The following is a 54,172-nucleotide window of genomic DNA, read 5'->3' as shown; positions in this document are numbered from 1 at the left end:
TGCGAAGTGGCGTTGCGAGAGATGAGCCAGTTCGTGGGCCATGACCGAGGCGTACTCGGCTTCGCTTTGGGCGTGCAGAAACAAACCGCCGTTGACGCCAATGATTCCGCCTGGCGCAGCGAAGGCGTTGAGTTGCGCGCTATCGAGCAGGATGAATTCAAGGCGTCGGTCTTGCAGTTGGCTGGTTTCTGCCAGGCTATACACGCTGCTTTCCACGTACTCCTTGAGTTGCGGATCGGCCAGTTGACGCACCTGGCCACGCAACAGGCTTAGCCAGGCGCGTCCCAGCTGGCTTTCCTGCTGTGGAGAAACGATCGCTGAGCTGGCATCGCCCAGTGCCGGTAAATCGCTGGCCACAAGCCAAGGGCTGGCAAGCAGGCAGGTCAGGCTGAGCAGGGTAGGGCGCAACAGGTTCATGAGCTAACTCGGAGTCTCGATGGCGGGCTCTACTCTAGAGCGGCTGTAGGTTAATTCAATGGGCATTTCGCAGTACCTGGCGACTATGACAGGCTGTCTTTGCTTAGGTTCTTGTTTGGAGTGCTTGCGCTACTCTGCAGTCTGTTGCCTGAGCGCGCCCTTGGGTATGCTGCTCGACTATTTTGCCTGGCGAAACGTTGAAGATACGCCGGGGTGCTGTTGAGGAGTGTCTGCTGATCATGACCGAGCCTGCTTTTGATGTCTTTCTGGATGCACGGGGGTTGAATTGTCCGTTGCCGTTGCTCAAGGCCAAGCTGGAATTGAATCGCTTAGCCAGCGGCGATGTGCTCAAGGTGTTGGCGACCGATGGCGGATCGCAGCGTGACTTTGCCGCGTTTGCGCGCCTGGCTGGACACAGGCTGCTGCATGAGTCGGTCGAAGCTGGTGTTTATGGTTACTGGTTGCAGAAGGCCTGAAATAGGCGCGATTTTTCTAACGATTATGGAAACAGGTAATGCTCAAGGTTTTGCGTAACTGGGTTCACCGTTACTTCTCCGATGAACAGGCGGTGGTGCTGGCGGTAATCCTACTGCTGGGCTTTACCGCCATCCTGACACTGGGTGGCATGCTCGCCCCGGTGCTGGCTGGACTGGTCCTGGCGTTCCTCATGCAGGGGTTGGTCAACCTGGCTGAGCGGCTGCGTCTCTCGCATACCCTGGCGGTATGGCTGGTGTTTACCCTGTTCATCGGCTTACTGGCTGTCTGCCTGCTGGTGCTGCTGCCGTTGATGTGGCGACAGCTGTCCAATCTGGTCAACGAGCTGCCGCGCATGCTGGGCGAGTGGCAGACTTTGTTGCTGGTATTGCCCGAACGTTATCCGCTGCTGCTTGATGAGCAGCAGGTCCTCAATGCCATTGAAGCGGCGCGCGGAGAGCTGGGTAAGCTGGGGCAGTGGGCGCTGACCATTTCCCTGTCCAGCCTGCCCATGCTGATCAATATCATGATCTACCTGGTGCTGGTGCCGATCCTGGTGTTCTTCTTCCTCAAGGATGGCAGCCTGATTGCGCGCTGGATGAGTGGCTATCTGCCACAGGAGCGTGCTCTGATGACTCGGGTATGGCAGGAAATGCATCTGCAGATTGCCAACTATATCCGTGGCAAGGTGATCGAGATCTTCATTTGTGCCGTGGTTACCTATATCGCCTTTGCCTATCTTGGGCTCAATTACGCGGCCTTGCTGGCCTTGCTGGTGGGTTTGTCGGTCGTGGTGCCCTATATCGGCGCTGTGGTGGTGACCGTGCCGGTGGCGCTGATCGGCTTGTTCCAGTGGGGGATGAGCGACCAGTTCATTTACCTGATGGTGATCTACGGGATCATTCAGGCGCTTGATGGCAACGTGCTGGTGCCGCTGCTGTTTTCCGAGGCGGTCAGCCTGCACCCCGTGGCGATCATTTGTGCGGTGCTGCTGTTTGGCGGACTGTGGGGGTTCTGGGGCGTGTTCTTTGCCATTCCGTTGGCCACTCTATGCAAGGCCGTACTGGACGCCTGGCCGCGGCGCGAGCTATTGGGCGGCTAGTCGGGTAGCGGGGGGCGTTTGCCGGACGCCCCCTCTTGGTCATCAGCCTTGCTGTAACAGCTGGGCGGCTTGCAGAACGGCTGCCGCGTGTCCAGGTACCTTGACGCCCCGCCATTCCTGGCGCAATACGCCCTGTTTATCGATCAGGAAGGTACTACGCTCAATGCCAATGTATTCCTTGCCGTAGAGCTTCTTCGGCTTGATTACTTGGAACAGCTGGCACAGCGTTTCGTCACTATCGCTGATCAGTTCGAAGGGAAAGCACTGTTTGCCCTTGAAGTTCTCATGGCTTTTCAGGCTGTCGCGCGATACGCCGAAGACCAGTGTCTCGGCCGCGGCAAACTGTTCGTGCAGGTCACGAAAATCCTGGCCTTCGGTCGTGCAGCCTGGCGTGCTGTCCTTGGGGTAGAAATACAGTACAACCTGCTGGCCACGCAGTTGGCTCAGTTGTACCTGCAGGCCGCTGGTAGCCATGGCGCTGAAATCATCGACGGGGTGTCCAAGGGTAACGCTCATGATGTTCTCCTCAGGGGTTTTGCGGGCGCCAGGGCTCGATCAGTGCATCCAGATTGAGTGCGTCGGCAAAATCCAGGAACTGGTCGCGCAGCCAGCTGATCTGGGTGCCTGCCGGCAGTGTCACGGTGATGGTGGCATTGAGTAGGGTGCCGCCGGTTTGCGGGGCCTGATAGGTGTCGCAGGTCAGGCTTTCCAGCTCGACGCGGTGGTCGCTGAAGAACTGGAACAGTTCGCCGAGAATGTCCGGTCGGTAGGCAGCGCTGACATACGCGACGTAGGGCAGTGAGTCCGGGCGAGGCGGCAGCGCGCTGCTGCGCATTACGTTGTAATGAAAATTGGCGCGCTTGGCCAAACCGGGCAAGCTGGCTTCGAGGCGCGCCAGGGCATCCCAGCTGCCCGTGGCTTGCAGAACCAGAGCGGAAAACTCGCCATGGCGTGTCAGGCGGCTGCTGAGTACGGCGCAACGATTTTCCTGGCAGGCCCGGTACAGGGTGCTGCTGAGCTCCATGGGGTTGGGGCCGAGGGCACTGAGTACGAGAAATTGCTCACGGGGTGGAGTGGTCGACATGCAGTATTCCTGACAGCGGGGGTAAGGCACGCGAAGGTGCCATGCAAAGCGGGAAGGTTAGCGAAAAGCACCGGTCAGGGGAATGCCGGCGCAGCTGGATGACGCGCTGTGCCAGCCGCTGCAGCCCCTCGCAATGCGTTGGCGAGCCTTGTACCATTACGCCTTCATTTATCCGGCAGGAGTGGTTGCATGATTGCGGGCAGTATGGTGGCACTGGTCACGCCCATGGATTCTCAAGGCGCGGTGGACTGGGACAGCCTGGGCAAACTGGTGGACTTCCATCTGCAGCAGGGCACCAATGCCATAGTCGCGGTCGGCACCACCGGTGAGTCACCCACGCTGGACTTCACTTCGGAGCATTTGCAAGTCATCCGTCGCGTAGTTGATCAAGTTCAAGGTCGTATCCCGGTGATTGCGGGTACAGGTGCCAATTGCACTCGTGAGGCAGTTGAGTGGACTCAGGCAGCCAAGGACGTGGGTGCCGATGCCTGCCTGTTGGTGACCCCTTACTACAACAAGCCTACCCAGGAAGGCCTCTATCTGCATTTCCGGCATATTGCCGAAGCGGTGGCCATTCCGCAGATTCTCTACAACGTGCCCGGCCGTACCGTATGTGACATGTTGCCGGAGACCGTCGAGCGCTTGGCGCGAATCGACAATATCATCGGTATCAAGGAAGCCACGGGGGACTTGCAGCGTGCCCGCGAGGTGCTGGATCGCGTTCCGGCTGATTTCCTGGTGTACTCCGGCGATGACGCCACGGCTGTCGAACTGATGCTGATGGGTGGCAAGGGCAACATCTCGGTGACTGCCAACGTGGCGCCGCGTGCCATGGCTGACCTGTGCAGTGCGGCGATGGCCGGCCAGGCGGAAGCGGCGCGTGCCATCAACGACCGTTTGATGCCGTTGCACAAGGCGCTGTTTATCGAGTCCAACCCGATTCCGGTGAAGTGGGCACTGCATGAAATGGGGCTCATTCCGGATGGCATTCGCTTGCCGCTGACCTGGCTCAGCCCGCGCTGTCATGAACCGCTGCGCCAGGCCTTGCGCCAGTGCGGTGTACTGGCTTAATTCGAGGAAATACAACGCATGAAGCGACTGGCTGGTTTGTCTGCCCTTGCCCTGACTGTCTCCACCTTGGGCGGTTGTGGTTGGTTGTGGGGTGAAGAAGGCTATTTCCGTGATCGTGGCAATGATTACCTGGAGGCTCGGCAGAGTGCGCCCATGCAGTTGCCTTCCGGCGTGCAGGCCAAGTCATTGGAGCCTTTGTTGCCGGTGCCGCAACGGGTAGCCAGCCTGTCTGCCGCGCAGGGTGATTATGAAGTACCCCGGCCGTTGCCGCTGGCTACTCAGGTCGAAGTCAGTGAGTTCAGTCTACAGCGCAGCGGTGATGCTCGTTGGCTGGTGGCGCAGCGGATTCCGGCAGAAGTGTGGCCTCTGGCACGTCAGCTGCTTGAGGACAATGGCCTGCGTATCGAACGTGAGCGCCCGCAAACGGGTGAGCTGGTGACCGCCTGGCAGCGCTTTGATGAGCTTTCCAGTGGCCTGGGGCAGCGCCTGGCGGGGGCTGTCGAGCCGGGGCGCGAGGCGCGTGCGCGCGTGCGCATCGAGCCGGGTGTGGTGCGTAATACCAGCGAGATCTTCGTCGTGACGGCTGAGCGCTCGCAGGGCAGCAGTGCCGATGTGGCCTTCCCGGAGCGCGCCCTGAACAGTAGCCTGGATGGCGTCATGCTGGATGAGCTGCTGGGTGGTTTCAATCGTAGTCTGCAACAGGGCAGTTCGGTTTCCCTGCTGGCCAGCAGCCGTTTTGACTCGCCAGGTAAAGCGCGCCTGGGGAGTGATGGCAATGGTAATCCCTTGCTGCACCTGGACACCGATTTCGATCGCGCCTGGTCCAGTGTCAGTCGTGCCCTGGAGTTGTCCGATTTGCGGGTAGAAGACCTTAACCGCAGCCTGGGAGTGTTCTATGTGAACCTCGCCGAGCGTGCGGTGCCGACCGAGGAGCCTGGGCTCTTTGCACGTCTGTTCGGCTCAGCGCCGAGCAAGGAAGAGATCGAGGCTCGTGCCGAGCGATATCAGGTGCGTCTGACACCCAGTGCAGACAGCGTTCAGGTCAGTGTGGAAAAGGACAGCAACACCGTGGCACCCAGCGAGGTGGCTCGACGCCTGCTCAGCCAGATCCAGGAAAACCTCGGCTGATTGCTGGCCAGGGACGTTCTATAGGCGAAATCCGCAAGGGTTTCGCCTGTTTCATTTAACCGCAGCGGTATCCTGTCTATGTCTACTCCCACCACTTTGAGCCTGAAAAAAATCTACTCGGGCAAGGTTCGTGATCTCTACCAGATTGATGAGCAACGCATGTTGATGGTGGCTACTGACCGTCTGTCTGCGTTCGATGTGATTCTCGATCAGCCGATACCGGACAAGGGCAAGATTCTCACGGCCATTTCCAATTTCTGGTTCGACAAGCTCAAGGCGTTGGTGCCCAATCATTTCACCGGGGATCGTGTGGAGGATGTAGTACCGCCTGCCGAGTTGCCTTTGGTCGAGGGGCGTGCGGTGGTCGCCAAGCGGCTCAAGCCTGTGCCGGTCGAAGCCATCGTGCGTGGTTATCTGGTTGGTTCCGGTTGGAAGGAATACCAGAAGAGCGGCACGGTATGCGGTATTGCCTTGCCTGCAGGCCTGCAGGAAGCGGCCAAGTTGCCGCAACCGATCTTTACCCCGTCGACCAAGGCTGCCGTCGGTGATCATGACGAGAACATCAGCTTTGCGCAGTGCGAGGCGTTGGTTGGCGCATCACTCGCTGCCCAGGTGCGGGATACGGCGATTGCCTTGTACAGTGCGGCCGTAGAGTACGCAGCCAGTCGCGGCATCATCATTGCCGATACCAAGTTCGAGTTCGGCCTGGACGAGAACGGCATACTGACCCTGATGGATGAAGTGCTGACTCCGGATTCCAGTCGTTTTTGGCCGGCTGACAGCTATGTGGTAGGCAGCAACCCGCCGAGTTTCGACAAGCAATATGTGCGTGACTGGCTGGAGTCTACGGGCTGGAACAAGCAGCCGCCGGCACCTGCCGTGCCTGCTGAAGTGGCACAGCGTACGGCTGACAAATATCGCGAAGCGCTGCAGCGCCTGACCGAATAAGCGGGCTGCTTTGAAAAAGGGGAGGCTTTGCCTCCCTTTTTTGTATGTGCGTTGTAAGTTATTACTTACATTGCCGTAGGCGATCGGCGATTTTTCTTGCCGGTACATGGCTCGCTTTTATAGAAGCAAATTTTAACTACATGAATTTAAAGAATTTTTATTTTCATGAGGTGGTGCGAAGGCTGTGGGCTGCGCCGAGGGGGTGGTTGTGCAGTGCATAACGGGGGCTATGATAGAGGCGTGCACAGGGAGTGGCACAGGCCGGTAGGGATTGCTGGTCAGGACGGCCGCAGGATGCGGTGCATCAGGACGATGCGAAGGAAACCATGGAGTAGGGACAAAAGAGTGGGCGGGGGTAACCCCGCCCCTTTTTTTTGCGCGTTTTTAGATACCTTGAGGCAGTTCTTCGCCGCCCAGCGCTTCGATCAGTTGCGGAATGAACTCCATGAAGGTGAGCATCATCAGGGTGAAGCTGGCGTCCTGCTGGCCCAGTGCATCATCACCGCCTTCTTCGGCCGCCTGATCCTGCAGCAGGTCTTCAAAGCGCAGACGCTTGAGTGCCAGCTTGTCATCGATCAACAGGGAGAGCTTGTCTTCCCAGGCCAGGCTCAGCTTGGTCACTATCTTGCCGGTTGCCAGGTGTTGCTGAACCTCCTCGCTGGCCAGGTCGTGGCGTTTGATGCGCACGATGCCGCCGTCTTCCTGGGTATCACGTAATTCGCACTCATCCAGTACGTGCAGGCCGTGACTGGCCTGCTGGCTCTGCAACCATTGGGTCAGGGTGGCGCTGGGAGCGATTTTCACGTTTAGCGGGCGTACCGGCAGGCTGCCGAGCACTTCGCGTAGCGTGGAGAGCAGGTCTTCTGCGCGTTTGGGACTGGCGGCATCGACAAGAATCAGGCCTTGCGCAGGAGCAATGGCGGCAAAGGTCGCTGACTTGCGGATAAAGGCGCGTGGCAGGAAGCTCTGGACGATCTCATCCTTGAGCTGCTCGCGTTCCTTTTTATAAACCTTGCGCATCTGCTCGGCTTCGATCTCGTCGACTTTTTCCTTGAGTGCATCGCGTACCACGCTGCCGGGCAGGATGCGCTCTTCCTTGCGTGCGGCGAGTAGTAGAAAACCCTGGCTGGCATGTAGCAGTGGCGCATCGGCACCTTTGCCGAATGGCGCGACAAAGCCGTAGGTGGTCAGCTCCTGGCTGGCGCAGGGGCGGGCAGGCTTGCTGGCCAGGGCCGCTTCAAGACGCTCGGCATCCAGATCGAGATCCTGGGTCAGGCGATAGACAAGCAGGTTGCGAAACCACATGAGAAAACACTCCGTTGAACGAAGCGGGCATTATTCAGTGCCGCGCCGCTCAGGCCAAGTGATCGCTAAGCCTTTGCTGGTTCTAGAAAATTTTTTGAAAAAGAAGCTTGCCAAGTGATTCTGTGCTGTCTAGAATGCGCCCCACTTCGAGAGTGAAGGGTGATTAGCTCAGCTGGGAGAGCATCTGCCTTACAAGCAGAGGGTCGGCGGTTCGATCCCGTCATCACCCACCAATCTCGCTCACGAGGTTACGCGCAGCGGTAGTTCAGTCGGTTAGAATACCGGCCTGTCACGCCGGGGGTCGCGGGTTCGAGTCCCGTCCGCTGCGCCATTTTCCTTCCTGCAACACCTCCGATCATTTCAGATCAATTAAAAAATCCTTCTGTAGCGCGAACTTATAGACTTTTCTGGTTTCCTATCGCGGTAGCCAGCGCTTGCTCGTGCCTGCTAAGCTCGCGGCCTACATGACTTCCGCCGCAAGGCATCCGAACAAGGAATATCCATGAAACAGAATCTATTGGCCGTTGCAGTTGCCTGTGCTGCGTTTGTGCTGGCGGGTTGCGAAGACAAAGCCACTGTCGAGCTGACCACTCCGGCGCAAAAGGCTTCTTACGGCATCGGCCTGAACATGGGGAAAAGCCTGGTTCAGGAAGGCATGGATGATCTCGACTCCAAGGCTGTTGCGCTGGGTATCGAAGACGCCCTGGGCAAGGCGCCGCAACGCATGAGCGATGAAGAGTTGATGGAGGCATTTGCTTTCCTGCAACAACGTGGTGAGCAGCGCATGGCGGAGTTGAATGCCGAGTCCGCCAAGGCTGGCAAAGCGTTCCTGGAAGAAAACGCCAAGCGTGAAGGCGTGATTACCACCGCTTCGGGGCTGCAGTACGAAATCGTCCAGAAGGCCGCGGACGGAGCGCAGCCTAAGGCAGATGACGTGGTGACGGTGCACTACGAGGGGCGCCTGATTGACGGTAGCGTGTTCGATAGCTCGATAGCCCGCAACAGTCCGATTGATTTGCCGGTTGGAGGTGTGATTCCGGGGTGGGTCGAGGCATTGCAGCTGATGCATGTGGGGGAGAAGTACAAGCTGTACATCCCCAGCGAGTTGGCCTACGGCGAAAACAGCCCAACGCCGGCTATCCCGACCAATGCTGTTCTGGTGTTTGATCTTGAACTGCTGGGCATCAAGGATATGAGCGCCGAATAAGACTAGGCGCTTTTGTCACCCTTGCCACTGCGCCCGCCTTGTGCGGGCGCAGTCGTTTTGGCCAGGCAGGCGTCGTGGCAAGCGTGTTACCGAGGGTGTTACGTTACGCTTATGCACACTTCGGTCTATATCGGCAAGCGCTCGACAAGATTCGCTCAGATTTTCTTTTGATTTTCGTAACTTATTGAAAAATAAAGATTTTTTGCCTTGTTCAAAAAATCAACGATCTGTCTGGAAAGCCCGTCTGATGCGGCTTTACGCGTCTCATCCAGATGCTATGCACAGAGTTATCCACAGGTTTTGTGGGTAACGGCTGGCAGCCCAGAGCTGTTCTGGGCTGCAGCGTAGTCAAGAGAAAAAATGCTGAAACTGCGTATTTTTTCATGCAGGCCGTTAGCGCGTTCTGCAAGTGCGGCAAGCGTTCAGCAGCGCTAAGTGCCGCCTGATACTATGCACCTATCCGGCTGCCAGGCAGGCGGTTGGGCTGTAAATAAGGAGCGCTTTATGGATGTACAGGTCATTCTGCGTGAAGGACAGCCGGAGTATGCCGTGCTGCCTTGGGCGCAATATCAGGCTTTGTTGAAAGCGGCTGGGCAGGAGCTTGCTGCACCCGTCAAAGCAGAGACGGCTATTTCGATTAATCCTGGCTTCCAAGCGTTGCGTCAGTTGCGTGAGGCGCAGGGCTTGTCGCTGCAGGACCTTGCTCGCCAGGTAGGCATCAGTCCGCATTACCTGAACATGATCGAAGCCGGCGAGCGTGAAGCGGATTCGGCGATTCGCCGTAGTTTGGCGCGAGCCCTGGGTGTTACGGGGTGGAGCGAGTCATGAGCATGCGCATCAGTCGACAGCATTGGCAGGGCCTGCTCGGTGAGCTGGAAGCGGCACGTCAGCAGCGTCATCTGGTGACTTATCGTGCGCTGATCGAACGCCTGCAGTTGCCGACTCCGGCCATGCAGACCCTGGTGGCAGCCCTGGAGCACCTGGCAGCTCTGGATGCGCGGGCCGAGCAACCATTACGTAGTGCGCTGGTGATCAGCCAGGGGGCGAGTCGCCTGCCTCGCCCGGGTTTTTTCCAATGTGCCGAGCGCCTGGGTTGTTTCTCGGGGGCTCCGGATGGTGTGGCGGCTGCGTCCTGGCATTCTGCTGAAGTGGTGCGCGTTTTCGAGCACAACTACCCGGAGGCCCCATGAACTTCTGGTGGTGGCGCGCTTATGCCGGTTATCGGCTGGCGCGCTGGTTGCTGCGTTTCGCCTGGCTGGTGCGTCAGCCGCGTGCCTGGCAGTGGATGCAGGGACAATATGCGCGTATGGCTGCGCTAGGCTATGTTCCGGCGCAGAGCTTCTATGGACACCTTTTATTGCACCGTGGCCAGGGTTTTGCAGTAGGCGATGAAGCACGTCGTTTGTTGCGCCTGGCTGCCCAGGGGGGCGACGACAAGGCTGCATATCAGCTCGGTGTGTTGGCTCTGCAAGGCTCCGTACAGGAAGCGCCCGATGCCCGGCAGGCTGCCAGTTATTGGCAGATGGCTAGTGATGCGGGGCATCCGTTGGCCACTTACCGCCTGGCTCAGCTGTATCGCCAGGGTGGTCCCGGCTTGGCTTGTGACCTGCAGGCGGCCGAGCGTCTGGAGCAACGCGCGCATGAGCAGGGCTACTAGTGCCAGGTTTCAGCTGGCTTTGACTACTTGCAGGCTGAAACCGGGGATGGCCTTGGCCTGACGCTTTGCATCGGAAGCCAGGGCAGCCAGTTGCTCGGCATCCATATGGCAACCGCTCAGTTCGTCGACCTGTACGACACCCACTGACAGGGACAGCAGTGGGAATACCTCAAGTTGTCCATGTCTATTGCGCGTCGTGAAGCCGCCTGCCAGCAGGTGCTCGCGTTGATAGAAACGCCGGCATTGTTGCTGGAAGTCCTCTAACAGCTCAGCCAGTCGTGCGCGCCAGTCCGTGGAGGCCAGCACCAGCAGGAAATCATCGCCGCCGATATGCCCGACGAAATCATGACTGGGATTGATCCGCTCGTTGAGGCATTGGGCAAGGCTCAGCAGTACCTCATCGCCCTTGGCATAGCCGTATAGATCGTTGAAGGGTTTGAAACTGTCTATATCGACATAGCAAACCACGGCGCTGCGGCGCTGCTGGAGTACACGTTCCAGGCACTGCTGGATGGGTACATTGCCAGGCAGTAGGGTAAGCGGGTTGGCGTGACGAGCTTGTTGCAGGCGCTGCTCGGTGATCAGCTTGAGCAGGTCAATGACTCGTCCCATGCCCAGGTAGTCACCCTCACGAGTAATGATGAAATCTTCTTCAATGCGTTGGCGCGCACGGCTGGTAAGCAAGCGACTGACCTGCTGCAGCGATTGACTGCACTCCACGGCGAGAAAGTCCGGGCTCATCAAGCGGCTGATGGGTTTGCGGGAGAACAGTTCGGTGGCAAAGGGCTTGAGCAGGCTGTCGGCCAGCGCATGACGATGCACGATGCCGACCGGCTTTCCCTGTGAGTCGAGGATGGCCAGCGAATTCAAATTGGCTTGGCCGCGAAAGGCTTCGAGTACTTCTTGAGTGCTGGTATCCACTGGCAAGGCGGGCTGGTCGAGCAGTAAGGCTTGCAGGTTATCGCTCTCTTCCTGAGCCGTGCCGTGGCAGGGGAGTTCGCTCAGTGAGCGGGGTGGTTCGTGACTCGGGGTCTCGCTGGGGCGGGCAAACAGATAGCCTTGCAGCAGGTCGACACCCATTTCGGCGAGAACGGCATGCTCTTCCTGCCGCTCAATGCCTTCGGCAATCACCTGGGCGCGAGAGGCACGGGCCATCTTCAGAATGGAGCCGACGAACTCACGCTTGACCGCATCTTCATGGATGCCATCAATGAAATGCCGGTCGATCTTCACATAGTCGGGACGTAGCTCAGACCAGAGGCGCAGGCTGGAATAGCCTGCGCCCAGATCATCCAGGGCAATCGAAAAACCCATGGTGCGGTAGTGATGCAAGGCACTGTCGAGCAGATTGAAGTCTTCGGTAGGAGTTTGCTCGGTCAGTTCGATGACTACCTGATCCGGGCTGATGGCAAAGCGTTGTAGCAGCTGTAGGGTGCGGCCCGGCTGGTGCGCACTTTCCAGGAGGGACTCCGGCGAGACGTTGAGGAACAACTTGCCTTGCAGCCCTAATTGCTGGAAACGCTGACAGGCATTGCGTCGACACAGCAGCTCCAGTTCGCTGAGTCGCTGTGCATGGCGTGCCACGGCAAACAGGGTCAGAGGTGAGTGCAATGGGCTATTGGAGGGGCCGCGGCTGAGTGCTTCATAGCCGAGGATGCGTTGCTCGCTGCGGCAGACTATCGGCTGGAACAGGGTGCTGATGTCGCCGTGAGCGAGAATCCGGTCCAGTGCGCTCAACTGCTCGGTGACGGTCATGTTAGGGTCTCGGCAAGGCCATGCCAGAGGCTGGCCGGGTGAATCGACAGGGCTCACCCATGGTGAGCCCGATCATTTCACGCCGTGACTATGACGCTTTGATGACGGCAGGCGGGTATTGCCTGCGCATTTCAGTGCTTGGCCAAGCGCGTGCCCAGGCTAAGATAGTCGAGGAGGATGCGTCCGGTTTCCGCGAGGAAAGCGTCATCCTTGCCTGCCGGTTCATGGGCTTCTTCGCTGTCCAGGCCGTCCTCCGGCTCTTCCTGTAGTGCGGTTAGTGGCTGTTCGCCCTTGGCTTGACGGCGGGCGTTCTCCAGAGCGAGTTGGCGTGCCTCGATGCTGGCATGCTCGGCACGGCGGGCCTGTTCATTCAGGCTCACGTGGGTCTGCTGGTTCAGTTCTTCGGCCAGCTGCAGGCGCTGCCGGCTAAACAGGAAGTCCGGGTCTTTGGCGCTGCGTGCTTCATGACGTGCCTTGAGCTCGGCCAGGAAAGGGCCGAAAGGGTCATGGGCCGGGCGTACGGCCGGGCGAATGCTGTCCCAGGGCATCGCTTCCGGCAGGGCGCTTTCACCGATCTCGCTGAGATTCACCAGCGGCGGATAGGCGATATCCGGCAGTACGCCCTGGTGTTGGGTACTCTGTCCGGACACCCGGTAGAACTTGGCCAATGTCAGTTTGAGCTCGCCATGATTGAGCGGTTGCACGGTCTGCACCGTGCCTTTGCCGAAGGTCTGGCCGCCAATGATCAGGGCGCGATGGTAGTCCTGCATGGCGCCAGCAAAGATTTCCGAAGCCGAGGCCGACAAGCGATTGACCAGTACCGCCAGCGGGCCGTCGTAATAGGTACCGTTGCTGTCATCGCTGAGTACGTCGACGCTGCCGTCGCTGTTGCGCACCAGTACCGTAGGACCTTGTTCGATGAACAGGCCGGTCAGCTCATTGGCTTCCTGCAGCGAGCCGCCACCGTTGTTACGCAGGTCGATGATCACGCCGTCGACCTGCTCGGCCTGCAGTTCCTTGAGTAGGCGTTTGACGTCGCGCGTGGTGCTTTTGTACTGCGGGTCGCCAGCGCGATAAGCCTTGAAATCCAGATAAAAGGTGGGAATGTCGATCACCCCCAGCTTGTAGTCGCGCCCCTCGTGTTGCAGTTCCAGGACCGACTTCTTGGCAGCTTGCTCTTCCAGTTTGACTGCTTCGCGGGTGATGCTGACGACCTTGCTGGTCTGGTCGTTGGGGGCATTGCTGGCCGGAATGACTTCAAGGCGGACCTGTGAGCCCTTGGGGCCGCGGATCAGTTTGACCACTTCATCCAGACGCCAGCCGATGACGTCGACCATCTCCCCATTACCCTGAGCCACGCCGATAATCCGGTCGGCCGGTGCCAGTTGCTTGCTTTTTTCCGCAGGGCCGGCGGGCACCAGACTGACAATCTTCACATGCTCGTTGTCGTTCTGCAGGACGGCACCGATGCCTTCCAGAGACAGGCTCATGTTGATGTCGAAGTTTTCCGCATTGTCCGGCGACAGGTAGGTGGTGTGCGGGTCATAGGTCTGCGCGAAAGCATTGATGTAAGCCTGGAATACATCCTCGCTACGCGTTTGCTGCAAGCGCTTGAGCTGGTTGCTGTAGCGCTTCTGCAGGAGTTCTTCGATAGCCTTGTCGTCTTTTCCGGCAATGCGCAGGCGCAAGACTTCGTCCTTCAGGCGTTTGCGCCACAGATCATCCAGTTCCGCGCTGTCTTTGGCCCAGGCGGCCTGTTCCCGGTCGATTTCCAGGCGCTCGTCGAGACTGAAGTCGAGTTGGGCAACGCCACGCTCAAGCAGATCCAGGCTATACAGCAGACGCTCTTCCAGGCGTTGCAGATGGCGGCGGTACAGCTCGAAGCCCGGGTTGAGTTCGCCACTCTTCAGCAGGTCGTCATAGCGATCACGCAGCGGGGCGAATTCGGCAATGTCAGCGGCCGTGAAGTACAGGCGCGCCGGGTCGAGTAGTTTTAGGTAGCTCTCGTGAATCTTTTGCGAGCGTGCATCGTTCAGTGGCGGCTTGCTGTAGTGGTGGCGGCGCAGCAGTTCGACCACGTTGAGGCTGGCCATGGCCTGTTCGCGAGTGGGCTGCAGGTAGTTCCAGTCGGTGGACTTGGCCACGGCTGCATGCAGGGGCTGCAGAGCCATTGCCAAAGCCAGGGCCAGGGTGGAGCCAAGGAGTGTACGCTTCATGCTGATTCGACGTCGGGCTGGTGATGACGCATATTAGGTCACCTGGAAGAGGCAGAGGTTCCCGTGGAAACTGCCCGCTAGCCTGCGCGGCCTTGTTCGACAGCCGAGTATGCCGCGCAGAGGACAGGTCAGTGCACGCACCTGGAACAGGCTCGCATGCAGTGCTTGTGCGATGAACTATGGAGGGGCTATGCAGCTATTGCAAGGCATACAAGGGCGGCCTGTGTGGCAGGCCGCAGAGCGCCAGTCCTGCGATGTCGGACAGGTGCGTATTCGGGTGGTCGCTGCTGGCTTGAACCGTGCCGATCTGCTGCAGTTGGCTGGGGTCTATCCGCCTCCGCCGGGTGCCAGTATGGGGCTGGGCCTGGAGTGCGCGGGACTGATCAGCGAAGTGGGGGCCGGCAGTCGCTGGCGGGTCGGCGAGGCCGTATGTGCTCTGTTGGCCGGTGGCGGGATGGCTGATGAGGTCGTGGTTGATGAAGGCCATGTGTTGCCTGTGCCAGAAGGGCTTAGCCTGGAGCAGGCGGCGGTTTTGCCGGAAGTCTATGCCACGGCCTGGCTGAATTTGTTCCAGCTGGCGGCACTCAAGCCTGGCGAGAGGGTCTTGTTGCATGCTGGCGCCAGCGGCGTCGGTTCGGCGGCGATCCAGCTATGCAGTGCCTTTGCCAGTCCCTGCTGGGTCAGCGTGAGTTCCCCGGACAAGCTGGATTATTGCCGCTCATTGGGGGCGGTGGGCGGCGCGCTGCGTGGTGAGTCGATGGCTGCACAGTTGCAGGAGCAAGGGCCTTTCGACGTGATTCTCGACCCCGTGGGGGCTAGCTATGCGCCGCTCAATCTGCGCCTGCTGGGCGAAGACGGACGTTGGGTCAGTATCGGTCTGATGGGTGGGCGCATGGCCGAGCTGGATATGGGCCTACTGCTGGGCAAGCGTGTGCAGTTGATTGGCTCGACTTTGCGTAATCGTGATGCGGCGTTCAAGCGTGAGTTGCTGGCCGACCTCCAACGCGAAGTGTGGCCGTTGTTGGCCAGTGGACGCTTGCAACCGCAATTGAGCGGCACTTTCCCGCGAGAGCAGGCTGAGCAGGCATTTGCCTCGCTGGCCAGTAATCAGGTTGTCGGGAAGCTGGCCCTGCGCATTGCTAATGGGATGTAGAGGGAAACCTTTGCGTGTTGCGCAGGTCGCAGTGGGTGTAGTTGCCCTTGTTTGCGATAGGGTTAATCTATGGCATTCATGGGGTTAATCAATAGGCTTTTTAAATCGGTTGCCCCTATTATTCTTTCCGCCAGATTTTCATCCACAAGGAGTACCTTGATGTCCCTCATCAACACCCAAGTCCAGCCGTTCAAAGCCAACGCCTTCCACAATGGCAAGTTCATCGAAGTGACCGAGCAGTCCCTGCAGGGCAAGTGGTCCGTGCTGATCTTCATGCCGGCTGCCTTCACCTTCAACTGCCCGACCGAAATCGAAGACGCGGCTAACAACTATGCCGAGTTCCAGAAGGCTGGTGCCGAGGTTTACATCGTTACCACCGATACCCACTTCTCTCACAAGGTATGGCACGAAACTTCGCCGGCCGTTGGCAAGGCACAGTTCCCGCTGATCGGTGACCCCACTCACCAGCTGACCCGTGCTTTCGACGTGCATATCGATGAAGAAGGCTTGGCGCTGCGCGGCACCTTCATTGTCAACCCGCAAGGCGTGATCAAGACCGTGGAGATCCACTCCAACGAGATCGCCCGTGACGTCGGTGAGACCCTGCGCAAGCTGAAAGCTGCTCAGTACACCGCTGCCCACCCGGGTGAAGTGTGCCCGGCCAAGTGGAAAGAAGGCGAGAAGACTCTGGCTCCGTCCCTGGACCTGGTCGGCAAGATCTAAAAATGGACGAGGAGCCGCCGCGTTACGTGGCGTGCTCCAGGCCATTTTCCGCCTCAGGAAGTCCTACAGGACTTCCGCAGGTGCCCGAACGCCCGGGCGCGATCCGTCCGGGCGTTTGTTTGTCCGAAATTTGCTTTGAGGAATCCCGTCATGTTGGACGCCACTCTGAAATCCCAGTTGCAGGCCTACCTCGAGAAGGTCACCCAGCCGTTCGAGATCGTCGCTTCCCTCGATGACGGTGAGAAATCCCAGGAGTTGCTCGGACTCCTCAACGATATCGTCGGCCTGACCGACAAGATCACCCTCAAGACGGATGGCAGCGATAGTCGCCGTCCGTCATTCGCCCTGAACCGTCCGGGCGAGAATATCGGCATCACCTTTGCCGGTATCCCCATGGGCCACGAGTTCACCTCCCTGGTGCTGGCCCTGCTGCAGGTGGGCGGCCATCCGTCCAAGCTGGACGCCGAGACCATCGCGCAGATCAAGAGCATCGAAGGCACGTTCGAGTTCGAGACCTATTTCTCGTTGTCCTGCCAGAACTGCCCGGATGTGGTCCAGGCGCTGAACCTGATGGCGGTGCTCAACCCCAATATCCGCAACGTGTCGATCGACGGCGCGTTGTTCCAGGAAGAAGTCGAGCGTCGCCAGATCATGGCGGTGCCGAGCATCTACCTGAACGGCGAGGTCTTCGCTTCCGGTCGCATGGAGGTGAAGGAAATCCTCGCCAAGATCGATACCGGCGCGGCGAACCGCGATGCCGAGAAGATGAGCGCCAAGGAAGCCTTCGATGTGCTGGTCATCGGTGGCGGTCCGGCCGGCGCTGCAGCGGCCATCTATGCCGCGCGCAAGGGCATCCGCACGGCCGTCGCTGCCGAGCGTTTCGGCGGCCAGGTACTGGATACCATGGCCATCGAGAACTTTATCTCCGTCAAGGAAACCGAAGGTCCGAAGCTGGTGCGCGCCCTCGAGGAGCACGTCAAGGAATACGAAGTCGATGTGATGAACCTGCAGCGTGCTGCGGCGCTCGTTCCGGCCAGCAGCGCCGGCGGCCTGCACGAGGTGAAGTTCGAGAACGGCGCATCGCTCAAGGCCAAGACAGTGATCCTTTCCACGGGTGCGCGCTGGCGCGAGATGGGCGTTCCCGGCGAGCAGGAATACAAGGCCAAGGGCGTGTGCTTCTGCCCGCACTGCGATGGCCCGCTGTTCAAGGGCAAGCGTGTGGCGGTGATCGGTGGCGGTAACTCCGGTGTGGAAGCGGCCATCGACCTGGCGGGTATCGTCAGCCATGTCACCCTGCTGGAATTTGCCGATACCCTGCGTGCCGATGCGGTTTTGCAGAAGAAACTGTACAGCCTGCCGAACGTTACGGTGATTAAAAACGCACAGACCACCGAAGTGGTGGGCGACGGTCAGAAGGTTACCGCGCTGACCTACAAGGATCGCGTCACCGAAGAACTGCACCGTGTGGAGCTGGAAGGTATCTTCGTGCAGATCGGCTTGCTGCCCAATAGCGACTGGCTGAAAGGTACCGTCGAACTGAGCCGCTTTGGTGAGATCATCGTCGATGCCAAGGGCCAGACCAATGTGCCTGGCGTATTTGCCGCTGGGGACGTGACCACCGTGCCCTACAAGCAGATCGTCATCGCTATTGGCGAAGGGGCCAAGGCTTCGCTGTCAGCGTTCGATCATCTGATCCGCAGCTGATCGTCGGGCGCTAAACGAAAAGGGCAACCCGCGGGTTGCCCTTTTTATTGGCCGGCCGTCCGCCAATAGGGCGTTCAGGGCAGGGCGAGACTGGCATAGAAGGCGCGCAATACCTTGACCAGATGCGCCAGATCCTGGCTGCCGGCCAGCTCGCGGATGGAGTGCATGGCAAAGGTTGGCAGGCCGATATCCACGGTGCGCACGCCCAGCTGGCTGGCGCTGATTGGACCGATGGTCGAGCCACAGCCGAGGTCGCTACGGGTGACGAAGCTCTGTACCGGCACTTCGTTTTCCAGACACAGGTGGCGGAAGAAACCGGCGGTTTCGCTGCTGGTGGCATAGCGCTGGTTACTGTTGATCTTGATCACCGGGCCGGCGTTGAGCAGTGGGCCATGGTTGCCGTCGTGCCGGTCGGCATAATTGGGGTGGATGCCGTGGGCATTGTCGGCGGAAACCAGCAGCGAGCGTTGCATCAGCCGCACGAAGTCCTCGCCATCGCCGAGCAAGCGGCGCAGGGTTTGCTCAAGGAATGGGCCATCGGCACCGCACGCCGAGCAGGAGCCGACTTCTTCGTGGTCGGTACACACCAATACGCAGCTTTGCTCACCGTCGGCAGACAGCAGTGCCTGCAGGCCGGCGTAGCAAGACAGCAGGTTGTCCAGTCGTGCGCCGGCAATGAACTGCTGGTCAAGGCCGACCACGGCCGCCTTCTGGGTGTCGTACAGGCTGAGTTCGAAGTCCAGCACGGTGTCAGCGATGATGCCGTGCTCACGATTCAACTGTTCCGCCAGCAGGTCGCGAAAATCGCGGCTTTCCCCAGGCAGCAGTTGCGCGACAATGGCTGGCAGCTCGTTCTGCGGATTGATCGCCCAGCCCTGGTTGGCCTCGCGGTTGAGGTGGATGGCCAGGTTGGGAATGACCGCGAGGGGTGCACGAAAATCGATCAGCTGGCTCTCCACGCGTCCGGCGGCACGGTAGGTGACTCGCCCGGCCAGCGACAGATCGCGATCGAACCAAGGAGCCAGCAGGGCGCCGCCATAGACTTCGACCCCCAGTTGCCAGAAGCCCTGGCGCACCAGTTCCGGATTGGGCTTGATGCGCAGACAGGGGCTGTCGGTATGCGCGCCGACCAGGCGCAGGCCGTCTTCCAGGCGATGCTGACGGCCGATATGCACGGCGATCAGCGAGGAGCCGTTACGCGTAACGTAATACTTGCCGGGCACGCCCACGGACCAGCTGTCGCGCTCGTCCAGTTGCCGGTAGCCGCCCGCCTCAAGGTGCTGGGCGAGACTCTGCGTGGCGTGAAAGGGGGTGGGCGAGGACTGCAGGAAATCGATCAGGCCCTGGTTGAGGTCGGCGCGCATGGTGTACTCCTGATAGGCAGGCGCGCAGTTTAACAGAGCTGTGCTTTTAGAAAGGCGCCGGGCATTCGAAACGCAGGCGTTGGCCGGTCGCGGGGTGGCTGAAGGCCAGCTGGCTGGCGTGCAGGCACAGGCGCGGCCAGGCTGCGAGGGCTTCGGGGTGGGCATACAGGCCATCACCCAGCAGTGGATGGCCGATAGACAGCATGTGCACACGCAGCTGGTGGGAGCGGCCGGTGATGGGGGTCAGTTCCACGCGACTGTAATGCCCGCAGCGCTGCACGACCCGCCAGAAGGTCAGGGCATGCTTGCCCTGCTCGAAGTCGACGACATGGCGAGGTTTGCTGGGGGGGTCGTAACGCAACGGCAGCTCGATGCGCCCGCTATCGGCATCCGGCTGGCCCCAGCAGAGCGCGGTATAGGCTTTCTCCGTCTCTCGGTCGTGGAATTGACGTGATAGCTCGCGATGGCTGTCGGCATCGCGCGCCAGCAGAATGATGCCGGAGGTTTCCCAGTCCAGGCGATGCACGATACGCGCTTCGGGATAGCCGTTTTCCTGCAGGCGGGTGATCAGGCAGTCGCGGTTGTCTTCGGCGCGGCCGGGTACCGAGAGCAGCAGGGTCGGCTTGTTGATCAGCAGAAAGCAGGGATCCTCATGGAGGATCTCGATGTTCGACAGCGGCATGGGGTTTCCACGGGCGGTTGCAGGGGTTATGCAATAAAAACGGCGGCACGTGGCCGCCGTATATCCAGGCTGTGCGGCCTGTTAACGATCCGGCAGGGTAATGTTGAGCTCGAGGATCGAGCAGCTACCCTGGCTTTCCAGGGCAACCTGTACCTGGTCAGCATCGATGTTGACGTACTTGCGGATAACTTCCACCAGTTCCTTTTGCAGAGCCGGCAGGTAATCCGGCTGCGCGCGCTGGCCGCGTTCGTGGGCCACGATGATCTGCAGGCGCTCCTTGGCGATGGCCGCCGGCGTGTCCTTCTTGCGCTCGCGGAAGAAATCGAAAATGTTCATTCGCGACCTCCAAACAGCCGTTGAAGGAAGCCTTTCTTCTGCACGTCGAGGAAGCGATGCGGCACCTCTTTACCCAGCAGGCGATCAACGGCGTCACTGTAGGCCTGGCCAGCATCGCTCTGGTCGTCGAGGATCACCGGTACGCCCTGGTTGGAAGCCTTGAGTACCGCCTGGGATTCGGGAATCACCCCAAGCAGGTTGATGGCGAGGATTTCCTCGACGTCTTCCACACCGAGCATTTCGCCCTTGGTGACGCGTTCCGGGTCGTAGCGGGTGAGCAGCAGGCGTTCCTTGATGGGCTCCAGGCCCTCTTCGGCACGTTTGGACTTGCTGGCCAGCAAGCCGAGCATGCGATCGGAGTCGCGCACCGAAGAGACTTCCGGGTTGGTCACCACGATGGCTTCGTCGGCAAAGTACATGGCCAGGTGTGCACCTTTTTCGATACCGGCCGGCGAATCGCAGACTACGTATTCGAACTGCTCGGACAGCTCCTTGATGATCTTCTCTACGCCTTCCTTGCTCAGGGCGTCCTTGTCGCGGGTTTGGCTGGCGGCAAGGATGTAGAGATTTTCCAGGCGTTTATCCTTGATCAGGGCCTGGTTGAGGGTGGCTTCGCCGTTGCAGACATTGACGAAGTCGTAGACCACGCGGCGCTCGCAACCCATGATCAGGTCGAGGTTGCGCAGGCCGACATCGAAGTCGACGATGACGGTCTTGTGCCCGCGCAGGGCCAGGCCGGTACCGATGGCGGCACTGGTGGTGGTTTTACCCACGCCGCCCTTGCCGGACGTGACAACGAGAATCTTGGCCAAGATGAATCACCCTCAAAGGTAGAATACGGGGGCGCCGATCAGCCGCGCAGGCATCCTGCTGCCCTCGGTGTTGCTCCGAAAAAAGTGCCGGCAGTATCCGTTAAAGGCTGCGGATGTTCAACACGTCGGCGCTCAGGCTGGCCTGCACCGCCTGCCCCCAGAGCGGCTCGCGGCGCAGGTCTTCGGCTGTCTTGTATTGCCCGGCGATGGAGAGCATTTCCGCAGCCAGTTGCTGGCAGAAGATGCGCGCCTGGGTATTGCCCTTGACGCCCGCCAGAGCCCGTCCGCGCAGAGGGCCATAGACATGGATATTGCCGTCGGCGAGCAGCTCGGCACCGGCGCTTACCGCGGCCAGTACGATCAGGTCGCAGCCTTGCGCATAAATCTGCATGCCGCCGCGCACCGGCTGGGTAATGATCCGGCTGGGACGTGGTTCGGCTTCGACGACCTTGACCGGCGCCGGGTCGACCAGTCGTTCGCGGGCGCCCGAGGGCGGCAGTACCGGCAGGTTGAGAGCGTTGGCCGCGCTGACGTCCTCGGCGCGACTGGCGCGGATGGCCAGGGTGCGCAGGCCGTGGTGCTGGCACAGCTGCATGAGCGCATTGAGATCCACCGTGCCTTCGGCTTCCGGCAGTTTGTCCAGCGCCAGCACCAGGGGGGTATTCTCGAAGAACGCCGGGGCCTGGGCGACCTTGGCCTGCAATTGGCGATCCAGTCGGTCGAGGTCGTTATGGGCCAGTTCCAGGGTAGTGATGGCCAGCATGCTGCCCTTGAGTTGGAATACAGGGTCTTGGTCGAGAAGGTCGGCTTGGCTCATGGTCTGCCCAGTGGGTAAAAACGCCTCGACTTATAACCAGAAGCCTGCAGGGCCGCAAGCCATGTAGAATGCCCGGCGGCACGCTCATCGCCGGCTGCATGGCCGTTTTGTCTCAGGTATCTGCTTATGGATCGTCCCTCCTTTCGCTTGGCTTTCCTGCACCCGCGCTACTGGCTGTTGTGGCTGGGCATGGCCTTGTTGTGGCTGCTGGTGCAGTTGCCCTACGGCGTGTTGCTGAGACTGGGGCGTGGCCTGGGCTGGTTGATGTTGCGGCTGGCCCGCTCACGCCGCGAGATTGCCCGGCGCAACCTGGAACTATGCTTCCCCGAGCAGGATGCGGTGGCTCGTGAGCGGCTGTTGCGCGAGAACTTCGCCTCCAGCGGCATCGCGTTCTTTGAAACGGCGATGGGCTGGTTCTGGCCGCGCTGGCGCCTGGCGCGGCTGGCGCATATCGACGGTCTGGAGCACCTGCAGGCTGCGCAGCGTGAGGGGCAGGGGGTGATCCTCATGGCCGTGCATTTCACTACCCTGGAAATTGGCGCGGCGTTGCTCGGCCAGGTACACACCATTGATGGCATGTACCGTGCCCACAAGAATCCGTTGTTCGATTACCTGCAGCGTCGTGGTCGCGAACGGCACAACCGCGATGCCACGGCCATCGAGCGCGATGATGTGCGTGGCATGCTCAAGACCCTGCGCAATGGGCGGGCCATCTGGTATGCCCCGGATCAGGACTATGGCCCCAAGCAGAGCATTTTTCTGCCGCTGTTTGGCATTCAAGCCGCGACGGTGACCGCCACCAGCAAGTTTGCCCGCCTGGGCAAGGCGCGTGTGGTGCCGTTCACGCAGCGGCGCCTGCCCGGCAGCGCAGGCTACCACCTGCAGATCCACCCGCCACTGCAGGACTTTCCGGGTGACAGCGAGGAGGCTGACTGCCTGCGTATCAACCAGTGGATCGAGCAGGTGGTGCGCGCCTGCCCCGAGCAGTACCTGTGGGCGCATCGCCGCTTCAAAACCCGGCCAGCGGGTGAAGCGCGCCTGTACACCAAGCAGCGACGCTGAGTTCTATACTGCGGGGCGGCACACAGACAGGAGCGGGCATGGCCAGCCAGGAGCACGAGCAGGGACTGACCGGGCTGATCCTTTCCGGAGGCGGTGCACGTGCGGCCTATCAGGTGGGTGTGCTGGCGGCGATTGCTGACCTGCTGCCCAACGCCGTGCACAATCCTTTCCCGGTCATCGTCGGTACCTCGGCAGGGGCTATCAATGCCGTGGGCCTGGCCTGCGGTGCGGTACATTTCAGTGAGGCTATCCGCCGCCTGACCACGGTCTGGCAGGGCTTTCACACCGATCAGGTCTATCGCAGTGATTGGCAGGGGGTGAGCCTGCAGGCGCTGCGTTTTGTCGGCAACAGCGTGCTGGGGATCGGCCGGGCCGAGCCGGTGGCGTTGCTCGATAACCGGCCGTTGCGGCAGTTGCTGGCCCGCGAACTGGACTTCTCCGGGATCGCTGCGGCAGTGCGTATGCGGCGCTTGCGGGCGGTGGCGGTGACGGCCTTCGGTTACGAGTCGGCTCAGGCGGTGACCTTTTACCAGGGGCGGGCAGCCATCGATCCCTGGTTTCGCCATCGGCGGGTGGGCGTGCCAACGCGCCTTAATCTGGAGCACCTGTTGGCCAGTGCGGCGATTCCGCTGGTCTTCCCGCCGGTCAAGGTCAACCGCGAGTATTTTGGTGACGGGGCGTTGCGCCAGGCGGCGCCGATCAGCCCGGCCTTGCACCTGGGCGCCAGTCGCGTGCTGGTCATTGGGGTCAGCGGCAATACCCGTCAAACCGGGCCGGCACCCCGGCAGCAGACGGGGCAGCCGCCGAGCCTGGCGCAGATCGGCGGGCACATGCTCAACAGTACCTTTATCGACAACCTGGAAACCGACCTGGAGCTGCTCGAACGCATCAACCACATGAGTGCGCAGTTACCGCTGGCTTCGCCACCTCGCGGGCTGGGTATGCGCCCGGTGGACGTGCTGACCATTGCCCCGAGCAAGCCGCTGGATGAGATCGCCGCGCGGCATATTGCCGAGCTACCCAAGGCCTTGCGCCTGTTTCTGCGCGGCCCAGGGGCGATGCGTCGAGGGGGGGGCGGGGTACTCAGCTACCTGCTGTTCGAACCGGGCTATTGCAACGAGCTGATCGAGCTGGGCTACCAGGATGCCATGGCCCAGCAGGATGAGCTGCGCACCTTTCTCAAGCTCTAATCGGCCTTCAATCGGCGATCTGCAGCTGGCGTGCCTCGTGGTAGACGTAGCGAATCTTCTCGTACTCGAACGGCGAGTTGGTTTGTCCGTAACGGAAGGCGGTGTTGTCGCGGGTATCGATGGCCTTGAGCAGGTGCAGGGCCGGGTAGCGCTCACTGGCACTGGCCATGCCCAGCCAGTCGACCTGGCTGTCCAGGCTGAAATCCACCACCAGGCCGCTGCCATCGCGCAAGTTGGACGGGCCGAGCAGCGGCAGCATCAAATAGGGACCAGCCGGTACGCCATAGAAGCCCAGGGTCTGTCCGAAGTCTTCGTTGTGCCGCTGCAGTCCCATACGTGTGGCAGGGTCCCACAGGCCGGCCAGTCCCAGGGTGGTATTGATGAGCAGGCGCCCGGTGCTATCCAGGGCGCGCCGGCCCTTGAACTGCAGCAGGCTGTTGAACAGGTTGGGTACCTCGCCCAGGTTGCGAAAGACGTTGTGTATGCCGCTGCGCACGAAGCCCGGAGTGACCTTGCGATAGCCATCCACCAGCGGCAGCAGCAGCCACTGGTCGGCGCGGTAGTTGAAGTGGTAGACGCGGCGGTTCCAGGCCTCGAACGGGTCATACACGTTGAGGGCGGCAAAGCTGGAACGCTCGAACTCGCGCTGGTCCAGTCGCGGATTGAAGTGCAGGCGCTGCATGGGATTGCGGAAACCGTCGGCATCAACGTCGTCGGCAGCCAGCAGCAGAGTGCCTGGAGCGGCTAGGCTGGCACACAGGACAAATAGGCGGGACAGATCACGGGGCATGGAAGAACTCCAGCATGTCGGCGGCATTGACCCGGTAGTCAAGGTTGCCGCAGTGACCGCCATAGGGATAGACCGTCAGGCGTGAGCCGAAGGTGCGGCGCAAATAGCCCAGGTCGCCCGGGCCGAGGATCGGGTCATCCGCGTTATGCATCACGGCCACCTTGCGGCTGTTGCCGAGGTACTCACTGAGCGCATACAGGCTGGCCTGCTCGATCAGCTGCGCGAGGCTGCCGCCATCATGCAGGGCGCGCCAGGAAGGGATCAGCTGCTCGCTCAGGTAACAGTCGAAATCGCAGAGCAGGGCACGCTTGAAATACTCGGTGAGGCGCGTGCTGTCGTTGATCGGCAGGCGTGGCGGAGTGATTAGCCCGCGCTGGTTGATCAGGTCCGAGGTGAAGGCAATGTCCGCCGCGGAAAAGCGGAACACCGTACCGATCAGCATGGCCAGCTGTTCGTCAGTGAGGCGTTCACCGGAGCGCTGGAAGTCATAAAGCATCGCTGCATTCAGGTCGACATGGCCTTTTTCGCTGAAGTAACGGGTGATTTTCTGCAGGATCACCTGGAAGTAGCTGGTCTGGTCGTCGATCCCCTGTACGCGGGTCTGTACCAGGCGATCGAGATTGCTCACCGAGGTGTACAGGTTGACCGGTGGGTTGAGCAGCAGCACGCGCTGGAAGTTGAAGCTTTGTTGCTGCTCGTCGAGATGGCTGACAAAGGCCGCCTGCAGGCCGCCCAGGCTGTAGCCGGTGAGGTGCCAGGCGCTGACCGGCAGATCGCGGTGGCGTGCCTGGATGGTCTGCATGACCCGGTACAGGTCGCGGGCATCGTCGGGACTGAAGCCCGGTGTGGCGTTGGGCGACGCCGCCACCATGAAGTCGTAGCTGGTAGGCGAAGAGAGTTGTACCACATGGAAGCCGGCGCCGTAGAACAGCCGTTTCAGGTATTCCGGAGTGCTGCTGGCGTAGTGCGCGCCAGTGCCGGCAATGATGAAGATCAGCGGCGCCGGGCCGGGCTGGCTGGCCAGGCGGTAGCGCAGGCGGCGTACCGGCCAGAAGTTGGCAGGCAGGCGGTTGGCGCGCTCCGGGCGCAGATTGAGGCTGTAGTCGCGCTGGCTGATGGACTGCTCGTCAGGCAGGGCGGGGCGCAGCGCGGCCGGGGTGCCGGCAATGGTGGCCTCGAAGGGATTGTGTAGCGGATAGCCATAGTCGTCGGCCAGTAGCCAGGTGGGTAGCAGGCAGATCAGTAGCAGCAATGGCCGCATGGCAACTCCTTGGGCAACGGGCAAACCAGGGGGTGAGACTGTGCTGCCGGGCAATGGTTCGTCAGGGCAGAATCTCCAAGTGTTCCAGCCAGATCACTTCGCAGGCGCCGTCCCCTGTGTCGTCCCGGCTCAGTGAGCTAACCCAGCGAAAGCCGTCATCACCTTCCACGCGCACCAGCTGGCCGCGCAGGCTGATGCGCTGCTCGCGTTTGACGCGAGCCAGGGTCTTGGCTACCACAGGGTTGGCCGGGATCATGTGCATGTTGGCGCTGTGCCGCTCGATGTCGCGGCGCGGGATGAAGAACTCATCGACCCGCCAGTAGTACCAGCGGTTGCGCTGACTGATGGCCACGCGCTGGTAGTTTGCCGGTTCGGCCATGGGGCCCCAGCCCAGCGCCAGGTCGGTTGGCGAGAGTTGGGCCGGGCGGTCCAGGTAGTAATCCTCGCGGCCCAGTACCCGGGCTTCCAGGCTGAAAGGCTGTAGGGGAATGATGCGATGCCCGGAGAGTTGCAGCTGTCCATCAGGCAGGGACAGCGGCGGGGCCGGGGGCGTGGGGCGCAGCGCTGGCCAAATCAGCCACAGGCTGACCAGCGCGGCGGCAATGAAAACGAGGCGACGATTGAGCATGCCGGCCAGTGTAGCAGGCCGGCAGGCACGTCAGGCCTGGTGATGCAGCCAGGCGTGGGCGGGTATCTGCTGCCTGGCGACCTTGCGCCCCTCGATGCGCTGCCAGAGCTTCTCGTGGAAGTAGAAGCCCGCCGAGTTGCACAGCGGTTCGATAGACGCTACCAGGCCGCCGGCCACCACGCTGCCAGTCAGCGCGTAGGTCACGGCGAAGGCGATGCAGAAGTGCATGAGGGTAAAGGTGAAGGTCTTGAGCATGGCGGCGGCTCCCGTGTTCGGTCGAGAATGCTTCTCTGTTGAACTCAGCTTAGGCCGCCGCCTGTTGTTGCGGAAATACAGCTTTTCTATGTGCTGAATAGCTTTTTCAGTCAGCCAACCTGGATCGGCGGCAGCTCCGGCAACGCGATGCTCAGCGCTTCACGCGGTGCCAGTACTTCGGCCTCGCCGTCGACCACCAGTTCGCCGGCCTGATTGCTGACGCGGGTCGCCAGGCGCACGCGGCCCTTGGCGAGCTTTTCCAGAACCTCAAGCTCCACGGTGAGCTGGTCGCCCAGTTTGACCGGACGGGTGAACTTGAGCTGTTGTCCCAGGTAGATGGTCCCCGGGCCGGGCAGTTCGCAGGCAATCGCCGCGCTGATCAGCGCGCCGCTGAACATGCCGTGGGCAATACGCTCCTTGAACAGACTGGCCGCAGCGTATTCGGCATCCAGATGCACCGGGTTGCGGTCGCCGGATACGGCGGCAAACAGCTGGATGTCACGCTCTTCGACGGTTCTCTGCAGGCGGGCCTGCTGGCCGACTTCAAGGGTATCGTAGGGGAAGTTGCGAACCTGGGTCATGGGTACTCCTCGACAGGTAAAGAACCCCGCGCGAGCGCGGGGGCAATCAGTGGCAGCGGGGGTGCTGCAGGGCCAGTTCGATCCAGGCCAGCAGGTCTTCACTGACCTGCTGGCGGTTGATTTCGTTGAGCAGTTCGTGACGCGCCTGCTCGTAGACATGCAGGCTGACCTGCTGGGCGCCAGCCAGGCGCAGAGCCTCGGCCAGTTCCTGCAGACGGCGGCCCTGGCTGACCGGGTCACACTGGCCGCCGGTGACCAGCAGCGGTAATTGTGGATCGATTTGCGCCAGCTGTTCCACCTGGCTGATCTGCAGCAGGCCGCCAAGCAGGTCTAGCCATAGCTGGTTGGTGCAGAGAAAGCCGCATAGCGGGTCGTCCAGGTAGCGCTGCACTTCGGCAGCATCCCGGCTGAGCCAGTCGAAGGCGCTGTGCCGCGGCTGGCAGGCCTGGTTGAAACGTCCAAAGGTCAGCCAGTTGAGTAGCCGGCTGCGCCCGCGGCGTCCCAGGCGCAGGCTTTCCAGGCGTGCGATGCTGCGTGCCGCCAGGTATTTGAGTGGGCTGGCCTGATAGTTGGAACCGCTGAGTATGGCGCCCTGCAGGCTGCAGCTGTGCTGCATCAGGTAGGCCATGCCGATGTAGCTGCCCATGCTGTGGCCGAACAGCAGGATGGGGGTGCGTGGGAACTGCTGGCGAATGTGATGGTTGAGGCTGGCCAGGTCGCCGACCACCTTGTGCCAGCCGTGATGGTCGGCATAGTGCCCGAGCAGGCCGTGCTGTGCGGTCTGCCCATGGCCGCGCTGGTCGTGGCCGAACAGGCCGATGCCGTGCAGGTTGAGAAAATCGGCGAAGCGCGCATAGCGCGCGCTGTGTTCGGCCATGCCGTGGGCCAGCATGAGTACCGCGCGAGGCGCTTGTGCGGGCAACCATTGATTGACATACAGCGAGGTGCCGTCGGTGGCCTGTAGCCAGAACGAGGAATGCGGCATGACGGGAGATCCTTTGCCCGGTGACTGGCTGCATTGTGCACCGCCACATGGCCCGGGTATAGCCTCGGCTGGCGCGTCAGGGGGAGCCCATGCCGGCTGTGCAGGCCGGACAATTCACGACACGAATCTGCGCGTGCGGCGTATTTGCCTGCTCGGGGCAAGCTGCTAAGTTCGCCGGGCACCCGTTAAACAGGCCAAGAGGACAACAACAATGCAGGCCGAGTTTTGGAACGACAAGCGCCCGCCGGGCGTGAGCAATACCCTGGACATGGGCGACTACCGCTCGGTGGTGGATGTGTTCGAGCGTTCCTGTCAGCGCTTTGCCGAGCGTCCGGCCTTCAGCAACCTGGGCGTGACCCTCAGTTATGCCGAACTGGATCGGCACGCCGCCGCTTTTGCCGCCTGGTTGCAACAGCATACCGATCTGCAGCCGGGTGACCGTATCGCCGTGCAGATGCCCAACATCCTGCAGTACCCGATTGCCGTATTCGGTGCCCTGCGTGCCGGTCTGGTAGTAGTCAACACCAACCCGCTGTACACGGCACGGGAAATGAAACACCAGTTCAGCGATGCCGGTGTGCGGGCACTGGTCTATCTGAATGTGTTTGGCCACCTGGTTGAGCAGGTGCTGCCGGACACGCCGATCGAGTACCTGATCGAGGCGCGCATGGGCGACCTGATGCCGGTCGCCAAGGGCTGGCTGATCAATGCCCTGGTCCGTCATGTCAAAAAGATGGTCACGCCCTATCGCCTGCCGCAGGCGGTGCCCATGCGCAAGGTTCTGCGCCAGGGCGATCCGGCTAGCTACCGCACGGTTCCGCTATCCCTCGAAAACCTCGCTGTGCTGCAGTACACCGGTGGCACCACGGGGGTCGCCAAGGGGGCCATGCTCAGCCACGGCAACCTGGTCGCCAACATGCAGCAGGTGCGCGCTTGTCTGGGACAGTTGGATGAGCAGGGGCAGCCACTGCTCCGCGAGGGCGAAGAAGTGATGATTGCGCCCCTGCCGCTCTATCACATCTATGCCTTTACCGCGAACTGCATGTGCATGCTGGTCACCGGCAACCACAATGTGCTGATCAGCAATCCGCGGGATATTCCCGGCTTCATTCGCGAGTTGAAAAAGTGGCGCTTCTCGGCCTTGCTCGGCCTTAATACCTTGTTCGTGGCGCTGATGGATCATCCCGAGTTCAAGGACCTGGACTTCTCCCGCCTGAAGGTCACCAACTCTGGTGGCACGGCGTTGGTCAAGGCCACTGCTGAACGTTGGCAGCAGATCACCGGCTGCTCGGTGGTGGAGGGTTACGGCCTTACGGAAACCTCGCCGGTTGCCAGCACCAATGCCTACGGGCGTCTGGCGCGCCTGGGGAGTGTCGGTATTCCGGTGCCTGGTACGGCCTTCAAGGTCATCGACGAGCAGGGTGTGGAGTTGCCGCTGGGCGAGCCGGGCGAGTTGTGCATCCAGGGGCCGCAGGTCATGCAGGGTTATTGGCAGCGCCCCGAGGCGACTGCCGAGGTGCTCGATGAGCAGGGCTGGCTGAAGACTGGGGATATCGCGGTGATCGACGAGGACGGGCATGTGCGTATCGTCGATCGCAAGAAGGATCTGGTGATTGTCTCCGGCTTCAATGTCTACCCCAACGAAGTCGAAGAGGTGCTCATGGCCCATCCGCAAGTGGCCAGCTGCGCGGTAATCGGTGTGCCGGACGAGCGCTCCGGCGAAGCGGTCAAGCTGTTCGTGGTGCCGCGTGATGCGTCGCTGAGCGTGGAGCAACTGAAGAATTACTGCCGGGAAAACCTGACCGGCTACAAGGTGCCCAAGCACATCGTGTTGCGCGACAGCCTGCCGATGACGCCGGTCGGCAAGATCCTGCGTCGCGAGCTGCGCGACCTGGCCTGAAAAATCCTCACAAGTGCCAGCCTCCGGCTACACTCACCGGCAGCCGGAGGCCCGGCGCAGACGCTGGCGCGACCTGCCAGTAGCACCTTCGCAGATGGCGGCCGGAAAATGACTGCAATCAATAGATTGGGTCTATTTAATGACTGCTGAGCCCAGGTTTAGTGCTGGTCGAGGCCTGGCAAAACTGCTACGCTCGGCGCGCTTTTCTGTCCGGCCGCCCGGCCGGCAGACCCGTTTACATGACTATGACAATAAACAATCGCCCTTGAGGGCGGTGAAGACCAGCTGTCGTTTAGGAGTGGGCTTGCATGACCGAAAATTTCTGGAAGGACAAGTATCCGGCCGGTATTCCGACGGAAATCAATGCTGACCAATATCCAAATATCCAATCGGTTCTGAAAGAGTCCTGCCAGCGCTTCGCCAGCAAGCCCGCTTTCAGCAACATGGGCAAGACCCTCAGCTACAGCGATGTGTACGAGCTGTCCGGTGCCTTCGCCGCCTACCTGCAACAACATACCGATTTGCAACCGGGTGATCGCATCGCCGTGCAGTTGCCCAACGTGCTGCAGTATCCGGTCGTGGTATTCGGTGCCCTGCGCGCTGGCCTGATCGTGGTCAACACCAACCCGCTGTACACCGCGCGGGAAATGGAGCACCAGTTCAATGACTCCGGCGCCAAGGCGCTGGTCTGCCTGGCCAACATGGCTCACCTGGCTGAAGAAGTGCTGCCCAAGACTGGCATCAAGCATGTGGTGGTGACCGAAGTCGGCGACATGCTGCCGCCGCTCAAGCGCCTGCTGGTCAATACCGTGGTCAAGCATGTGAAGAAGATGGTGCCCCCCTACAGCCTGCCGCAGGCCGTCAAGCTCACCGCCGCGCTGGCCAAGGGCAAGGGTAAGGCCGTCAAGGAAGCTACTCCGGCCAATCAGGATATCGCCGTACTGCAGTACACCGGCGGTACCACCGGCGTAGCCAAGGGCGCCATGCTGACCCATCGCAACTTGGTGGCCAACATGCTGCAGGTCAAGTCGCTGATGGGTTCGGAAATGCAGGAAGGCAGCGAAATTCTCATCGCGCCGCTGCCGCTATACCACATCTATGCCTTCACCTTCCATTGCATGGCCATGATGCTGGTGGGTGGGCATAACGTACTGATCACCAACCCGCGCGATCTGCCGGCGATGATCAAGGATCTGGCTGCCTACCGTTTCACCGGCTTCGTGGGGCTGAACACCCTGTTCGTGGCCCTGTGCAACAACGAAGATTTCCGCAAGCTGGACTTCTCCAGCCTCAAGGCCACCTTCTCCGGCGGCATGGCGCTGCAGTTGGCCACCGCCGAGCGCTGGCAGGAAGTCACCGGCTGTGCCATTTGCGAAGGCTTCGGGATGACCGAGACCAGCCCGGTGGTGTCGGTGAATCCTTTCCAGAATATCCAGATCGGCACCATCGGCATTCCGGTGCCTTCTACCCAGTGCAAGGTCATCGACGACGAGGGCAACGACCTGCCCATGGGCGCGATTGGCGAGCTGTGCGTGAAGGGGCCGCAGGTGATGAAGGGCTACTGGCAGCGCCAGGAAGCCACCGACGAGATTCTCGATGCCGCAGGCTGGTTGAAAACCGGTGATATCGCGGTGATTCAGGACGATGGTTTCATGCGCATCGTCGATCGCAAGAAGGACATGATCCTGGTGTCCGGTTTCAATGTGTATCCCAACGAGCTGGAAGACGTGCTGGCCACCCTGCCGGGCGTACTGCAGTGCGCGGCGATTGGCGTACCGGACGAGAAGTCGGGCGAAGCGATCAAGGTGTTCGTGGTGGTCAAGCCGGGCGAGAGCCTGAGCAAGGAGCAGGTCATGGAGCACATGCGAGCCAATGTGACCGGCTACAAGGTGCCGCGTTACGTCGAGTTCCGCGAGGTGCTGCCGACCACCAACGTGGGCAAGATTCTGCGTCGCGAGCTGCGTGACGAAGAGCTGAAGAAGCTCGGCAAGAAGTAAGCCGAGTCAGCGTGCGTTTGTGCAAGGCCCCGCTTCGGCGGGGCCTTGTCGTTTCAGGGCTGGCTAGGACTTGCCGAGTAGGCGGGCCAGGTCACCGAGCGCCTTGTAAGTCGCCGTGGCGGGCTTGTCGCTGCCGGGGGAGGCTTCGCGGTAGTACTGCTGGTCGGTGTAGCGCGCATGTTCGTTGTCATGGCAATACAGGCAGAGCAGTTCCCAGTTGGAACCGTCGGCTGGGTTGTTGTCATGGTTATGGTCGCGGTGATGCACCGTCAGTTCGCTGAGGCGCTTGCCGGAAAACTCCCGGGCGCAGCGTCCGCACACATGCGGGTAGAGCTTGAGCGCCAGGCGCCGGTAACTTTCTTCACGCTCGCGGCGGTTGGCAGCAATCAGTTCATCAACCTTGCTCATGACCTTGTCTCCTGGTGAGCGCCGCTCAGGCCAGCGCCTGGCCTACCTGTAACAGCTTGAGGGTATTGCTGCCACCAATGGTGTGGTAGCTGTCGCCCTTGGTCAGTATTACCCAGTCACCCGGGTTGACCAGGCCGCGTTGCAGGAGTTCATCGACCGCCGCCTGGCTGAGGTGCTCCGCGGCAAAGGCGTCGATATCGAAGGGAATGGTGTAGACCCCACGCATCAGCGCCGCACGGGCCTGGGTGGCGCGTTGTGCCGAATAGGCGAAGATCGGCACGGCAGAGCGGATGCGCGACATGATCAGCGGGGTATAGCCGCTTTCGGTCAGGCAGATGATCGCCTTGACCCCGGGAAAGTGGTTGGCGGTGTACATCGCGGCCAGGGCGATGCTCTCGTCGCAGCGGCTGAAAGTTTGTCCCAGACGATGGCTGGAGCGTTGACTGGTCGGGTGCTTTTCCGCACCCAGGCAGATGCGCGCCATGGCTTCTACGGCCTGTACGGGATACTGGCCGGCGGCGGTTTCTGCGGAGAGCATGACCGCATCGGTATAGTCGAGCACCGCATTGGCCACGTCGGAGACTTCGGCGCGGGTCGGCATCGGACTGGCGATCATCGACTCCATCATCTGCGTGGCGGTGATCACCAGTTTGTTCAGGCGTCGGGCGTGCTGGATGATCTTCTTCTGGATGCCGACCAGTTCGGCATCGCCGATCTCCACCGCCAGGTCGCCGCGGGCGACCATCACGCCGTCGCTGGCGCGGATCAGCTCATCCAGGGTGTGGTCGTCGGCTACCGCCTCGGCACGTTCGATCTTGGCGATCAGCCAGGCATCACTACCGGCTTCCTGCAGCAGCTGGCGGGCGTAGTGCATGTCGGCGGCATCGCGCGGAAAGGACACCGCCACATAGTCCAGGTGCAGCTCGGCGGCCAGCTGGATGTCGCGTTTGTCCTTGTCGGTCAGCGCCGGCGCGGTGAGCCCGCCGCCCTTGCGGTTGATGCCCTTGTGGTCGGACAGCGGGCCGCCGATCAGTACCCGGCAGCCCAGTTCGTCGCTACTGACACGCTCCACCTGCATTACCACCCGGCCATCGTCGAGCAACAGCTGGTCGCCGACCTGGCAGTCCTTGACCAGGTCGGGATAGTCGATACCTACCACCTGCTGGGTACCGGCATCGCGCGGGTGACTGATGGAAAAACGGAAGTGATCGCCGGCGGCCAGCTCGATGCGTTTCTCGGCAAAGCGGGCAATGCGGATCTTCGGGCCCTGCAGGTCGCCCAGCAGAGCCACATGGCGCCCGGCCGCGGCAGCCAGCTCGCGGACCAGACGCGCCCGTTCGCGGTGCTCATCGGCACTGCCGTGGGAGAAGTTCAGGCGTGCCACATCCAGACCCGCATGGATCAGGGCGTTGAGGGTGGCTGGGGTGTTGCTGGCCGGGCCGAGGGTGGCGACGATCTTGCTGCGACGAAGGGTCATGCGAGGCTCCAGGTTCAAGAGTGCAGCGAGGCTACACCGCGCTGACTCTGTAGTCATGCTTGGCCTCGCACTACCTCGTCGCCGACGGTTCAGCCCTCAGGTCTGGCTGGGCTTGAGCACCAGCAGGTCGCAGTGCACGGCCTCGAGGATGCGTTCTGCCGTATTGCCGAGCAAGGCCCGGTCCAGATGGCTGCGCGATACGGCCCCCATCAGCAGCAGGTCGATGCCGCTCTGTTCGACGAACTGGGGAATGCGCTCCTCGGCAAAGCCTTCCAGCAGGTGTTGCTGGTGGGCCTGCAGCGCATAGGGGGCGAGCAGCTGCTCGAAGGCCTGGCGGTGCTGTTGCGCGCAGCGTTGTGCATAGCCTTCGTAATCGGCGATCAGCTCGGCATCGAAGACCAGTGTTCGTGGCAGCGGGGCATAACAATGCAGATAGTGGGCTTCCAGGCCGAGACTGGCGGCCAGCTCCTGGCCGGTACGAATCAGTTGGTGATCCAGTGCAGCAGGCTTGTCGGCTACATGCATGGGGTCGAGCGCGGCGGCCAGCTTGTGGCCTTGCCATTCGGCACGATGCACCAGCCATAAAGGCACCGGGCACTTGCGTATCAGCTGCCAGCAGCTGTTGCTGAGGAACAGGCGCTGCAACAAACCATGGTTCTTGCTGGCCTTGAACACCAGGTCCGGCTGGCGCTCGGCGACGCGGTCGAGCACGGTCTGCTGCACCGACTTGCCCCAGCGGACTTCCACGCTGACATCCAGTCCCTCGGCGCGCAGCGGGGCGGCCAATTGTTCAGCCCAGGCACGGCGCTGCGCGAGCAGGTCGCTGCGGGCCTGCTCCAGGCGCGTACTGTCCAGCCACAAGGCACCTTCCAGGGCCGGGGTGAACTCGCAGAGCAGCAGGTCAAGGTGGGCCTGACTGTGGCGGGCCAGCCAGGCTGCACGATTGAGTGCCGGTTGGGCTTCCTGAGTAGGGTCGAGCACGACCAGCAGTTGCTGTAGACGCATGGCAGGGATTCCTCGCAAAGGCTAGGCCTGTATTGCAGCCTAGCTTGCCCGGCTGCGGCTTGATCTGCGTCACGCTGCGACCAATGGCCACGCCATGAGCTGCACAGACCTGCGCCGCGCTGGAGAAAACGACCCGCCAGCCGATACACTGGCACACGGAGGAACCCTGCCATGCGAATCTTTTTCCTGCTCGGCCTGTATCTGCTTCTGGCCGGCTGCACCCGACTGACCGCCAACCACCAGCTGGACGAGGCTTACCGGGCCTATGCCGCCGGCGATTGTGCCGCGGTGGCACTGGCCCTGTCGCGGGTTGAACGGAGCATTCGTGCGCGCCCCTACCTGCAGCCGGAGGTTTCCCTGTTGCGTGGGCAGTGCCTGGAGCGCCAGCAATTGTTTGTCGACGCCGGGCAGACCTACCAGTTCATCCTCCAGCATTACCCGCGCAGCGAGTATGCCTTCCGCGCCCGTGCGCGGCTGGATACCTTGCAGCAGCTCGGTCATTGGCCGGCTACGGATGTGCAGGTCAGCACTGCCCGGGATCAGCCCTTGCCGGGCAAACCCTAAGCCTTTCAAGGAAACTTCTGCATGCCAAGGATGTTGATGCTGTGCCTGACTTTTTCCTGCCTCAGCAGCCTGAGCGTGGCCCAGGAAATCTATCGCTGGACCGATGCCCAGGGCCGCGTGCACTTTGGCCAGCGTCCGCAGGCGGCCGACGCCGAGAGAGTGGATGTGCGTCCGCAGGTGATGGAGCGGGATGCCGCCACCCGTGAGCGTGAGGCACGCAGCGAGCGGTTTTTCCGTGCCCGCCAGGAAGAACAGCAGCAACAACGCGAGGAGCAGGCCGAACGCCAGCGACAACGCCTGCACGCGTGCCAGCAGATGCGCCGCGAGCTGGTCCGGATCAGCCAGCCGGGGTTGTTCTTCCGCACGGATCAGCAGGGTGAGCGGCAGTTCTACAGTGATGCGCAGATGGCCAAGGCCCGGCAGCAATTGCAGGCGCGGGTGGCTGAGCAATGCGGCGACTGAGGCGATGAAAGGTCGTGTGCTGGATTGGCTGTGATGGCCGGATGCGACCATACTCAGGGCTCATCCACTAGCGATCTGCCAGCATGCGCCCGCATCGTCGAATCGAACGGCACCAGTTGCCCTACTACCTGAAGGTGTTCAACCGCATCACCGACAGGCCTATGGGCTATATCGGCAATATTTCCCTGGAAGGGCTGATGCTGATCAGCGAGCTGCCCATTCTGGTGGGTGCGCGCTTCGATATGCGCCTGAAGATCCCCGGCCATGATGGCCAGTTGCATCTGGTGGATTTCTACGCCACCTGCCAGTGGAGCCGCGAGGATCTCACCCCGGGACATTTCGACTCGGGCTTTGCCCTGGTCACCGCGCCGGCCGAGTATGTGCAGATGGTCGCAGCGCTGCGTCACTACTTCAGCTTTCGCTGCCTGCCCACCTCGGCCTGACGCGTTCAGAATACGCCGGCTTTTTTCCACTCCAGATAACGACTGACTAGCTGCGGGCCCAACTGCTGAGGCGTGGCTTCAAGGAGCGGCAGGCCATGGGCCAGCAGGCGTTCATGCAGGCTGGCGCGTGCGTTGAGGTAGTCCAGTGCTCCGCAATAGCCCAGGGCGTCATTGAGGTTTTCCACCGGTTTGTGGCGCAGGCGGTCGAGCACCGGCTCGCGTAGGCTGGCCAGCAGGACGCGATGCCGGCGGTTGAGGCGGCGCATGGCAGCGAGCAGTTCTTCGTCATCCTCGTCGCGCAGGTTGCTGATGACCACCACCAGTGCGCGGCGGCGCTGGCGCAACAAGACCTGTTCGACGGCCTGGTTGAAGTCGGCGGGCAGCAGGCTGCTGTGCAGGTCGTAGACGCCATTGAGCAGCACGCCCAGCTGCGCATTGCCTTTGTTCGGTGCGATGTAGCGCGGCGTGCTGCTGGCAAAGCTGCACAGACCGACTGCATCGCCCTGGCGCAGGGCGACGTAACTGAGCAGCAGGCAGGCATTCAGCGCGTGGTCGAAATGCGCCAGCTCGTCATCGCGGCTATGCATGCGTCGTCCGCAGTCGAGCAGGAAGAGGATCTGCTGATCGCGCTCATCCTGATATTCGCGAGCAATCGGCGTGCCCTTGCGGGCGGTGGCTTTCCAGTCGATCTGCCGCAGGCTGTCGCCATCGCGGAACTCACGCAACTGGTGGAACTCCAGGCCCAGCCCACGACGTGGCTTCTGGCGAACGCCAAGGCGGCTCAGCCAGTCGTCTACGGCCATGAGTTCGGCGCCGTAGAGACGTGCGAAATCCGGATAAACGCGCACCTGGCCAGGGCAGTCCAGACGTCGCCGGGCCAGCCATAGCCCGAGCGGGCTGGGCAGCAGCAGGTCGGCGCTGGTGAAGTGGAAGTGCCCGCGGCGCAGGGGGCGCAGGCGATAGCTGAACTGGCTGTAGCGCCCCGCTTGCAGTTGTACCTGTTGCGGCATGGCCTGGCTGTCCATGCCCTCCGGTAGGCCGTCGAACAGCTGTACACGGCATGCCTGGGCCAGACTGTGGTGCAGGGTCAGCTGTACGTCGCTCCAGCGCCCCAGCGGCAGAGTGCCGGGTAACTGGCGCTGCAGGGTGGGGCTGGGCAGGCGCCATAGCCAGCAGGCATCGAGCAGCGCCACCAACAGTAGGGTGGCCAGCAGGGCGCCGGTCAGGCTGGCCAGGCGGTCGGCCAGCGGCGCGTGCAGGGCGTGCAGAGTCCCCTGCAGCAGCGCCAGGGCGGCCAGCGTGCCGAGCAGGACGAGCAGGCGGCGACTGGGCTTCACAGGCGCGGCGCCGCAACCTGGTCGAGGAGCTGGCTGAGCACCTGGTCTACGGACAGACCTTCGATGTCCAGCTCGGGCGCCAGGCGCACGCGATGGCGCAGTACCGCCAGGGCGCAGCCCTTGATATCGTCGGGAATGACAAAGTCGCCACCGCGCAGCAGCGCACGTGCGCGGCCGCCACGCACCAGGGCGATTGACGCGCGTGGTCCGGCGCCCAGTGCCAGGCCTGGCCAGCTGCGTGTGCTGCGTGCCAGGCGTACCGCATAGTCGAGTACCTGCTCGTCCAGTGGCAGGTCGCTGGCGATCTTTTGCAGTGCCAGCAGGTCACGGGGTTGCAGCAGGCTGCGCAGCGGATTGACTTCGAGCATGTCGGCCTTGGCCGAACGGGTGACCTGGCGTACCAAGTTGAGTTCTTCCTCGGCGGCCGGATAGTCCATGCGCAGTTTGAGCATGAAGCGGTCCAGTTCGGCTTCGGGCAGCGGGTAGGTGCCTTCCTGCTCGATGGGGTTTTGCGTGGCCAGCACCATGAAGGGCTGGGGCACCGCCAGTGGGCGGCCTTCCAGGGTGACCTGGCGCTCCTGCATGACTTCCAGCAGGGCGGCCTGGGTCTTGGCAGGCGCACGGTTGATCTCATCGGCCAGCAGCAGATGGGTGAACACCGGTCCTTTGCGCAGCTTGAACTGTTCGCTGGCCTGGTCGTATACGGCATGCCCGGTCACGTCGCTGGGCATCAGGTCCGGGGTGAACTGGATGCGTGCGAACTCGCCGTTGAAACAGCGCGCCAGGGCCCGCACCAGCAGGGTCTTGCCCAACCCGGGAACCCCTTCGATGAGCACATGGCCGCCGGCCAGCAGGGCGGTCAGTACGTCCTCGACCACCGCCTGCTGGCCGATCAGCGCCTTGTGCAGCTCCTGGCGCAGTGCCTGAGCCAACTGACTGGCACGCTGCCGCTGGCTGCTTGGCGCACTGGCCGGGGTTGCCGCACTGGCGGCGGGGGGCACGGCAGCGACGGCCGGCGCGGTGTCGTCATGGGACGGGGTGGGCTCTGCGGTATGTTCGCTCATAGGGCATTCCTGAGACGTTGCAGGTGGGCAACCTGACGGGTGAAATCGGCGGCGCTCAGCGGCTGCTGGCCGAGCGGGCGCATGGCTTGACTGATGGCGTTGCTGGGAAGACGGCTGAGCCGGCCGAGCACCTGCCATTGCTCGGCTACCGGCAGGCGTTCAAAACCGGGCTGGCGATGGCGGGCGCGGCGCTGGATGTCCTGTTGCAGGCCCTGCAGCAGGCTGTGCTGGCCGGCACGGCGCAGCAGGAAGTCGGCACTGCCACGCAGGTGTTCTTCGAGTTGCCGGCGCGTCGGATCTGCGGACGGCAGCAGCGGACCGAAGCGCGGCGCCACATGCCACAGGCCGGCCCCCAGCAGCAGGGCGAGCAGCAGCAGAGCCAGTGGGAAGTGGCGCAGTAGCAGGCTGCCCAGACCATCACGCTCGGCGTCGTGGAACAGGGTGACCTGGCTGTCCTGGGTCAGGTACCAGAGCAGCCAGGCATGGTCGTAGCCGCTGATGTTGTCGTTTTCCCAGATCCAGGCATCGCTGAGCACGCTGACCATGCCCTGGCCGTGGTACAGCTGCAGCAAGTGGGTGGCCGCCGCGCTGTTGGCCCAGGCATGGGCGCGGTTCTGGCTGTCGTACAGGTGAAACTCGTCGTCGAAGGCAATATAGGCCGGCGCCTTTTCGTTCTGCAGGTACAGGCGGGTCAGTTCGGGATGTGGGTTGTCGCGTGGCGCCGAGCTGTCCTCGCTGTGCTCTTCGGGCAGTTCCTCGGTACGGTATTGCTGGATACCCAGGGCGTCCAGCAGCGGATCGTCACTGGCCTGGCGCTCCTCGTCATACAGGGCTTCGGCCACGAACAGCAGGTGACCGCCACGGGCTGCCCAGTCGAGCAGGCGCTTTTGCTGGGTCGGGCTGAGCTTGTTGCGCCCCCCCAGCACCAGCAGGCTATGGCCCATGGCTGGCAGGTCGTGCAAGGTGGAGAAGTTGGCAGCGCGCTGCACGGGAATCTGCTGCAGACGCAGGAAGTGCTCGGCGGCCAGGTAGGGGTTGCGTCGGGCTTCCGGGCTTGGGCCGTGCTTGACGGTGCTCTGGTAGGGTTGTAGCTGTTCGAAGAGGTAGCCAGCCAGGCCCAGCAGAGCCAGTAACAGCAGGCCGCCGAGCAGCCACTGGCGTTGCCGCGTAGTCATGGGCGGGGCTCCGTGGTGAACAGCTGGCGCCACTGTGCACAGAGTGCCTGGCAGCTGTCTGCAGGGGGCAGGCGGTGGCCGTAGGCCAGTTGTAGCCAGTGCGTGGTGAGCTGTTGGCAAAACTGGCTGAGAGGCTCATGTTGCTGGCGCTGCACCAGGGCCAGTACCTCGCCTTCGGTGTGCGACGCCTTGAGCGGCAACTGCCGCTCATGCAGCAGATGACTGAGCAAGGCGCGATACAGCAGGCTGAGGGCGGCGCGCGGTTGTTCTGTCCACAACGCTAGCACGGCGCCGGGAATGTCCTGCGGCAGGCTTTGTGGGCTGACTTCCAGACCGAACAATTGGCTGGGCGGGACTTCCGCCGGACTGCGGCGTGGCAGTCGCAAACGGCTGCCGAAGGCCTGCAGCCATTGTCGGTAGCGCCAGGCCAGCCATACCAGCAAGCCAAGGCACAGGCCCCAGAGCAGGCTCTCCACCACAAGGGCCAGGCCGCTGCTGCGCTCCCACCAGTCGAATAAGGCCTTGAGTCGCTCGGCCCAGGCTTTTACGCGTTCTTCGTCCAGTTCCTGGGGGTCGCCAAGACGCCAGCGGGTGACCTGTTCGGTGTGTTCGAAGGGCGGTTCGGCCAGCAGCCCGGCAATGGCATAACGGGCACTTTCGCTGTCCAGGTGCTGCAGTTGCAGGCGTGGCGCATCGGGGTGGTCGGCTGCCAGCTGCTCGGGCTGGCACTGCACGGGCATGTCGTCGGCCAGTGCCGGGGCAGGCCATTGGCTGAGCAACAGGCCGGCGAGCAATAGCAGGGCATAGGCGCTGCCTGTGACGCGCTGGCGCAGGCGACGCAGCACCAGTTCAATATCCCAGGCTTCCAGTTCGCTGCGGCGGTTGAGGTACAGGGTGAAGCCACAGGCTGCATACACCGGTCCCCAGATCACCAGCAACAGGCCGTAGAGCAGGTTGGACAGGTGCTCCAGCCATAGCCACTGATGGCTGTCCGGGTTGATCAGGCTTTCCCAGCTCCAGTCGATCTCCATCTGCATCGGCAACATCAGGTAGAGCAGGGCGAACAGACCGAACAGCAGGGCCATTTCCACGTGTACGCCTACCAGGGTCAGCCAGGTAGCGCCGGCGGTGCCTTTCTGGCCGAGCACCACCAGGCGCTGGCTGCGCGCTTGGCCGGCCAGGCCTTCGAGTTGCAGAACGGGCAGATCGAAGCTGCGCGTCATGCTCAGGCGTCGCCAGGTCAGGCTGGCCAGCAACTGCGGTTTGAGCAAGCCCGGCAAGGCGCGCAAGCTGGCCGACAGGCTGGGGGTATGGCCGAACAGTGCCTGCGAGAGGATATACAGCGGTAGGCGTTCGTAGGCTGGCTTGAGCAACCAGAAGATCAGCACCGCGATGCTCGGGTAAGACCACAGCAGGGCGCTGAGCAGGCCGAGCAGTGGCAGGGTGATGATCGCCCAACTGGCCATCAGCAGGCCGGCGTGACGGCGTGCCAGGCGTATGCCCAGGTCCATGGCTTCCCACTGGCTGCGTGGGCGGATGACCACCGTGGCGTCAGTCAGGCGCATGGGTACCTCGTCCGACAGCCAGGAAATAGATAGCGACCAGCAGCCAGAGCGCCGCGCCTACCCAGTACTTGAGCGAGCTGCTGGCCAGGGTCATGGATGACCAGTAGGCTTCGACGAAGGCGGCGATCAGCAACATGATGACCACACCGGCCACCAGCTTTACAGCCTGCGCAGCTGCCAGACGCAAGGCTTCACTGCGTGCATGGCGGCCGGGGGCGATCAGTGCCCAGCCCAGTTGCAGGCCTGCCGCCCCGGCCAGGGTAATGGCGGTCAGTTCGAAGGCACCGTGGCCGATGACGAACGACCAGAAGGTGTCGTGATAGCCAATGCGCGTCAGGTGGCCGGCTACCGCACCAATCATCAGACCGTTGAATAGTAGAAAGAACAGGCTGCCCAGCCCGAACAGCAGGCCGCTGGCAAAGGTCTGAAAGGCAATGCCGATGTTGTTCATGATGTAGTGGCCGAACATCATCCAGTCATCATTGCTGTCGCGTTCGGCCAGCTTGCCGATACGTCGTGCGGCCGGGTCGTACATCTGTTCCATGTCGCTGACCTGGCTGGGCTCCATGATGCTGTACACCAGCTCGGGATGGCTGTACACCAGGCCACCCATCAGCAGCAGGCTGCCATAGAACAGCAGGCTGGCCAGTAGCACGCTACGCCATTGCTGGCGCACCAGGCGGGGAAAGCCCTGCAGCAGGAAACCGGCCAATTGCCCGGGGAGGCTGCTGCGGTGCCGATAGAACTGGCGGTGGCCGCGCAATGCCAGGCGTTGCAGGTGGTCGATCAGGTGGCTGCTGTAGCCGCGCGCCTGGGCCAGTGCCAGGTGCTGGCAGATCTGGCGGTAGGCACTGGCGAAAGAGCGATGTGCGGGGTCGCAGACCTGGCTTTTTTCCAGGCTTTCAAGCTGCAGCGCGAAGGCGTGCCAGTGCGCCTGGTAGCGTTGTTCAAACTGCGTCTGCTTCATGACGGGGTGTCCAGCGCCGGGCCCAGTAGGCCGTGGGCGATGCCATAGAGTGCCTGCTCACTGGCGGCGGGGGCGGCGTCATCGAAGAGTGGCGAGACGATGGCCGCCAGCTCCTGGCGCCTGGCTGTGGATAACTGCTCATGCCGCTCGGCAAAGGCGATGAGTGCCCGTTGCTCGTCCAGGTGCAGGGGCAGAGGCGGACGTTGCGGGATAGCTTCGGGGAGTGGTGGCCGGCTGGACAGGGTGGTTTCGCGATAGACCACGAGGGTGCCTGCGGCGATGTCGCCGAGCCGTTTGAACGCCGGATGGTTCAGGCAGCTGAGTAAGCCCAGGGTATAACCGAACGGCAGAATGTCGACGAAGCGCAGCAGATTGCGCAACAGGGAGGCACTCCAGCCCACGGGTGTTCCATCATCGTGCACCACACTCAAGCCCATCCAGTATTTGCCGGGGGTGCGTCCCTGGTTGAGTACTTCAAACAGCACCATGTACCACCAGGTGATCAGGAAGGTCAGGATCAGCCCGAGGCCGGTGCCGAAGCGGCCAAGAAAGGCCAGCAGGATGAATAGCAGCAGCAGGGTCAACGCGCGGATCAACAGGTCGATGGTATAGGCCAGTGCGCGCGGCACGATACCGGCCGGACGTAGCTGCAGGTCGATGCCTTCCGGGGTCTCCACCTGATAGCAGCTGTCCAGGGCAGGCTGTGCCGCGGCGGCGGGAGGCGCGAAGCTCTGGCTCAAGCCGCAACCCCTGTTGCAGGGCATGCCATCAGGCAGCTGGGCAGGTAGGGGGTGAGCATGCCGACCATCCTTAGGCGCGTGCAGGTGAGAATGAGCCGTGCATGCTAATCAGCCATTGCCCGACCGGCAAGCGCTGGTCGGGTAAACTGCGTAGTGGAGCCGCTGGTCGGTGGGCAGTCTACACTGCGCGCTGGTGTGTCCGGGCCAGGCCAGGCCAGGCCAGGGTGGCGTAACGACGGACAGGCGGGCAATAGACCTATGGAGTGCATGTGACTTCCAGTATTTTCTGGTACGACTTCGAAACCACCGGGATCGATCCGCGCAGTGACCGCCCTTTGCAGGTGGCCGGGATACGTACCGATGAACAACTCAATGAGATCGGCGAGCCGTTCAATCTCTACTGCAAGTTGTCCGAGGATATCCTGCCGCATCCGCAGGCCTGCCTGGTAACCGGCATTACCCCGCAGCGTCTGGCCGAGCAGGGCGTTGCCGAGGTGGAGTTCATGCAGCGCCTCGAGCAGCAGATGGTCCAGCCGGGGACCTGTACGGCAGGCTACAACAGCCTGCGTTTCGATGACGAAGTCACCCGTTTCAGCTTCTGGCGCAACTTTATCGACCCCTATGCCCGTGAGTGGCAGGGTGGTAACAGTCGCTGGGATCTCATCGACCTGTTGCGCACGGCGTATGCCTTGCGCCCGGAAGGATTGGTCTGGCCGCAGCAGGACGGGCAGGTCAGCCTGCGCCTGGAACTGCTGACCGCTGCCAATGGTATCGAGCATGGCCAGGCCCACGATGCGCTGGCCGATGTGCGTGCGACCATCGCCTTGGCCCGCCTGCTACGGGAGCGTCAGCCGCGCTTGTACCAGTACCTGTACGATTTGCGTCGCAAGAATGCCGTACAGGCGCAGGTCCGTTTGTTGCAGCCGCTGCTCCATGTGTCCGGACGCTTTGCCGCCAGTCGTCACTACCTGGCGGTGGTGTTGCCGCTGGCCTGGCATCCGCACAATCGCAATGCGCTGATCGTCTGTGACCTGCATCAGGACCCCCGGCCCTTGCTGGAACTGGATGCGGAAAGCCTGCGCCAGCGCCTGTATCGCCGGCATGGCGAACTGGCTGCCGACGAGTTGCCGGTGCCCTTGAAACTGGTGCATATCAACCGTTGCCCGGTGCTGGCGCCGCTGAACGTGCTGCGTGACAGCGATTGCCAGCGGCTCGGTCTGGACCTGGCTGATCTGCAACAGCGTGGCCGGCAACTGGCCGAGCAGCGTGCGCTATGGCAGGACAAGCTGGCGGCGCTGTACGCCGAGGAACCCGGCTTTGCGCCGGCAGATGTCGAACAGCAGCTCTACGCCGGCTTTCTCGGTGAGCGTGACCGGCGTCTGGTGCAGCAGGTGCGCGAGGCCAGTACCGAACAGTTGGCACAGGGTGACTGGCTGTTCGATGACGCGCGTTTGGGCGAGTTGCTGTTTCGTTACCGCGCGCGCAACTTTCCGGATAGCCTGTCGCAGGCCGAACGGCAGCGCTGGCGGCAATTTTGCCGGCAGCGTCTGAGTGATCCGCAATACGCCGCGCCAAATACCTCGGAACAGTTTGAACGGGCGATGGCGCAGGCGATGGCGCAGGCGGGTGACGCCCAATATCGCTTGCTGGCTGAGTGGCAACGCTATGCGCAGGACTTGCAGGCGCAACTGGCGCAGCCGGATTAATCGCGGATATAAAAAATCCCCTGACCAGCAGGGGATTTTTCAATACGACTAAATTCAGTCCAGCAGGGTCATCCAGCTTTCCACGGTGTCATTGCCGTATTGGGCTTTCCACTCTTTCAGGGTTTTGTGATTGCCACCCTTGGTTTCAATCACTTCGCCGGTGTTGGGGTTTTTGTACTGCTTGGTCTTGCGGCTGCGACGGCTGCTGCTGGCCTTGGCCGGCTGGCTGGCACGACTGTGCTTGGCTGCATGCGGATCAAGAATGGCAATAATGGCCGGCAGCGATTTGCCATATTCGGCCATCAGTGCACGCAGTTTCTGCTCGAACTCCAGTTCCTGTTGCAGTTTCTGGTCTTGCGACAGGGCTTGCAGACGTTGTTGCAGTTCCTCAATGGCTTCCTGGGTGGCGCGGTATTCACTGATCAGCGACGTGCTCATGGATATATCCCGTGTGTTGCAGTGATAAAAAGAATCGGGTTGCGCAGACGCTGCCGAAAGATTTATTCGACACGCTGAACTGTCATGTTGGCTACAACAGACAAACACAACATTGGCGGCAATGTTAGTCAGCCTGCATGAGCCTGTAAATGCTGGCTTGAATAAATAAGCAATAATTAACAGGCGTGACCTTCTATTCAAGGTTACGGTATGTGTCATATAAAAACGACAAAATGCTCGGTGCGCTTATTGATGATGTGCGGCGCGCCCTGAGGGGGCGATCTGCCCTGCCGAGTTGCCTGTGCTGCATTTGCTCGGCGTTTACCGTGCCTTTCGTCCACGGCACTGGCTAGAATGGCGCTTTACCTAGAGCGGGAGCCTGTTCATGCGTACGTTTCGTCTGGTCATTGCCTGTCCGGACCGTGTTGGGATTGTTGCCAAGGTCAGTAATTTCCTGGCTACCTACAATGGCTGGATCACGGAAGCCAGCCACCACTCGGATAACCAGAGTGGCTGGTTCTTTATGCGTCATGAGATCCGTGCCGATTCGCTGCCGTTCGACCTGGAGGGTTTTCGTCAGGCCTTCGCGCCGATCGCCCGGGAGTTCGAGATGGAGTGGCGGGTGACCGACTCCAGCCAGCGTAAGCGTGTGGTCCTGATGGCCAGTCGCGAGTCGCACTGCCTGGCTGACCTGCTGCATCGCTGGCACAGCGGCGAGCTGGATTGTGACATTCCCTGCGTGATCGCCAATCACGATACGCTGCGTAGCATGGTCGAGTGGCATGGCATTCCCTATCACCATGTGCCGGTCGACCCGCAAGATAAAGCCGCTGCCTTTGCCGAGGTAGAGCGCCTGGTCCTGGAGCAACAGGCTGACGCCATTGTCCTGGCACGCTATATGCAAATATTACCGCCAGCACTTTGCGAGCGTTTTGCCCAGCGGGTGATCAACATCCACCATAGCTTCCTGCCGTCCTTCGTCGGGGCCAAGCCTTATCACCAGGCTTCCTTGCGCGGGGTCAAGTTGATTGGTGCCACCTGCCATTATGTTACCGACGAGCTGGATGCTGGCCCGATCATTGAACAGGATGTGGTTCGGGTCAGTCATCGCGACAGCATCGAGGACATGGTTCGCCTCGGCAAGGATGTGGAAAAGATGGTGCTTTCCCGTGGCTTGCGCTATCACTTGGAAGACCGAGTACTGGTACACGACAACAAAACCGTGGTGTTCGACTGACCGGCCACCCGGTTCAACGCCAACAAGGAGAGCGCACATGCTCAAGTCGATCAAGGTCGGGGATTACATGACCCGCCATCTGGTGACCTTCCGCTCGGATATGGACCTGTTCACGGCGATCAATCGTCTGCTCGAACACAATATCTCCGGTGCGCCGGTGGTCGATTCTCAGGGTCACCTGATTGGCTTGCTCTCGGAGGGTGACTGCCTGCGTGGCATCCTGGCCGGGGCCTATCACGAGGAAGTCGGTGGCAACGTCAGTGCCTACATGGCGCGCGAGGTGGAAACCGTCACCTCGCAGACCGATATCATCGAGGCCTCCGAACGCTTCCTGCGCGGCCGTCGACGTCGTCTGCCGGTAGTCGATGACGGTGTGCTGGTCGGACAGATCAGTCGGCACGACGTGTTGCGTGCGGTGAAGGAGTTTGCCCTGCATGAGCAAGGCAGATCCCGCGGCTGAACAGGCGGCCTCGCTGGCCGCCCTGCAGCGTGGCGCCGCCGGCATGCCGGCGACCCTTGGCGAAGGTTGCACCCGGCGCTTTGACCCGGAGCAACTGAGCGAGGCGCACGGTACCGAGTTCCCTGGTGCTGCTTGCGCCTGGCAGGCCTGGCTGGCTGCTCAGGCAGATACGCAGAAGGCGTAACGACACAAAAAAGCCGAGCACTTGCTCGGCTTTTTTGTGCGCCGCTACTTCAGATCTTGAAGCTCTCCACCAGTTGCTTGAGGCGTGCAGCCTGTTGCTCCAGTTCGGTGCAGGCACGCAGGGTGGCGTTGAGGTTTTCCACGCCTTCCTGGTTGAGCGTATTGATCTCGGTGATGTCCATGTTCAGCGACTCGATGACCGAAGTCTGTTCTTCGGTGGCGGTGGCTACCGACTGGTTCATGCCATCGATCTCACCGATGCGCTCGGTTACGCTGCCCAGGCTGGAGCCGGCCTGGTTGGCAATTTTTACGCTCTCTTCGCTGTAATGCTGGCTTTCGCTCATGGTGCCGACCGCTTCGCGGGCACCCACTTGCAGCTCCTCGATCATTTTCTGGATTTCCTGGGCCGACTCCTGGGTGCGGTGGGCCAGGTTGCGAACCTCGTCAGCGACCACGGCAAAGCCTCGCCCGGCTTCGCCCGCGCGGGCGGCTTCGATGGCAGCGTTGAGGGCCAGCAGGTTGGTCTGTTCGGAGATGCCCTTGATCACTTCGAGGATCTGCCCGATGTTCACCGTGCGGCTGTTCAGCGCCTCGATGTTCTGGGTAGAGCTGCGAATCTTGCTGGACAGCTCGTTCATGGCACTGATGGTGCGTTCGACCACATTGCGGCCGTCCTCGGCCAGGTGGCGTGCGGTGGAAGCCTGGTGCGAGGCGTCGGCGGCGTTGCGGGCGATTTCCTGGGCGGCCGCGCCCAGCTCGTTGATCGCCGCGGCGACACTGTTGGTGCGCTGCGCCTGCTCATCGGAGTTGTGCATGGACGAGTTGGAGGCGTTCACCACCAGCTTGGCCACTTCGTTGACCTGCAGGGTGGCCGAGGACACTTCGCGGATCGAGGCGTGGATGCGTTCGACAAAGCGATTGAAGGCGCTGGCCAGCATACCGAACTCGTCGTTGCTGTCATTGTGGATGCGCTTGGTCAGGTCGCCTTCGCCCTGGGCGATGTCCTGCATGGCGCGTCCCAGTTGATTGAGCGGACGCATCAGTACGCGAATCAGCAGGCCCAGCAGGAAGATGATCAGCACCACGGCGACCAGCGTGGCGACCAATGCGGTGGCGCGGAATTCGCGGAGCGAGGCATAGGCTTTGTTCTTGTCGATGGACAGGCCGATATGCCATTGCACCGAGGGCAAACCACTGATGGCGGCAAAGGTCAGCAGGCGTGGCTGGCCATTGAGGCTGACTTCGCTGAGCCGGCTGCTGATCGCCGGGGTGTTCTGCGGGAACAGGTCACGCAGGTTCTTCATCACCAGCGACTTGTCCGGATGGACGAGAATCTGTCCGTTGCTGCTGACCAGAAAGGCATAGCCCATGCCGCCGAAATCCAGGGCGTTGATGGTCTTGACCAGAATATCCAGGCTCAGGTCGCCGGCAGCCACGCCGACCGGGCGGCCGGCTTCGCGAACCGGGCTGGCAATGGTGATGATCAGTTGGCCGGTTGAGGCATCGATATAGGGCTCGGTGAGCGTGCTGCCTCCCGCGCTGATAGCATCCTTGTACCAGGGGCGGGTGCGCGGGTCATAGTCGGCGGGCATTTCATCGTCAGGTCGCATGGTGAAGCTGCCGTCATCGGCGCCCAGGTAGCTGAACATGAAGGTCTTGCCATACACCGGCTGTTCCAGCAGCGACTCCAGGGCCTGCTGGCTACGGTCCCGGCCCAGGTTTTGTGCCAGGGCCTCGACCAGCAGGATGCGCCCGGACAGCCAGCTTTCGATGTTGCTGGCGGTGACCCGGCCCATCTCGTTGAGGTAACCGTCGAGGTTGCGGTTGATGCTGTTGCGCTGCAGGTAGTCGTTGTACAGGGTGAACAGGCTGAAGGCGCCGATCACTACCAGCGAGGCGGCGAGCAAGATCTTGTGGCGAAATTTCAGATTCTTGAGCATGGCTTCTATGTCCAGGTGAGGTGGCTCCAGCCGGGTTATCGGTTACTGTTGAGTAAAGCTTGAACCCACAGGAAGACAAGATGGAAAAAATCACCGAGTTGCTGCTGGGCGCGCGTGCCGATGGCCAGCCGCAAGGCCAGAGCCTGCGCCTGGGCAATCGTCATGGGTTGATCGCCGGAGCCACCGGCACCGGCAAGACCGTGACCCTGCAGCGCTTGATCGAAGGCTTCAGTGATGCCGGGGTCAGTGTGTTTGCTGCCGATATCAAAGGTGATTTGTGTGGCCTGGGAGCAGCCGCTACCCCGCAGGGCAAGATTGCCGAGCGTATTGCCCAGATGAGTTTCCTCAACTACCGCAGCCAGGCTTACCCGCTGACCCTCTGGGATGTGCATGGGCAGACCGGCCATCCGCTACGTACCACCCTCAGCGAAATGGGCCCGCTGCTGCTGGGCAGCCTGCTGCAGCTCAGCGACAGCCAGCAGGCCGCGCTCTATGCGGTATTTCGCGTGGCGGATCGCGATGGCTTGCTGTTGCTGGATCTGAAAGACCTCAAGGCCTTGCTCCAGTATCTTGGCGAGCAGCCCGCGGTGCTTGGCGAGGATGCCGCGCTGTTCACCAAGGCCTCGGCACAGGCCTTGCAGCGGCGGCTGGCGACGCTGGAGCAGCAGGGCTGCGAAGCGTTATTCGGTGAGCCGGCGCTGCAACTGGCCGATCTGTTGCAGCCGGCCGCTGATGGCCGCGGGATGATTCATCTGCTGGATGCCAGCCGGCTGATCCACGAATCGCCCAAGCTGTACGCGATCTTCCTGTGCTGGTTGCTGGCCGAGCTGTTCGAGCAACTGCCCGAGCGTGGCGATGCCGAGCGGCCTTTACTGGCGCTGTTCTTCGATGAAGCACACCTGCTTTTTCATGACACCCCAAAAGCCTTGCAGGAGCGCCTGGAGCAGGTGGTGCGGCTGGTCCGTTCCAAGGGCGTCGGGGTGTATTTCGTCACGCAGAGCCCCAGCGACCTGCCCGATCCGGTACTGGCCCAGTTGGGATTGCGCATCGTACATGGCCTGCGTGCCTTCACGGCGGCCGAGCAACGCAGCCTCAAGGCGGTGGCTGATGGTTTTCGCAGCAACCCGGCGTTCGATACGCGCAGCCGTCTCAGTGAACTGGGCATTGGCGAGGCGCTGATCAGCAGCCTGGAGAGCAGCGGCATTCCCGGGCGCGTCGAGCATGTGTGGATTGCCCCGCCGCAGTCGCGCATCGGCCCGTTGCTGGCCGAGGAACGTCGCGCGCTGATTACAAATTCGGTGTTGCGCGAGCGTTATGACCAGGCGATTGATCGCCACTCGGCCTACGAAATGCTGCGCGAACGCGCCCTGCAGGCGACCCCCGCGCAGGCGACCGGCCAGCCCGTGCCGGGTGCCGGCTCTCCGGCCCTGGAGGCATTGGGTGAGGTTGCCGGGCAGGTGCTCAAGAGTGCGGTGCGTCAGGCGGCCAACCAACTGGGGCGGCAGCTGGTGCGTGGCTTGCTGGGGTCGCTACTCGGCAAGCGTTGAGTCAGGGCTCGGCGGGTGCTTGCAAGTCCCTGGCGATCTTTTCCAGTTCGCTGGCAAACGCCTGGTCCTGTACCGAGGGGCGCTTGCGCCAGGGTTTGCGTTCGGGTTCCGGCTGGGCGGCGTAGAGGGTCACTTCGCCGCCATAGACATCCTTGTAACGTTGCGCCTGACGCTCCAGTTCAGCGCGCAGTTGGTCTTTGTTCACGGGCTCTTCCACAGATCAAAACAGCGCAGGGCAGGCTGGAGAACCGCCACCGCAACAGTTGGGCGCGGCGTGCAGGGCCGCGCGCCGCGCATCCTCGCTGATTCGCCCCAGCCTCGCAAGTGCAGGCCAGGCGTTGCTTGCGGTAAGCTGCCGGGCATCGATGCCTGAGCCTTGCCCGTGGAGAGTCCCGTGTCCGCTGCGCGTTCACTGATTGTCTGGCTACTGATTCTCTGCACTGTGCTGGCCTGGTGGTTGTGGCAGGTTGCGCGTGGCCCGGAAGTGGCGGCGTACCGTCTGGAGCTGCGCCCGTTGGTCCAGCGCGTGGTGGCCAGCGGCGAAGTGGGTAATCAGTCGGTGGCCCAGGTCGGCAGCGAGATCACCGGGGTGGTGGCCGAACGCTATGTACGTGAGGGCGACTCGGTGCAGGCCGGCCAGTTGCTGCTGCGCCTGCAGGATGACGAGCAGCGCGCACGCCTGGCGGAAGCCGAGGCAGCGTTGCGTCAGCTGACTGATTCGTTGCGCCCGCAAGCTGAGGCGGCCTTACGCGAGGCACGCCACAACCATGCCCAGGCCTTGCGCGAGTACCAGCGGCGCGAGGCCTTGCGACAGCGCCAGTTGCTGTCACTGGAGCAGTTGGAGCAGGCCCGTCGTATCGAGCGCAGCCTGCGTGTGGCGCTGGAACGCGCCGAGCTGGCTGCCGCGGCCCTGGCGCCGGGCGGTAGTGAGCAACAGGTGCTGGAACAGCGCCTGCAGGCGGCGCGGGCCAATCTGGCCAAGACGCGCATCCATGCCCAGGTAGCGGGCACGGTGCAGAACCGTGCCGTGGAACCGGGCGACCTGGTGCAGCCGGGGCGTACCCTGCTGCAGATTGCCCGCGCCGACAGCCGCGAGATCATCCTGCCGCTGGATGAAAAGAATATTGCCGCCCTGGCGCTGGGGCAGCCCGCCCAGGTGGCGGCTGATGCCTACCCCGAACAGTGGCTGGCCGCGCGGGTTAGTTTCATTGCACCGAATGTCGACAGCAGTCGCGGGACCCTCGATGTGCATCTGGAGTTGCTTGAAGCGGCCGACTTCCTGCGTTACGGCATGACCGTCTCGGTGAATATCGAAACCGCCCGCCGCGAGCAGGCCCTGGTGCTGGCCAATGACGCACTGTTGCAGCGCCAAGGGCGCCAGGCGCAGGTGCAGCGGGTGCGTGATGGTCGCGTGGAAGCACTGAGCGTGCGTCTGGGGCTGCAGGGCGACAGTCACAGCGAAGTGCTCGACGGCCTTGCGGAAGGCGATCTGCTGCTGGCAGAGCCAGCGCAAGTGGGGCAGCAGGTACGCGTGCGCCTATTGCCTGGGTTGGCGGCGGAGCAGGAGTAGCGCATGCCGCAAGCCTGGCGCACACACTGGACGGAATGGCTGATTGCCTTGCGCTTTCTCCTCGAAAACCGCCAGCAAAGCCTGCTGATCATCCTGGGGATTGCCGTCGGCTCGGCGGTGATCGTCTTTATCACCGCGCTGATTACTGGCCTGCAGGCCAACGTGGTGGAGCGCACCCTGGGTAGTCAGGCGCATATCCGCATCCTGCCGCCGGATGAGTTCAACCGCCTGGCTCCGCTGGCCGATGGCAGCCAGTTGTTGCTGCGGGAAAGCCCACGCGCACAGCGCTTGCGCTCGATCAGCAACTGGCAGGCGCTGCTGGCACTGCTCGACGAGCATCCTCAGGTACGGGCAGTCTCGCCGGTAGTCAGTGGTCCGGCGCTGGCCCGGCGTGGCGTGGCACGTACCTCGGTAGCCCTGCTCGGCGTGGACCTGCCGCGCTACCTGCGGATCATCCCGTTGCAGCGGCACATGCGTGCCGGCACGCTGCGCCTGGCCGCCGACCAGGCGCTGATTGGTCAACAGCTCACCGAGGAACTGGGCCTGGGCATCGGCGACAAGCTGCGCCTGGACGCGGGGGGCGGGCGTGACGCGGTAGTGGATATTGTCGGCATCTTCGAGCTGGGGGTCCGCGAGCTGGACACCCGTTATGTCTACCTGGAACTCAGACAGGCGCAAACCCTGCTCGACTTGCCGGGTGGCGTGACCGTGCTGGAAACCACGGTGGATGACATCTTCGCGGCCGAGCAGGTGGCCCAGCGCCTGCAACGGCTGACCGGGCTGAAGGTGCAGAGCTGGATGGAGACCAATGGACAGCTGCTCAATGCGCTGAGTTCGCAGAGCATGACCACGCAGATGATTCGCTTGTTCGTCGGCATTTCGGTGGCTTTCGGTATTGCCAGCGTGCTGGCGGTCAGCGTCGTTCAGCGCACGCGTGAGATTGGCATCCTGCGGGCCATGGGTAGCCCGCGTGGGCAAATCCTGCGGGTTTTCCTGATCCAGGGTGGTCTGTTCGGCCTGTGTGGTTCTGCAGTGGGCGGCCTGGCCGGCTGGGGACTGATCCAGCTGTTCAATCTGTTTGGCAAGCGGCTTTTTGAAATCAGTGTGGCTCCTGATCTGATTCCCCTGGCCATGTTGGTGGCCAGTCTCAGTGGGGTGCTGGCAGCGGCCTGGCCGGCGCGCCGCGCCGCGCTCCTCGATCCGGCGGTGGCCATCCGCTATGTCTGAATCGCGTGAAATACTGCGCCTGCAAGGGCTGGGCAAGGTCTACAACCCAGGCA

Annotated in this window: 56 protein-coding genes, 2 tRNA genes and 1 pseudogene (2 of these 59 running past the window's edge); 29 read left to right on the top strand and 30 right to left on the bottom strand. The window is 62.0% G+C overall.

The window, feature by feature from the left end:
- Positions 1-417 carry the beginning of a M48 family metalloprotease gene (locus CW360_RS00575; RefSeq protein ID WP_101192387.1) on the bottom strand. It extends 1,020 nt beyond the left edge of the window, so 417 of the gene's 1,437 nt are visible here — the first part of the coding sequence; its start codon is at positions 415-417; the stop codon falls past the left edge of the window.
- Between the two features lie 239 nt (positions 418-656).
- On the opposite strand from CW360_RS00575, the gene CW360_RS00570 reads away from it, so the two are divergent.
- Both CW360_RS00570 and CW360_RS00565 read left to right on the top strand, forming a co-directional pair.
- Positions 657-893, top strand: a complete 237-nt coding sequence (locus CW360_RS00570) for a sulfurtransferase TusA family protein (RefSeq protein WP_101192386.1) — start codon at positions 657-659, stop codon at positions 891-893.
- Between the two features lie 38 nt (positions 894-931).
- Entirely contained in the window at positions 932-1,993 is a 1,062-nt protein-coding gene (locus tag CW360_RS00565) for an AI-2E family transporter (protein ID WP_093986682.1), read from the top strand.
- Positions 1,994-2,035: 42 nt separating this feature from the next.
- Here the strand turns inward: CW360_RS00565 and CW360_RS00560 are convergent, their stop codons facing one another.
- The gene (locus CW360_RS00560; RefSeq protein ID WP_101192385.1) at positions 2,036-2,509 is read right to left on the bottom strand and encodes a peroxiredoxin; all 474 of its coding nucleotides are present in this window, start codon (positions 2,507-2,509) and stop codon (positions 2,036-2,038) included.
- A gap of 10 nt (positions 2,510-2,519) precedes the next feature.
- Positions 2,520-3,077, bottom strand: a complete 558-nt coding sequence (locus tag CW360_RS00555) for a glycine cleavage system transcriptional repressor (RefSeq protein WP_093986684.1) — start codon at positions 3,075-3,077, stop codon at positions 2,520-2,522.
- Positions 3,078-3,266: 189 nt separating this feature from the next.
- Here CW360_RS00555 and dapA point away from each other — a divergent pair, with 189 nt between their 5' ends.
- From dapA to CW360_RS00540, 3 genes are all read left to right on the top strand, one after another.
- Positions 3,267-4,148: a 4-hydroxy-tetrahydrodipicolinate synthase gene (dapA, locus tag CW360_RS00550; RefSeq protein ID WP_101192384.1), complete on the top strand. Its 882-nt coding sequence runs from the start codon at positions 3,267-3,269 to the stop codon at positions 4,146-4,148.
- 18 nt (positions 4,149-4,166) lie between these two features.
- Positions 4,167-5,276 (top strand): outer membrane protein assembly factor BamC, encoded by a 1,110-nt coding sequence (gene bamC / locus CW360_RS00545; protein WP_101192383.1) that lies wholly within the window; start codon positions 4,167-4,169, stop codon positions 5,274-5,276.
- Positions 5,277-5,354: 78 nt separating this feature from the next.
- Positions 5,355-6,224, top strand: a complete 870-nt coding sequence (locus CW360_RS00540) for a phosphoribosylaminoimidazolesuccinocarboxamide synthase (protein ID WP_101192382.1) — start codon at positions 5,355-5,357, stop codon at positions 6,222-6,224.
- Between the two features lie 384 nt (positions 6,225-6,608).
- On the opposite strand, the gene rdgC is transcribed toward CW360_RS00540, so the two are convergent.
- The gene (gene rdgC, locus CW360_RS00535; protein WP_101192381.1) at positions 6,609-7,529 is read right to left on the bottom strand and encodes a recombination-associated protein RdgC; all 921 of its coding nucleotides are present in this window, start codon (positions 7,527-7,529) and stop codon (positions 6,609-6,611) included.
- A 157-nt stretch (positions 7,530-7,686) separates the two neighbouring features.
- Between rdgC and CW360_RS00530 the strand changes: the two genes are divergently transcribed.
- The 6 genes from CW360_RS00530 to CW360_RS00505 all read left to right on the top strand — a co-directional run bounded on the left by CW360_RS00530 (position 7,687) and on the right by CW360_RS00505 (position 10,393).
- Positions 7,687-7,762: transfer RNA gene (locus CW360_RS00530), tRNA-Val, on the top strand.
- A 21-nt stretch (positions 7,763-7,783) separates the two neighbouring features.
- Positions 7,784-7,860, top strand: a tRNA-Asp gene (locus CW360_RS00525).
- Positions 7,861-8,031: 171 nt separating this feature from the next.
- On the top strand, positions 8,032-8,736 hold the full coding sequence (gene bamJ / locus CW360_RS00520; RefSeq protein WP_101192380.1) for a BamJ family beta-barrel-assembly machinery protein: 705 nt from the start codon (positions 8,032-8,034) through the stop codon (positions 8,734-8,736).
- Between the two features lie 504 nt (positions 8,737-9,240).
- Positions 9,241-9,564 (top strand): helix-turn-helix domain-containing protein, encoded by a 324-nt coding sequence (locus CW360_RS00515; RefSeq protein WP_101192379.1) that lies wholly within the window; start codon positions 9,241-9,243, stop codon positions 9,562-9,564.
- Positions 9,561-9,926 (top strand): hypothetical protein, encoded by a 366-nt coding sequence (locus CW360_RS00510; RefSeq protein ID WP_165765326.1) that lies wholly within the window; start codon positions 9,561-9,563, stop codon positions 9,924-9,926. The genes CW360_RS00515 and CW360_RS00510 overlap by 4 nt, the downstream gene beginning before the upstream one ends.
- Entirely contained in the window at positions 9,923-10,393 is a 471-nt protein-coding gene (locus CW360_RS00505) for a tetratricopeptide repeat protein (RefSeq protein ID WP_093986691.1), read from the top strand. The genes CW360_RS00510 and CW360_RS00505 overlap by 4 nt, the downstream gene beginning before the upstream one ends.
- Positions 10,394-10,402: 9 nt before the next feature.
- Here the strand turns inward: CW360_RS00505 and CW360_RS00500 are convergent, their stop codons facing one another.
- Together CW360_RS00500 and CW360_RS00495 are read right to left on the bottom strand one after the other, a co-directional pair.
- Complete coding sequence (locus tag CW360_RS00500) at positions 10,403-12,148, bottom strand: GGDEF domain-containing protein (protein WP_101192378.1); 1,746 nt, start codon at positions 12,146-12,148, stop codon at positions 10,403-10,405.
- Between the two features lie 131 nt (positions 12,149-12,279).
- The gene (locus tag CW360_RS00495) at positions 12,280-14,364 is read right to left on the bottom strand and encodes a carboxy terminal-processing peptidase (protein WP_093986693.1); all 2,085 of its coding nucleotides are present in this window, start codon (positions 14,362-14,364) and stop codon (positions 12,280-12,282) included.
- A 190-nt stretch (positions 14,365-14,554) separates the two neighbouring features.
- Between CW360_RS00495 and CW360_RS00490 the strand changes: the two genes are divergently transcribed.
- The 3 genes from CW360_RS00490 to ahpF all read left to right on the top strand — a co-directional run bounded on the left by CW360_RS00490 (position 14,555) and on the right by ahpF (position 17,944).
- Positions 14,555-15,517 carry an NAD(P)H-quinone oxidoreductase gene (locus tag CW360_RS00490; protein WP_093986694.1) on the top strand — a complete coding sequence of 321 codons (963 nt, stop codon included), beginning with the start codon at positions 14,555-14,557 and terminating at the stop codon, positions 15,515-15,517.
- Between the two features lie 159 nt (positions 15,518-15,676).
- A complete protein-coding gene (gene ahpC, locus CW360_RS00485) occupies positions 15,677-16,240 on the top strand; it encodes an alkyl hydroperoxide reductase subunit C (RefSeq protein WP_101192377.1) in 564 nt (187 codons plus the stop codon).
- Positions 16,241-16,390: 150 nt separating this feature from the next.
- Positions 16,391-17,944: an alkyl hydroperoxide reductase subunit F gene (gene ahpF, locus CW360_RS00480; RefSeq protein ID WP_101192376.1), complete on the top strand. Its 1,554-nt coding sequence runs from the start codon at positions 16,391-16,393 to the stop codon at positions 17,942-17,944.
- 74 nt (positions 17,945-18,018) lie between these two features.
- On the opposite strand, the gene CW360_RS00475 is transcribed toward ahpF, so the two are convergent.
- The 5 genes from CW360_RS00475 to minC all read right to left on the bottom strand — a co-directional run bounded on the left by CW360_RS00475 (position 18,019) and on the right by minC (position 21,955).
- Positions 18,019-19,308, bottom strand: coding sequence for a M18 family aminopeptidase (locus tag CW360_RS00475; RefSeq protein WP_101192375.1), 1,290 nt, complete (start codon positions 19,306-19,308; stop codon positions 18,019-18,021).
- A gap of 46 nt (positions 19,309-19,354) precedes the next feature.
- Positions 19,355-19,990, bottom strand: a complete 636-nt coding sequence (locus CW360_RS00470; RefSeq protein WP_101192374.1) for an RluA family pseudouridine synthase — start codon at positions 19,988-19,990, stop codon at positions 19,355-19,357.
- Between the two features lie 81 nt (positions 19,991-20,071).
- A complete protein-coding gene (minE, locus tag CW360_RS00465; protein ID WP_093986700.1) occupies positions 20,072-20,326 on the bottom strand; it encodes a cell division topological specificity factor MinE in 255 nt (84 codons plus the stop codon).
- Positions 20,323-21,138, bottom strand: a complete 816-nt coding sequence (gene minD / locus CW360_RS00460) for a septum site-determining protein MinD (protein WP_101192373.1) — start codon at positions 21,136-21,138, stop codon at positions 20,323-20,325. Before minD ends, minE begins: the two co-directional genes overlap by 4 nt.
- Before the next feature lie 100 nt (positions 21,139-21,238).
- The gene (minC, locus tag CW360_RS00455) at positions 21,239-21,955 is read right to left on the bottom strand and encodes a septum site-determining protein MinC (RefSeq protein ID WP_093986702.1); all 717 of its coding nucleotides are present in this window, start codon (positions 21,953-21,955) and stop codon (positions 21,239-21,241) included.
- 126 nt (positions 21,956-22,081) lie between these two features.
- On the opposite strand from minC, the gene CW360_RS00450 reads away from it, so the two are divergent.
- Both CW360_RS00450 and CW360_RS00445 read left to right on the top strand, forming a co-directional pair.
- Positions 22,082-23,017: a lipid A biosynthesis lauroyl acyltransferase gene (locus CW360_RS00450; RefSeq protein ID WP_101192372.1), complete on the top strand. Its 936-nt coding sequence runs from the start codon at positions 22,082-22,084 to the stop codon at positions 23,015-23,017.
- A 38-nt stretch (positions 23,018-23,055) separates the two neighbouring features.
- Entirely contained in the window at positions 23,056-24,207 is a 1,152-nt protein-coding gene (locus CW360_RS00445) for a patatin-like phospholipase family protein (protein WP_101192371.1), read from the top strand.
- Between the two features lie 7 nt (positions 24,208-24,214).
- Here CW360_RS00445 and CW360_RS00440 read toward each other — a convergent pair whose 3' ends face one another.
- From CW360_RS00440 to CW360_RS00415, 6 genes are all read right to left on the bottom strand, one after another.
- Positions 24,215-24,997 (bottom strand): MlaA family lipoprotein, encoded by a 783-nt coding sequence (locus tag CW360_RS00440; protein ID WP_101192370.1) that lies wholly within the window; start codon positions 24,995-24,997, stop codon positions 24,215-24,217.
- Positions 24,987-26,258, bottom strand: coding sequence for an alpha/beta fold hydrolase (locus CW360_RS00435; protein WP_101192369.1), 1,272 nt, complete (start codon positions 26,256-26,258; stop codon positions 24,987-24,989). The genes CW360_RS00440 and CW360_RS00435 overlap by 11 nt, the downstream gene beginning before the upstream one ends.
- A gap of 61 nt (positions 26,259-26,319) precedes the next feature.
- Entirely contained in the window at positions 26,320-26,886 is a 567-nt protein-coding gene (locus CW360_RS00430) for a hypothetical protein (RefSeq protein WP_093986707.1), read from the bottom strand.
- A gap of 30 nt (positions 26,887-26,916) precedes the next feature.
- Positions 26,917-27,141 carry a DUF2061 domain-containing protein gene (locus CW360_RS00425; protein WP_101192368.1) on the bottom strand — a complete coding sequence of 75 codons (225 nt, stop codon included), beginning with the start codon at positions 27,139-27,141 and terminating at the stop codon, positions 26,917-26,919.
- Between the two features lie 110 nt (positions 27,142-27,251).
- Complete coding sequence (locus tag CW360_RS00420) at positions 27,252-27,722, bottom strand: MaoC family dehydratase (RefSeq protein ID WP_101192367.1); 471 nt, start codon at positions 27,720-27,722, stop codon at positions 27,252-27,254.
- A gap of 46 nt (positions 27,723-27,768) precedes the next feature.
- Entirely contained in the window at positions 27,769-28,707 is a 939-nt protein-coding gene (locus CW360_RS00415; RefSeq protein WP_101192366.1) for an alpha/beta hydrolase, read from the bottom strand.
- A gap of 211 nt (positions 28,708-28,918) precedes the next feature.
- Between CW360_RS00415 and fadD2 the strand changes: the two genes are divergently transcribed.
- A complete protein-coding gene (gene fadD2 / locus CW360_RS00410) occupies positions 28,919-30,607 on the top strand; it encodes a long-chain-fatty-acid--CoA ligase FadD2 (protein WP_101192365.1) in 1,689 nt (562 codons plus the stop codon).
- A 308-nt stretch (positions 30,608-30,915) separates the two neighbouring features.
- Complete coding sequence (fadD1, locus tag CW360_RS00405; protein ID WP_093986712.1) at positions 30,916-32,604, top strand: long-chain-fatty-acid--CoA ligase FadD1; 1,689 nt, start codon at positions 30,916-30,918, stop codon at positions 32,602-32,604.
- Between the two features lie 63 nt (positions 32,605-32,667).
- Here the strand turns inward: fadD1 and CW360_RS00400 are convergent, their stop codons facing one another.
- The 3 genes from CW360_RS00400 to CW360_RS00390 form a co-directional block, all read right to left on the bottom strand.
- Complete coding sequence (locus CW360_RS00400; RefSeq protein ID WP_101192364.1) at positions 32,668-33,012, bottom strand: YajD family HNH nuclease; 345 nt, start codon at positions 33,010-33,012, stop codon at positions 32,668-32,670.
- A gap of 25 nt (positions 33,013-33,037) precedes the next feature.
- Positions 33,038-34,489, bottom strand: coding sequence for a pyruvate kinase (gene pyk / locus CW360_RS00395; protein WP_101192363.1), 1,452 nt, complete (start codon positions 34,487-34,489; stop codon positions 33,038-33,040).
- Positions 34,490-34,585: 96 nt separating this feature from the next.
- Positions 34,586-35,494, bottom strand: a complete 909-nt coding sequence (locus CW360_RS00390) for a universal stress protein (RefSeq protein ID WP_101192362.1) — start codon at positions 35,492-35,494, stop codon at positions 34,586-34,588.
- Between the two features lie 171 nt (positions 35,495-35,665).
- Here CW360_RS00390 and CW360_RS00385 point away from each other — a divergent pair, with 171 nt between their 5' ends.
- From CW360_RS00385 to CW360_RS00375, 3 genes are all read left to right on the top strand, one after another.
- Positions 35,666-36,058 carry a tetratricopeptide repeat protein gene (locus CW360_RS00385; protein ID WP_093986716.1) on the top strand — a complete coding sequence of 131 codons (393 nt, stop codon included), beginning with the start codon at positions 35,666-35,668 and terminating at the stop codon, positions 36,056-36,058.
- Between the two features lie 30 nt (positions 36,059-36,088).
- Positions 36,089-36,520 (top strand): DUF4124 domain-containing protein, encoded by a 432-nt coding sequence (locus CW360_RS00380; protein ID WP_101192361.1) that lies wholly within the window; start codon positions 36,089-36,091, stop codon positions 36,518-36,520.
- A gap of 83 nt (positions 36,521-36,603) precedes the next feature.
- The gene (locus CW360_RS00375; RefSeq protein ID WP_101192360.1) at positions 36,604-36,963 is read left to right on the top strand and encodes a PilZ domain-containing protein; all 360 of its coding nucleotides are present in this window, start codon (positions 36,604-36,606) and stop codon (positions 36,961-36,963) included.
- 5 nt (positions 36,964-36,968) lie between these two features.
- Here CW360_RS00375 and CW360_RS00370 read toward each other — a convergent pair whose 3' ends face one another.
- Genes CW360_RS00370 through CW360_RS00345 form a run of 6 tightly spaced genes read right to left on the bottom strand, consistent with a single transcriptional unit; the run spans position 36,969 to position 43,835 of the window.
- Positions 36,969-38,300: a DUF58 domain-containing protein gene (locus tag CW360_RS00370; RefSeq protein WP_101192359.1), complete on the bottom strand. Its 1,332-nt coding sequence runs from the start codon at positions 38,298-38,300 to the stop codon at positions 36,969-36,971.
- Positions 38,297-39,364, bottom strand: a complete 1,068-nt coding sequence (locus CW360_RS00365) for an AAA family ATPase (protein ID WP_101192358.1) — start codon at positions 39,362-39,364, stop codon at positions 38,297-38,299. Before CW360_RS00365 ends, CW360_RS00370 begins: the two co-directional genes overlap by 4 nt.
- The gene (locus CW360_RS00360) at positions 39,361-40,539 is read right to left on the bottom strand and encodes a DUF4350 domain-containing protein (RefSeq protein WP_101192357.1); all 1,179 of its coding nucleotides are present in this window, start codon (positions 40,537-40,539) and stop codon (positions 39,361-39,363) included. Before CW360_RS00360 ends, CW360_RS00365 begins: the two co-directional genes overlap by 4 nt.
- Complete coding sequence (locus CW360_RS00355; protein ID WP_101192356.1) at positions 40,536-42,104, bottom strand: DUF4129 domain-containing protein; 1,569 nt, start codon at positions 42,102-42,104, stop codon at positions 40,536-40,538. Before CW360_RS00355 ends, CW360_RS00360 begins: the two co-directional genes overlap by 4 nt.
- On the bottom strand, positions 42,091-43,071 hold the full coding sequence (locus CW360_RS00350) for a stage II sporulation protein M (protein WP_101192355.1): 981 nt from the start codon (positions 43,069-43,071) through the stop codon (positions 42,091-42,093). The genes CW360_RS00355 and CW360_RS00350 overlap by 14 nt, the downstream gene beginning before the upstream one ends.
- Positions 43,068-43,835 (bottom strand): RDD family protein, encoded by a 768-nt coding sequence (locus CW360_RS00345; protein WP_101192354.1) that lies wholly within the window; start codon positions 43,833-43,835, stop codon positions 43,068-43,070. Before CW360_RS00345 ends, CW360_RS00350 begins: the two co-directional genes overlap by 4 nt.
- A gap of 245 nt (positions 43,836-44,080) precedes the next feature.
- On the opposite strand from CW360_RS00345, the gene sbcB reads away from it, so the two are divergent.
- Positions 44,081-45,517, top strand: a complete 1,437-nt coding sequence (sbcB, locus tag CW360_RS00340; RefSeq protein WP_101192353.1) for an exodeoxyribonuclease I — start codon at positions 44,081-44,083, stop codon at positions 45,515-45,517.
- Positions 45,518-45,571: 54 nt separating this feature from the next.
- Here the strand turns inward: sbcB and mvaT are convergent, their stop codons facing one another.
- A complete protein-coding gene (mvaT, locus tag CW360_RS00335) occupies positions 45,572-45,955 on the bottom strand; it encodes a histone-like nucleoid-structuring protein MvaT (protein ID WP_101192352.1) in 384 nt (127 codons plus the stop codon).
- A gap of 385 nt (positions 45,956-46,340) precedes the next feature.
- On the opposite strand from mvaT, the gene purU reads away from it, so the two are divergent.
- Genes purU through CW360_RS00320 form a run of 3 tightly spaced genes read left to right on the top strand, consistent with a single transcriptional unit; the run spans position 46,341 to position 47,836 of the window.
- Positions 46,341-47,192 (top strand): formyltetrahydrofolate deformylase, encoded by an 852-nt coding sequence (gene purU / locus CW360_RS00330; protein ID WP_101192351.1) that lies wholly within the window; start codon positions 46,341-46,343, stop codon positions 47,190-47,192.
- Positions 47,193-47,229: 37 nt separating this feature from the next.
- The gene (locus tag CW360_RS00325) at positions 47,230-47,652 is read left to right on the top strand and encodes a CBS domain-containing protein (RefSeq protein ID WP_093986728.1); all 423 of its coding nucleotides are present in this window, start codon (positions 47,230-47,232) and stop codon (positions 47,650-47,652) included.
- A complete protein-coding gene (locus tag CW360_RS00320) occupies positions 47,627-47,836 on the top strand; it encodes a hypothetical protein (RefSeq protein WP_093986729.1) in 210 nt (69 codons plus the stop codon). Before CW360_RS00325 ends, CW360_RS00320 begins: the two co-directional genes overlap by 26 nt.
- Positions 47,837-47,885: 49 nt before the next feature.
- On the opposite strand, the gene CW360_RS17225 is transcribed toward CW360_RS00320, so the two are convergent.
- Both CW360_RS17225 and CW360_RS17220 read right to left on the bottom strand, forming a co-directional pair.
- Complete coding sequence (locus tag CW360_RS17225) at positions 47,886-48,650, bottom strand: methyl-accepting chemotaxis protein (protein ID WP_371870496.1); 765 nt, start codon at positions 48,648-48,650, stop codon at positions 47,886-47,888.
- 90 nt (positions 48,651-48,740) lie between these two features.
- A pseudogene (locus CW360_RS17220) lies at positions 48,741-49,631 on the bottom strand (HAMP domain-containing protein); the annotation flags it as partial.
- A 224-nt stretch (positions 49,632-49,855) separates the two neighbouring features.
- Between CW360_RS17220 and CW360_RS00310 the strand changes: the two are divergent.
- A complete protein-coding gene (locus CW360_RS00310) occupies positions 49,856-51,322 on the top strand; it encodes a helicase HerA-like domain-containing protein (RefSeq protein WP_101192349.1) in 1,467 nt (488 codons plus the stop codon).
- 1 nt (position 51,323) lies between these two features.
- Here the strand turns inward: CW360_RS00310 and CW360_RS00305 are convergent, their stop codons facing one another.
- Positions 51,324-51,527 carry a hypothetical protein gene (locus CW360_RS00305; RefSeq protein WP_093986732.1) on the bottom strand — a complete coding sequence of 68 codons (204 nt, stop codon included), beginning with the start codon at positions 51,525-51,527 and terminating at the stop codon, positions 51,324-51,326.
- A 189-nt stretch (positions 51,528-51,716) separates the two neighbouring features.
- Between CW360_RS00305 and CW360_RS00300 the strand changes: the two genes are divergently transcribed.
- The 3 genes in view from CW360_RS00300 to CW360_RS00290 are tightly spaced (at most 3 nt apart) and all read left to right on the top strand, a layout consistent with a single transcriptional unit that may run on beyond the window.
- Entirely contained in the window at positions 51,717-52,892 is a 1,176-nt protein-coding gene (locus CW360_RS00300) for an efflux RND transporter periplasmic adaptor subunit (RefSeq protein ID WP_101192348.1), read from the top strand.
- Between the two features lie 3 nt (positions 52,893-52,895).
- Positions 52,896-54,119, top strand: a complete 1,224-nt coding sequence (locus tag CW360_RS00295; protein ID WP_101192347.1) for an ABC transporter permease — start codon at positions 52,896-52,898, stop codon at positions 54,117-54,119.
- Positions 54,112-54,172, top strand: the 5' portion of a protein-coding gene (locus CW360_RS00290) for an ABC transporter ATP-binding protein (RefSeq protein ID WP_101192346.1). Its footprint extends 629 nt past the window's final position; the window shows 61 of its 690 coding nt (coding positions 1-61); it begins with the start codon at positions 54,112-54,114; its stop codon lies off the right edge, out of view. The genes CW360_RS00295 and CW360_RS00290 overlap by 8 nt, the downstream gene beginning before the upstream one ends.

Origin of the sequence: Pseudomonas fluvialis (assembly GCF_002835605.1) — a bacterium.
GTDB classification, from domain to species: Bacteria; Pseudomonadota; Gammaproteobacteria; order Pseudomonadales; family Pseudomonadaceae; genus Aquipseudomonas; species Aquipseudomonas fluvialis.
This window is presented reverse-complemented; position numbering and strand designations above follow the sequence as displayed.

Excerpts from the sequence above, each read along its gene's own strand:
- CW360_RS00570 (WP_101192386.1), top strand. The coding sequence starts at position 657 with ATGACCGAGCCTGCTTTTGATGTCTTTCTGGATGCACGGGGGTTGAAT.
- CW360_RS00565 (WP_093986682.1), top strand. The coding sequence starts at position 932 with ATGCTCAAGGTTTTGCGTAACTGGGTTCACCGTTACTTCTCCGATGAA.
- CW360_RS00560 (WP_101192385.1), bottom strand. The coding sequence starts at position 2,509 with ATGAGCGTTACCCTTGGACACCCCGTCGATGATTTCAGCGCCATGGCT.
- CW360_RS00555 (WP_093986684.1), bottom strand. The coding sequence starts at position 3,077 with ATGTCGACCACTCCACCCCGTGAGCAATTTCTCGTACTCAGTGCCCTC.
- dapA (WP_101192384.1), top strand. The coding sequence starts at position 3,267 with ATGATTGCGGGCAGTATGGTGGCACTGGTCACGCCCATGGATTCTCAA.
- bamC (WP_101192383.1), top strand. The coding sequence starts at position 4,167 with ATGAAGCGACTGGCTGGTTTGTCTGCCCTTGCCCTGACTGTCTCCACC.
- CW360_RS00540 (WP_101192382.1), top strand. The coding sequence starts at position 5,355 with ATGTCTACTCCCACCACTTTGAGCCTGAAAAAAATCTACTCGGGCAAG.
- rdgC (WP_101192381.1), bottom strand. The coding sequence starts at position 7,529 with ATGTGGTTTCGCAACCTGCTTGTCTATCGCCTGACCCAGGATCTCGAT.
- bamJ (WP_101192380.1), top strand. The coding sequence starts at position 8,032 with ATGAAACAGAATCTATTGGCCGTTGCAGTTGCCTGTGCTGCGTTTGTG.
- CW360_RS00515 (WP_101192379.1), top strand. The coding sequence starts at position 9,241 with ATGGATGTACAGGTCATTCTGCGTGAAGGACAGCCGGAGTATGCCGTG.
- CW360_RS00510 (WP_165765326.1), top strand. The coding sequence starts at position 9,561 with ATGAGCATGCGCATCAGTCGACAGCATTGGCAGGGCCTGCTCGGTGAG.
- CW360_RS00505 (WP_093986691.1), top strand. The coding sequence starts at position 9,923 with ATGAACTTCTGGTGGTGGCGCGCTTATGCCGGTTATCGGCTGGCGCGC.
- CW360_RS00500 (WP_101192378.1), bottom strand. The coding sequence starts at position 12,148 with ATGACCGTCACCGAGCAGTTGAGCGCACTGGACCGGATTCTCGCTCAC.
- CW360_RS00495 (WP_093986693.1), bottom strand. The coding sequence starts at position 14,364 with ATGAAGCGTACACTCCTTGGCTCCACCCTGGCCCTGGCTTTGGCAATG.
- CW360_RS00490 (WP_093986694.1), top strand. The coding sequence starts at position 14,555 with ATGCAGCTATTGCAAGGCATACAAGGGCGGCCTGTGTGGCAGGCCGCA.
- ahpC (WP_101192377.1), top strand. The coding sequence starts at position 15,677 with ATGTCCCTCATCAACACCCAAGTCCAGCCGTTCAAAGCCAACGCCTTC.
- ahpF (WP_101192376.1), top strand. The coding sequence starts at position 16,391 with ATGTTGGACGCCACTCTGAAATCCCAGTTGCAGGCCTACCTCGAGAAG.
- CW360_RS00475 (WP_101192375.1), bottom strand. The coding sequence starts at position 19,308 with ATGCGCGCCGACCTCAACCAGGGCCTGATCGATTTCCTGCAGTCCTCG.
- CW360_RS00470 (WP_101192374.1), bottom strand. The coding sequence starts at position 19,990 with ATGCCGCTGTCGAACATCGAGATCCTCCATGAGGATCCCTGCTTTCTG.
- minE (WP_093986700.1), bottom strand. The coding sequence starts at position 20,326 with ATGAACATTTTCGATTTCTTCCGCGAGCGCAAGAAGGACACGCCGGCG.
- minC (WP_093986702.1), bottom strand. The coding sequence starts at position 21,955 with ATGAGCCAAGCCGACCTTCTCGACCAAGACCCTGTATTCCAACTCAAG.
- CW360_RS00450 (WP_101192372.1), top strand. The coding sequence starts at position 22,082 with ATGGATCGTCCCTCCTTTCGCTTGGCTTTCCTGCACCCGCGCTACTGG.
- CW360_RS00445 (WP_101192371.1), top strand. The coding sequence starts at position 23,056 with ATGGCCAGCCAGGAGCACGAGCAGGGACTGACCGGGCTGATCCTTTCC.
- CW360_RS00440 (WP_101192370.1), bottom strand. The coding sequence starts at position 24,997 with ATGCCCCGTGATCTGTCCCGCCTATTTGTCCTGTGTGCCAGCCTAGCC.
- CW360_RS00435 (WP_101192369.1), bottom strand. The coding sequence starts at position 26,258 with ATGCGGCCATTGCTGCTACTGATCTGCCTGCTACCCACCTGGCTACTG.
- CW360_RS00430 (WP_093986707.1), bottom strand. The coding sequence starts at position 26,886 with ATGCTCAATCGTCGCCTCGTTTTCATTGCCGCCGCGCTGGTCAGCCTG.
- CW360_RS00425 (WP_101192368.1), bottom strand. The coding sequence starts at position 27,141 with ATGCTCAAGACCTTCACCTTTACCCTCATGCACTTCTGCATCGCCTTC.
- CW360_RS00420 (WP_101192367.1), bottom strand. The coding sequence starts at position 27,722 with ATGACCCAGGTTCGCAACTTCCCCTACGATACCCTTGAAGTCGGCCAG.
- CW360_RS00415 (WP_101192366.1), bottom strand. The coding sequence starts at position 28,707 with ATGCCGCATTCCTCGTTCTGGCTACAGGCCACCGACGGCACCTCGCTG.
- fadD2 (WP_101192365.1), top strand. The coding sequence starts at position 28,919 with ATGCAGGCCGAGTTTTGGAACGACAAGCGCCCGCCGGGCGTGAGCAAT.
- fadD1 (WP_093986712.1), top strand. The coding sequence starts at position 30,916 with ATGACCGAAAATTTCTGGAAGGACAAGTATCCGGCCGGTATTCCGACG.
- CW360_RS00400 (WP_101192364.1), bottom strand. The coding sequence starts at position 33,012 with ATGAGCAAGGTTGATGAACTGATTGCTGCCAACCGCCGCGAGCGTGAA.
- pyk (WP_101192363.1), bottom strand. The coding sequence starts at position 34,489 with ATGACCCTTCGTCGCAGCAAGATCGTCGCCACCCTCGGCCCGGCCAGC.
- CW360_RS00390 (WP_101192362.1), bottom strand. The coding sequence starts at position 35,494 with ATGCGTCTACAGCAACTGCTGGTCGTGCTCGACCCTACTCAGGAAGCC.
- CW360_RS00385 (WP_093986716.1), top strand. The coding sequence starts at position 35,666 with ATGCGAATCTTTTTCCTGCTCGGCCTGTATCTGCTTCTGGCCGGCTGC.
- CW360_RS00380 (WP_101192361.1), top strand. The coding sequence starts at position 36,089 with ATGTTGATGCTGTGCCTGACTTTTTCCTGCCTCAGCAGCCTGAGCGTG.
- CW360_RS00375 (WP_101192360.1), top strand. The coding sequence starts at position 36,604 with ATGCGCCCGCATCGTCGAATCGAACGGCACCAGTTGCCCTACTACCTG.
- CW360_RS00365 (WP_101192358.1), bottom strand. The coding sequence starts at position 39,364 with ATGAGCGAACATACCGCAGAGCCCACCCCGTCCCATGACGACACCGCG.
- CW360_RS00360 (WP_101192357.1), bottom strand. The coding sequence starts at position 40,539 with ATGACTACGCGGCAACGCCAGTGGCTGCTCGGCGGCCTGCTGTTACTG.
- CW360_RS00355 (WP_101192356.1), bottom strand. The coding sequence starts at position 42,104 with ATGCGCCTGACTGACGCCACGGTGGTCATCCGCCCACGCAGCCAGTGG.
- CW360_RS00350 (WP_101192355.1), bottom strand. The coding sequence starts at position 43,071 with ATGAAGCAGACGCAGTTTGAACAACGCTACCAGGCGCACTGGCACGCC.
- CW360_RS00345 (WP_101192354.1), bottom strand. The coding sequence starts at position 43,835 with ATGCCCTGCAACAGGGGTTGCGGCTTGAGCCAGAGCTTCGCGCCTCCC.
- mvaT (WP_101192352.1), bottom strand. The coding sequence starts at position 45,955 with ATGAGCACGTCGCTGATCAGTGAATACCGCGCCACCCAGGAAGCCATT.
- purU (WP_101192351.1), top strand. The coding sequence starts at position 46,341 with ATGCGTACGTTTCGTCTGGTCATTGCCTGTCCGGACCGTGTTGGGATT.
- CW360_RS00325 (WP_093986728.1), top strand. The coding sequence starts at position 47,230 with ATGCTCAAGTCGATCAAGGTCGGGGATTACATGACCCGCCATCTGGTG.
- CW360_RS00320 (WP_093986729.1), top strand. The coding sequence starts at position 47,627 with ATGAGCAAGGCAGATCCCGCGGCTGAACAGGCGGCCTCGCTGGCCGCC.
- CW360_RS17225 (WP_371870496.1), bottom strand. The coding sequence starts at position 48,650 with ATGCACAACTCCGATGAGCAGGCGCAGCGCACCAACAGTGTCGCCGCG.
- CW360_RS00310 (WP_101192349.1), top strand. The coding sequence starts at position 49,856 with ATGGAAAAAATCACCGAGTTGCTGCTGGGCGCGCGTGCCGATGGCCAG.
- CW360_RS00295 (WP_101192347.1), top strand. The coding sequence starts at position 52,896 with ATGCCGCAAGCCTGGCGCACACACTGGACGGAATGGCTGATTGCCTTG.